The following is a 57671-nucleotide window of genomic DNA, read 5'->3' on the forward strand; positions in this document are numbered from 1 at the left end:
ATTTCCAGCAGCAAGTCCGTTTGCCGTTTCAGAAGTTCCTCCTGACGGTGACCAAATATAACTGTAGCTTCCCGATCCTCCAGAAACGCTTACTGAAGCGGTTCCGCTAGAATCTCCATGGCATAAAATATTGGTTTGTGTAGCTGAAGCGGCTAAAGCGTCAGGCTCTGTAATTGTAAAGTCCTTTGTAATGGAACATCCATTGGCATCAGTAATGGTGCAGGTGTAATTTCCAGCAGTAAGTCCGTTAGCCGTTTCAGAAGTTCCTCCTGATGGAGACCAGATATAACTGTAGCTTCCTGATCCTCCAGAAACGCTTACTGAAGCGGTTCCGTTAGAATCTCCATGGCATAAAATATTGGTTTGTGTGGTTGAAGCGGCTAAAACATCAGGTTCTGTAATTGTAAAGTTCTTTGTAATGGAACATCCATTGGCATCAGTAATGGTGCAGCTATAGTTTCCGGCAGAAAGTCCGTTTGCCGTTTCAGAAGTTCCTCCTGATGGAGACCAGATATAACTGTAGCTTCCTGATCCTCCAGAAACGCTTACTGAAGCGGTTCCGCTTGAATCTCCATGGCATAAAATATTGGTTTGTATAGCTGAAGCGGCTAAAGCATCAGGCTCAGTAATTGTAAAGTCCTTTGTAATGGAACATCCATTATTATCAGTAATGGTACAGCTATAGTTTCCGGCAGAAAGTCCGTTTGCCGTTTCAGAAGTTCCTCCTGATGGAGACCAGATATAACTGTAGCTTCCCGATCCTCCAGAAACGCTTACTGAAGCGGTTCCGCTAGAATCTCCATGGCATAAAATATTGGTTTGTGTAGCTGAAGCGGTTAAAGCGTCAGGTTCTGTAATTGTAAAGTCCTTTGTAATGGAACATCCATTGGCATCAGTAATGGTGCAGGTGTAATTTCCAGCAGCAAGTCCGTTTGCCGTTTCAGAAGTTCCTCCCGATGGAGACCAGATATAACTATAGCTTCCTGAGCCTCCAGAAACGCTTACTGAAGCAGTTCCGCTAGAATCTCCATTGCATAAAATATTGGTTTGTGTAGCTGAAGCAGTTAAAGCGTCAGGCTTAGTAATTGTAAAATTCTTTGCAATAGAACATCCATTATTATCAGTAATGGTACAGCTATAGTTTCCGGCAGCAAGTCCGTTTGCCGTTTCAGAAGTTCCTCCCGATGGAGACCAGATATAACTGTAGCTTCCCGATCCTCCAGAAACGCTTACTGAAGCAGTTCCGCTAGAATCTCCATGGCATAAAATATTGGTTTGTGTAGCTGAAGCGGCTAAAGCGTCAGGCTCTGTAATTGTAAAGTCCTTTGTAATGGAACATCCATTGGCATCAGTAATGGTGCAGGTGTAATTTCCTGCAGCAAGTCCGTTTGCCGTTTCAGAAGTTCCTCCTGATGGAGACCAAATATAACTGTAGCTTCCTGATCCTCCAGAAACGCTTACTGAAACTGTTCCGTTAGAACCTCCTTGGCACAGTATATTGGTTTGTGTAGCTGAAGCGGCTAAAGCGTCAGGCTCAGTAATTGTTAAACTTTCAGTGGAAATACAGCCCTTAGAATCTGTTACTGTTACAGTATAAGTTCCTGCTGTTAATCCTGTAATGGTATCAGCTGTACTAGCAGGAGTAGTGTTCCATTTATATGTATAGCTTCCTGTACCTCCTGTTGCACTAGCTGTTATTGAACCGTTATTTTCGCCATGACAGCTTATATTAGTTTTTGTTGAAATAATTGCTATTGCGCTTGGTTGAGATACAGTATAGGTTTTAGTTTCGATGCAACCATTAGGCGTTGTAATATTTAAAGTATAATTTCCGGCAGACAAACCTGTTCTGTCTTTTGTAGTTATTCCATCATTCCATGCATAAGAATATGTTCCATTTGTAAGAGGAGTTAAGCTAATTGCTCCATCGTTTCCATCATAGCATGTTACATCGGTAATGAGTGCAGTTGGCTCAATCAAATTTAATTTAATGCTTCCTCTTGACTGGCCTTCATTCTCTGCTATATTAAATTCAATTTTACTGTTACTGTCTAGATAACCTTCCCAAACATTTGTGTGTGATTCACAACAATTATCATCACTCCATATCAGTTGATCATTAATGTATAATCTGACCCAGTCATCATGCATTGGAATATCTATTTTGTAGTATCCGCAAGGAAATCCTTGTCTTTTTGCACTCCATGAATGATTGTTGCCATTTACTCGACAACCTTGATAACCAGGAACAGATGAAGGAGTATCATAATCTTCGAAATAATCTTCTGAATTAAAATTTAATGTATCGGCCGTAAAGTAGCCTGAATATGCAGATGACCAAGGAAGGTTGTTAAAAGTTCCTTCATTCCATGCATATACATTCCATATATTATTGCCATAAATGGCAGGATCGCCCACAGGTGTTGTGGGATCAAGAATTATATTTACTTCAGCAGTCGTGGTACAGCCAGAAAAATTGTCTTTTACAGTTACAATATGGTTACCTGCTGCAAGATTTGCAACGGATTGAGTAGTTTGTTCAGGAATTGTATTCCATTGGTAAGTATAATTACCAGACCCATTTTTTACAGCAACAGTTGCAGAACCTGATGAAGTTCCTCCACATGAAGCATTTGTTTGGACTGCAATTGCTTTTATTTCCTTATATGATTTTACAATGGCAGATGCGTATCCAGTTTGCTGAAAAGAATCTGTCACTATTACGCTATAAGTGCCTGGACTTAAATTAGAAATAGTTTGAGTTGTAGCTCCGTTTGACCAGCTGTAAGTATATGGAGGCGGATTTAAAAAAGAATATGGAATAACAGCTGTAATTGATCCATCTGATGAATAACAAGTGACATCAGTTTGATTTAAATTAACTAAGACTCCTCCGATTTGTCCAAACAGATTGGCTGAGGAAAAATGAATAAGAGTTAACGCAAAAATTAAATGTAGTTTTTTCTTCATACGCATAAAGGGGCTATTGATTTTTAGGTTTAAGGCAAAAGGCATTAATACTCCACTGTTTTTTAAATAATAGCTTAAAATCAGAGGAATTTAAGAGGCAAATTTAAATCAGCAGATTAGCTCGTTGGTAATCCGAAAAGTTTGTTAAAGTAAAATGAATAGCCCGAAAAGTTTTTCGGTCAGAAAAAGTTTAAAAAAATAAGATTGAAAATTTAATCTGCAATGTTTAACTCTTGCTTTTGCAAGTCGCTTGGCAGAATTCCATGACATTTTTTAAAAGCAGCTGTAAATTTGCTTGTGTTTTCGTAGTTGAATTTATAAGCTATTTCCTTTATAAGAAGTCTATTTTCGATGATAAGCTCTTTAGCAAGCTCCATTTGTTTTTCCTGAAAGTATTTATAGATTGGTTTTCCAAAAAACTGTTTGAACTCACTTTTTAATTTGCTCTCTGAAATTTTAAATTTTTCAGCCAGAATATCAATGCCAGGAAATTTGTCAAATAAATGATTAGTAAGATAGTTTTCAACCCTATTGATGCTAAATTTATCATCGTAATCAATAGGAGAGTGGGTTTCTATAATTTTCTGCTCTTTACAGAGTTTAAAAAAATCGAAAATTAAGTTTATTGTTGAAAATTTTAATTGTAAAAAATCTATAGAAGAAGATTCTCCGTTAAGGTTCATTACTTTATCAAAATGGCTAAAGTTTTTGATTACATCAGCATTTTCATTAAGTGGCCATGCTATATAAGCTTCATCAGACGATATGAAGTCATTCAGTCCTCCTTCGGTAAAAAGATTATTTTGAGCAAGATTACGTTGTAGCCATTCATCATTAAAATACAGTGTTATATATTTATTTTTTGAACCTTTAAAATTCAGATCACAATTTCGTTCTTTTGGCTTAAAGAATGTCCAACTATAGTTGGAAAAACAAAGTTGTTTTTCACAAATTTTTTTATCAAGATTAATTAGATTTGAGATATGATTAAGGCTCAACATATAATAGCCTTTATCTTCAATTTTTTTCTCATCAGGATTATCATAAACCAAATCAAAGGCAACGTTGGTTTTATAATTCATTTTGGAATAAATTATCCAACATCCTTCTTCAAGTTTTTGATAGCTAAACCCTCCTTCACAAAAGGGGGTATTGGCATAAATGCTTTGTCTAATTTTATTATGCTTTATAAAAGGATAGTTGGCAAAACTCTCGATTAGTGCTTCGGGAGATTTGCTACTGTATGGCAAGTGATAAAAGCCGTTACTATATGTAAAAAAGTATTGCTTAAATTGGTTAAGCCAATTCTTTAATTTGAGTTGGAGCATAATGTCCGCAAATATATTATTTTTAAAAGAGTATTCTAATTTTTCGGATAAATTTGAATCCTTAAATTCATATAAAATAAAATAAAGAAAACGGTTAATAAATCAACCGCTTTCCATCGTAAAAAATAAGAAACACAAACTAAATTACTTAGTATATTTTTTTCTTAAAAGAGTTATTTCTTTAGAACCGATTACCATTTAAATATTTCCTTTTTTAACTCTTTATTAAAAATTGCCAAGCAATAAATAAATTAACTTTGATTTGTCCATAAAAAATGAATAAATGAAAGTAAAATCTATTCCTGTAAATACAATTCCTTCGGAGTTTAAAGAAGGGATAATAATCGGAAAGGGAATATTTAATGGTGTACCTGATTCTAAAGAAGTAGAAAGATCTCATCGAGATGGAGGATACACCTTTATTTTACAGGAAAAAGGCAGTACAAATATTGAAATTGATTTTCAAAAACAAGAGATAAAAGAATCTTCAGTTGTTTTTATTCATCCCGATCAAGTACATCGTCTCATTTCATTTGAAGAAGCGACAGTAACCAGCTGGATAATCACTATCGAAAATCTCCGTCCTGAATATTTAAAACTGCTTGAAGAACTTTCTCCGGTAAATGCATTGTCGTTAACAGAAGAAGCTTTTTCTATTCTAAAAGAAAGTGCTTCATTATGTTTGAAACTTTCAGAAAGGAAGCATGAAAAATTATATGGTTCCATTTTGAAAGAAAGTACTAATACATTAGTAGCATTAATAATTTCGCAATATGCTGTACAGTCAAAATCAACAGATAACTATTCAAGATTTGAAGTTGTTGCCAAGACTTTCAAAGCGGCATTAGAATTAAATTTCGTCAAAATAAAAAGACCTAGTTCGTATGCTGATAAACTGAATATTTCTACTCCTTATCTCAATGAATGCGTGAAAACAGTAACAGGTTATCCGCCTTCTTATCATATTCAGCAGCGTGTTGTTTTGGAAGCAAAACGTCTGCTTCATCATTCGGATAAATCCATCAAGGAAATTGCATCTGAATTAGGTTACGATGATTATTCTTATTTTGCACGTTTGTTTTCTAAAATAGCGTCCATGTCTCCAATAGCATTTCGAAACAAAAACCTCGATTAGTTCTATATCTCCTTCGTTTTGATATTGCTTATGCTTTTGAAACGCGTTTCCTTTGTACCTGAAAAAATAGGAAGTAAAAAATGGAAACAATCAAAGGAATAAATCTTTTAGAGAATAAAAAAATAGCAATACTAGGTGCGGGTCCAGGCGGACTGACACTTGCGCGTTTGCTGCAGATGAAGGGCGCAGAAGTTAAAGTTTATGAACGAGACTTTAACCAAAATAGTAGAGTTCAAGGCTCAATAGTTGACCTGCATTTTGATTCAGGTCTAAAAGTGATGAAAGAAGCTGGCTTGATAGAAGCATTCAAAGCCAATTATATGAAAGGCGCTGATCGATATCGATTAGTTGATAAAGATGCCAATATTTTTGTCGAGGAAAATACAAGCGAAGATGATTTTGATAATGAACATTTTAGACCAGAAATTGACAGAGGCGCATTAAGAAATATGCTAATTGAGAATTTGCTGCCAGAAACTGTTGTTTGGAACAGTCAATTTTTAAGCATGAATAAAATTGAAAGTTCATGGGAATTGAAATTTCAAAATGGAAACACAGCTTTTGCAGATATTGTAATTGGAGCAGATGGTTATCGTTCTAAAGTCAGAAGTTATGTAACCGATATAAAAGCATTGTATTCTGGAGCAGCAATTATTCAGGGAGAAATTGAAAATCCTAAAATAGATTGTCCTGAAATTTATGAATTAGTAGATAATGCAAATCTTATTGCAATGGACATAGGAAAAACTATTGCTGTACAGCCAATGGGCAATGGAGGATTGACTTTTTATGCAGCTTCTTTATATGCTGAAAATTGGTTAGAGTCAAACGGAATTGACTTCAATAATGCTGATGAGGTTTATAATTACTTAATAAAGTATTATGAAGACTGGAATCCTTTATTTTTCGAATTATTCAAATCATGTCGCAATTTTGTAATGCGTCCGTTAAATTATTTTCCAACAGATCAAAAATGGGAACCAAATGAAAATGTTACTCTTATTGGCGACGCGGCTCATTTAATGCCGCCTTCTGGAGAAGGAGTAAATACTGCCATGCTTGATGCTTTAGATTTAAGCGAATGTCTTAGCAGCGCTCAATTTAGTGATTTGAAATCTGCAATAGGAACTTTTGAATTAAAAATGAGATCAAGAGCAGAAATTCTTGGCAAGGATGCAATTGATGGTATTCAGGATTTCGCTTCTCCGTCACAGCAATCCATTGATGAATTGGTTGAAATGTTTAAATCTAAATAATACGCGACAAAACTAGTTTAAACGATGATGAAGAATAGTATCGATAAGTTCCACAATATTATCTATGCTATCTTCATTAGTTTCGATTGCAGAACTGTAATTGTTGTAAGGAGCATATCTTTCTGGATCTGTAATGAACAAACCTAAAACTGGCACTTTTGCTGCGCTTGCCAATTGCATAATTCCATTATCGGCACCAATAAAAATAGATGTATTGGCTATAATTGAAGCGGTTTTTCGAATGTCGCTGCTGTAAAATGATTTGGCTTTAAAGCCAATTTGAGAAACTTTTTCTGTGGGAAGAATTTCTATAAGGGCATAAGAAGGAAAACTTCCTCGCACTTTTTGGTAAAATTCCTCCCACCATTCTGCAGAATGGCGTTTTTCTCCTTCTTCATAGGTAAAAATACAGATTGATTTTTTTGCAGCAGGAGCTATTTTGCGGAAAATTCTGTTTCCTTCAGACATCTCAGATGAATCTAGTTTCAAATCAAGATTAGGAACTTTCTCATTCCATTCAAAAATGCCATCTTTCGATACCGAAAATCGGAAATCATATACAGAAGTTTTTGCCGCGTGCTTGTAATCTGAAAAGATTAAAGCTGCAGATTCGCTTAAAGTATCACCGTAAAGTTTAAATCGGGCTCTTGTAAATTTGACTGCAAGTCTTCCAAGCCATGATGATTTATCGGCATTTATTACCAGATCATATTTTTTTTTTCTAAGTTTTCCCCAGCATTTTAAATATTCCAAAGGCTGTTGAAACGATTTTTCAGGAAGTTCAATTACAGTGTCGATATTGTTGTAATTTTTGAATATTTCTGTAGCCTTAGAGCCTTTTACAAATAAATCAATATTTGCAGTAGGATAGGTGTTTGACAGCTCTTTTAAAAGCGGACTCATTAATAAAAGATCTTCAAGTTTAGAACTTGTTCGGCAGATTAAGATTTGTCCAATATTTTTAACAGGACCAATCTTTTTTAAAGAATTGGTGCAACCTGTAAATTGCGTTAAGGTTTGCATTGCAAAACTACGCACGTTATTAGTTTTTATTTTAAAATCCATTTTTAAAGTATCTTTTCAATCTTTTATATATGGCTTTCGCCGAATTCCTAATTTCGATTTAAAAGTAATTATCTATAATTGGATCAGCACATTAAATATACTGGCTAAGGAATTTCATAGACGAATAGTTTGATTTTACAGAATTTTGTTTTTGAAAAAATCTTAAAACTCAAAATTTGAAATCAATTTCCAAAAGTGTATCGAATAGTAAGTCCTGAACTAATTGTAGTTAAAGGATAGGTAGTTGAAATAACAGGTTTAGAAAAAGAATGGTTATAATAGAATATCATAGTCAGGTTTTTGCTTAACGAATAATCTGCAGTTGTTTTCAAGGTCCAAATATTTTGTCCTGCGACCAACTGATTGTTATCGTAATCAAGATAACGCACAATGGTCTGATTGTTTCTCAGCGTCAAATCGGCTTTTATTATAATGTCGCTTTTTACTGTATTTGTAGGATTATCAGCTAATCTAGAAGTGAAAACTACATCTTTAATACGATAGCCAACTCCTACAACATATTCTATTCCGTTTACTTCGGTCAAATTATTATTGTCAAAACTCATTGATAAAGACCTGTCTTTGTTGATTTGCGTGAGAAGTCTAAATGAATTCTTCATTTCAAAATCGACTTTTAAAAAGGGATTAAATTGTTCTGTTAAAGTAACATTAGACATAATCGTTTGGTTATAATAATTACCATTATCATCCATTCCGTTTGGATCTTTAGCATAATTATAATTTGAATTAAAGGCATTTACAGTATAAGTTGCCTGATAACTGTGCTGTAGCGAAAATCGTTTAAATGTGTTTTTGAAAAAATTATACCTCATCAAACCATTATATTTTAATGACCAGTTTGGAATTGGGAAGTTTCTAAATATTCCCAAAGCTGCATCGTTAGGATTAGTTCCCGTATACGCAGCAAGAAAAGAAGCCAATAAAACAGATTGATTGGTGCTTCCATATCCTAAAGGGAATCCGTCAGAGCCAATATTAGTGCCGTTATTTACATTTATTCCTCTTCTTTCAGCAAGTCGGTAGGCGATTATTATTCGGTTTTTTCTAAAATTTTCAAATGCTTCAGAACCATTCTCATCACTGGCAGAAAATGCTGTTTTTATCAATGCTGTAGAAATGGAGAAAGTTCCCGAAGTATAAGGAGATCTCGAATTGTATTGTCCGTTGCTTATATCATATTGTTCTGAGAAATTTTGGGAATACGATCTATTAGCTTGTAAATCAATTTTTAAATCTGGAATTAATTCGATATTGGCTGTTCCTTTAAAAATTTTGCTCTGAGAAGTAGAGTACATTTGATTAAATTCTTGATAATTGGTCAGCCAGCCTTTTTTTGCTGCTTCATCACGAATGTCATGCTGACTTCCAAAAATAAATCCTAACGTAGGTTTAGAAAATCCCATAAAGCCAGAAGTTGGAAGATAGCCGGGCAAAATAGTTCCATTATTTTCGCTAAAATTTAAAGTAATGTTTTTTACACTTGTTAATACTCCAGACAGCATTTTTACAAATGTGTTTTTGTTCGTATTTTCAACAGTATTTGCTTTTACAATTTTTTCTCCAGGTTTTACGACAGTGGCTTTCTGTACATTGTTTTTATTATTTGCAGTTTTCGAAATGCCTAAATACTTGTATAAAGTCTCCATATTGAAAGTAGCATTCAAATTGCTTGTATTTGCATTTTGAACAGTATTTCCCAAATTATAAGTAACGCCATCAACTTCAATTTTAGTTAGCGCTTCAGATGATCGCTGCCAGTTATAATCGCCAGTATAAGTTAAATTAGCTTTTACGAAACTAAAAAGAGGAATTTTGCTGATAGGAATTTCATAATTTACAACCAGTTTTTGAACATGTTTATTTGGTTCTCCGATATCAAAATAATGATCCGAAATTTTAAAACCATCTATAGGCTGATTGTTACTGTCTAAATAGTTTTTTACAATATTACTGGTCGAAGAGGTAAAGTTTAATTTTAAAGATTTTGTCAAATTAAAAGTAAAGCCATACTGTATATTAAACTCAAAATTTCTGCTGTATGAAGGATCTAAAGCGATTCCCTCAACATCAGTCTGTCTAAATTGCTGCTGGTTAAATTGCCTTAAAATATTGGTATTGAAAGTAATATTTGAAGGCATATAATTAAAATTAAAGTCACTCAAAAGCTTCCAATAATTGCTCTTTTTCATGAATTCTGTTTTCTTGAAAGGCTCAACAGTTTTTGTTTCTGTACTATAATCATAATTCAAAGCTGTATTGCTTCTTTGGTCAACATAGCTTTCCCTTTCGTAATCGTGACTTGAAGTTTCATTAAAAGACTGCGAAAACGTGAAGTTTTCTATGTCATAAATATGAGCTTTTTGTTCGGGCTTTCTTTCCTTTCTAACGCCAATAAAATTGATACTTGTGGTTTTTGTATAATCAATCGCTCTGTTTTTAATGTTTTGTCTTTCTGCTTCACTTTCTGCCGTATTCAGCATAGTTTGAAGTGTAATGTCAGGGTTTTCAGGATCATACTTTGGCGTAATTGTAGCTTCAGATACAGCATAATTAAACGGCAGGGTAATTCCCCAGTTTTTTGGCATCAATTTTCCAAAATTAACATTCGTAAGCAAGTTATATTGCTGTACATCTTCCTGACTTCTTTCTAAAGAAGTTTGTTCCAAAGATCCAAAACCAATTGTGCTCATTTTTCCTGTCGCCGAAACTGTTGCAAAATCGGCAAGGTTAGAATCAATGTTTACAACAGCGGCCATTCCGCCAGTATTGTCCATTTCTGCCAAACGAAGTTCATTAAACCAAACTTCTCCTTTTATATCCTGATGAGGATCGTTATTTTTAATTCCGATCATTAAAGTTCGCACATATCCCAGATTTGGATTTCCTTTTACCCCCAATCGCAGCTTATTTGTTTTGCTGCTTAAAGAAGGATCAAGTTTCTCATTATCTTCGTCTAAATAGTAAATTCCGTCAGCGGGAAGATCGGCAGTTGCTATTTTTTTGTACAACATTTTTAGTTGAGATAATAGTGATAAAGACAAATCGATTTCATTGCTTTCTGGCCAAACAACTTCTGGACTCAAATACGAACAGCCTGATGAAAGTGTAACTTTTAATGGAATTTCAATCTGATAAAAATTCTCTGTATAATCATTTCCTAAACGAATAAAAGCACTCATCTGATTATCTGCAAGTGGCGTTTGACCAGTTAATGATTCCGCGTGCAAAAACATTTTAAGTTTTTTATACTGTCTCATGTCCATACTGATGCTTTTGTAAACCGCACGTGAATCATTTGCTTCTAATCCTTTTCCGGAAACCTTCAAACCAAGCGACTGTTCATTTTGATAGATAACAGTATTACCGCTGTACGTTTGTTCTCTTTCTACGCCTGGAGGGAGTACGTAGTTTACAGGACATTTTCCGTCGTTTTCTTCGATATTAACAGCTAAAACATCCAGTTCGGTATTATCATCTTCTGTATTGGTATCATTGATGTCTAAAGTTTCAGTATAATTTCTCCAATCGCCTTTTTGAAGATCTAATGATCCAAAACGAAGCGTGACAGGCTCGCTAAAACCTGTCATAAACATACGCATAAAGCGAATTGAAGTAAAATCTGAAATACTTCCAATGGTATTTTCTGGCTGAGAAATAGGGATTTTAAACTGAATCCATCTTGCTTGAGTTGTATTTCCATTTGCCAATGTAACCTGAGTATTTCGAATATCAGTAATATAATTTTGACCAATTTCCATGTTTGGTTTTATATCAATGCTATATTCATAATAAGCATTGATAGTATTCATAGTAAAATCACTGTTTATGTCTTCTACATCAGGTAAAGTTGTAGATCCACGATTGGCATCGTCTGCACTTACAGCTGAATTTCCTTCAGTTCCGTTATACTTTTTGTATCGTTCTAAAACGTCTCCTGTACTGTTAAGATAATAAGTGTAATCGTCAGCTGCGGGATCAGATTCTGAGGCATAGTTAGTATAAATCTGCGCTTCTTCACTATTTTTTAAACCATCTAAACCTATATCTTGATTAGAACGATTTGCAGTATCGGTATCAAAAGCGTAGGTTAGTGATTGCGACGCTGGAACATCTCCCCAAACTCCACGAGGTGTTACCATTATTTGATCTGTTCCGAGTCCGTTTTCATATTGTTTTCTTCCGTCTTTAAGAACATCTTCGGAGATTTCACCTAAATTAAAATAGACTTTTCCTGAATTGACATCATTGGTTTTTCCATTTCCAATATAAGGATCTAAAACCCAAAACTGAATGTATTGTACATTTCCCTGTTCGAAATTGGTCGAATTTAAAGATCTCATGATTCCTCCAAAGTTTTCTTTTGGAGAGGCAGAATAATTGAGCGAATTATTATAAGGTCCTCTTTCTGATGGATAATAACTTAAATCTAAAGTGCTGACAACAAGAGTTTGTCCCGTTTCGGTTTCTGTGTTTGGATATAATTCTTCTTTATAAATTCTTCTAGTTGAATTAAGAGAAATATCATCATTAGAAATTCCTGATGGTTTAGAAGTGTAAAACACAGGGTCAATGCTGTACCAAGCCAATTTTGCCCTTTTGTAGCCATAACTTAAATCTGTTGCACTTTCGTTAAAATTATAAAGGCTTGTAGTATTATTTGCAGGCGTAGAAGCAAGGCTCCAAGAATAAGCAGAACTTAAATCGATAGTTGTTGCAGCAGTTTCAAAATCATCGACATAAATGGTTGACTCTCCTTCAAAATCGCTTGCTTTTGCTGTATTTGGTTTTAAAAAAGCAACTTCGCCTCGAACCGAAAGATTCGAAGGAACATCGGTATCAATATTAGGAAGTTTATTGACCAGTCGGGTAAAGAAAGGAACTTCGCTAGAAAAATTGGTATTCAATCCGAAAATGGTGTTATCAACAGATTCCTGCCCATAAACCGATTTTTGTGTATAAGGTTTCTCAGTGTATTTTAAATAAGTAGCTCCAATAGTAAATTGATCTGATATTTTATGATCGATATTTAAGCCAATGAAATTTTTAGTCTGTTGTCCAAAAACGGAGTTGCTTTCTAGTGTCACCGTAATACTGGCATTTGAAGCCAATAATGCAGCATCAAGAATATGTACTTTTCCTAATTGATAATCTACGCTATAATCAATTCCCTCGGTTAAAGTTCTTCCGTCGGCTGTAACAATTACTGATCCTTTTGCAACGTTGGTTGAACCAATTGAAATTCCATCTGATCCAGAAGATTTATATTTTCCCTTTAATAAATACTTGTTTTTATCACTATCCTGAAGAGCGCCAGTTTGCGTATTGTTGTACAAACTTCTAAAAACATACTTTTTCTGATTTGCATTGTATGATGCTGTATTGTTATAATCTTCTGATGAGTTTGTCGTCAGTTTTTTAAAAATCAGCTCACCAAAAGGTTCTTTTGTGGTAAAAATAATTCGCCCATTTGAAGCGTCAACTGTAATGCCAGATACGTAATCAAAAAAGCCATCTCCGCCATCTTGCGGATCATTAGTTGAATTTAACCTATCCATATTAAAAACTTTCAATAAAGGCGTTTCAGCTACTTTATTTTCGTCTGATGGATTTGGCGGAAAAGAAGTAACTGGAGTAATATAATTTAGTTGTGAAGGATTTGTATAGAGAATATTGAATTTAAAATCATCTTGCGTTATTTGGTAAGCATTCGGAATTTGGTAAATGTTTTTCATCATTAAATTCCAAACAGGATCTTTTATATTGACCAAACTGCTTTTTAGCATTTTTAAAACCAAACTTTGCGTAGTAATAGTTTGAGAATCGGTTACCACAGTAGCATCGACACCATCATCTGCAAATTCACCAACTTGATATACCTGATCGCCTGAAGTATACTGATATGCGACAGCAAGAACTTCATCATTAGCCAATTTCTGAGTCAAAGAAATATATCCTAATTGCTTATTTAAAGTATATTCTGTTGAAGTTAATTTCCTTGCATTTTCAAGTTTCGAATAATCTTGTCCTTCTTTTACAGTAGCATTAAAACCAGATGCTGAAGTCGCAATTTCACGGATATTACTATTCAATAAACCGCTTCCAGATTTAATCTGAGCTGGATCATAATCATTATTTGTATTGTCAGGCGGAGAATCGGCTGCGTTATTAAACATTCCTGTTGAAGGGCTCAGAACCACAACCTGATCATCTGAAAGGCCAGTCAATTGTGCTTCACCCAAATCCTGAACCGCAACAATATTTCTTAAATTATTGGCAGTTGTGCTAACACGGCTTTGCTTATTGGTTACCCAGACTTCAATTCTTGAAATCTGAATACGGCTATCAATTAATGGGTAATTTTTTAGAGTAGCATCATATTTGTTTCTAAAATACTGTGATAAGAAAAAATGCCTGTTACTGTCATAATCCAAGGCATACAAATTAAACTCTTGAACCGCTCCGCTGCCTTCTGCACTGACAGTTTTGGTTTCTGACTTTTGCTGAGAGAAAACGCCCGTAACGGTTGTTTTTCCAAACTGTAAAGCTGTTTTTACGCCAAATAAGTTTTGCACTCCAGTAATTAAAGAGCTGTTTAAAGGCATACTAACATTTCCCACTTCAACTTTCTGTACAATATCATCTTCATCAGGAGTATATTCTAGTTTGAACATATTCTGAAATGCAAATGTAGATTGAGTATCATAATTGACATTTACACTTAATCTTGTACCTATTTTACCAACTAGTCCGAGACTAATTCGTTGGTCAAAATCAAAAGTAAGACTTGATCTGTTTCTGGTTGAGATTGCAGGATTATCTTGTTTAGAATACAATAAACCCAAATCCATTTCTACTGATCCTGTTGGTTTTACGTCGATTGTATTACTTCCAAAAATAGATTCAAAAAAGCTGGAATTGACATAATATCTTGGTAACAAATCTTTTTTTGCATTTTCTGTGCCCTTTTTTTTGCCATCAACCGCATCCATTTTTTTCCTGAAATAATTTCTTCTAGCTTCTTTCAGCATTAAATCTTCATATTCGGCAGGAGTTAGATAAAGAGGATAATTTATTGAAAAATCATCGACAGAATCGGTATAAACATAAGTATTGGTAAAAGGATCGTAAGTATAAGAAGATAAGATGCTTTTAGGGTTTTCGATTTCAATTTTTCCTATATCAAATCCACTTTTTATAGTGTCTTGCGATACTTGAGCGTTTGAAATAAAAGCACTGAAAAATATCAGAAAAAAGAATAATTTTTTAATCATTTACCAGATCCTGATAACCTTTTGCTTATTGGTTTAAATAAATACTATATCCAAAAATCCTGATGAAAGTATGTGCACACCTTCAGGTTTTTGAAAAAGAAATAATTAGGATGTTACCAGAAGTAGTTTTGTTTGATAGGCGCGTAGGGTTAAAGGAGCTTTTTGGTTTTCTCAATTCTTACTCAAAGGAATGATTTCGCTTCGGGATAAAATAATAAAGTAGAAGTATAGAGATTTTTACTATACTAAAAAGATAAATTGATCGATGAAAATTTATTGGATGTGGTGTTTTTTATTCATAAAATGAAAAGAAAAAACAGGTGTGCTATGTTGCAGAGTAAAAAAAATCCTAAACAATGATATGTCATTGTTTAGGAATTGAGAAATAGTTGATGAGGTTAGAATGTTTTGTAAAAGTGAGAGATTAAAATAAAATTATTTTAATCTAGTAAAGAGATTCACAAGAGGAATATCAATTTTAACTCCAAGACTAAATACAGCTGCATCAAATGTTTTGTTGTTTACCAAATATTCCGTTTTTTGTCCTTCTATCGTTGTTGTAATTGTAGATGATTTTAAGGGTAAGAACTTAACGCTGAAAAAAGCAACAAATGGAGTTTTTCTAAAGCTATACATTCCACTTATAGATGGACTGAATACTTCCGAAAAATGAACATCTTTCGGATATTCTACTGTTGATGAAACTAAATAATGATTTACAATATTTCCCAAATCAACAACATCAATCGTAAATCCAAAATTATCGGGGTTAGGTCCTCTTTCGGACCATGTAAATGCAAAGCCTATAGGAGCCGTTATTCCTGCTGTAAATTGTTTTTCTAGCGAAGAAGTATTTCCATTTGGATAAATTTGAGAAAGTTGAGCGCCAACATATCCGTTCAAATCAATAGAATGTCTTACTCTTCTTTTTAATTTGTAAGATGTTGGAGGTAAGGCATGTGAGTCTATTACATTGGCTAAGTCTTGTTCGTTTTTAGCAGATAAGATATCACTAAAGAAAGAAGTAAGTTTTAATAATTGGTCTTGATATTTTTTTCTCGCTTCTTCTATGTCACTATTTGCAGTTTTGATTTGTTGATCAATATTTTGTGAGGATTTTGAAAAATCAGATAATTTTTTCTGATCGAAGTTCTTACCATCATAAAAACTTAATATTTTTAAAAATGCTATTTTTGAAGTTTTGTCCAGATTTAGATATGTAGAAAATTCAGTCAGATGTTGTTCAAAATTAGAATCGATTTTTTTTATGATGTTATAATTATAGTCATGATTTAGACCTTTTACGAAACCAATGAAAGGTTGAATTTTTAAGTAGTCTTTAATTGTAAATTTCTTAGATGGATTATCCAAAGGAATAATTTCTAAGTTATTTTGAGAGACATTAAAAATTATTTTATTTGTTGCATCTTTGCTAATGAGAAATAGAGTGTCTTTTTTTAATCCAATTTGCATATTTTGGATATAAAAATCCTTACTAACATAATTGTTTTTGTAAATTGAAATTTTTTCAATTATGCTAGTTAGTTTTTTAATTCCTGTGGAATAATTTTTATTCTGCATATGGTCATATAAATCAACGCAGTCTTTTATTATTGTGATGTCAAATTTATTCGTTTGATTGTTTAAATTTGTTTTGCTAAAGGAAGGATATTTAGTATTATAGTCTAAATTGTCAATAATTTGCGAAGTTATCTGCCATACATTATAAAAATTGTAACTGGAAATATCATTTTTATTCTCTAAGGCTTTCTGATAATCTTTATTTACCTTATCAAATTGACTTAATGATATTAATAAATTGCCCAACCATTTTGATAAATTTTCTTTTTGAGTAATTATATATTCTCTTTGAAAAAAAACAGTATCCTCATCAAATTTTGAACCATATTTAATTTTTATTAACTGATTTAAAGTAACCCATTGGTTTTGACTTAGAGCATTAATTTCTTCATAAGAAATCAATCTAAAATTTTTTTCATCAATACTGAAAAATTCATTAGTTAAAATGTAAAGTAAAGATATAGATCTATTTAATGACTTTTGAATTTCATTGTTTTTCTCAAAATCTCCAATAATATTATTATAGTCAAATTCGGGATTAGTATATAAATATCGAATGATATCTCTGTAGTTATACTTTTCTGAAACCAATCTATTTAATTCATAACTAAAATTTACACAACTTGCAAAAATCATAGCTTTTTCTTGGCTATTATTAAATATTAAATTTTTGACCCAGGTAGAAGAAGCTAAATTTTTTGGCATTTTAATGAAATCTGAAGAGATTGCATATCTCCACGCAATACTAAAATTGGGTGTTTTAAAATCTTCAAGACTTTCAATGAGTTTTATTGTTTCAGGAAAAGCTTCAAAAATTAATGGATTATTCATGTTTTCTCTTAATTGATCCATAAACCAAATAACAGCTTCCTGTTGTGCTCTTTTTGCTAGAAATATAGCCATAGCATTTATAAGATCAGATTCACTTGGTAAATTGAATGAGTTTGTTGCCGCTCTTTGTTCTGCAGATTGAATAATTGAGTTTATTTCTATTTGAGTTGGGTAATATTTAATTTCTTCTGATTCGTTATTTTTAGTATTGTCACTACTATTCCTACCGGTAGAAGAAAAATGATGTTCTACATATTGATCAGTAAAATCTTTAACTTTTTGGGAGTATGTTTCTTTAGTGATAGAATCTTCTTTTATTAATGCGTTAATAGAATCTTTTAAAAGTGTTTCAAGTTTTGCCCTTTCAATTGAATCTGCGTGAATCGTAAGCATTTCTTTGTCGTTTTCAGATAATTTAATATAGTTATTTATGTTTTCTTTTAAATCATTAATCAAATTATTAAGGGGGAGTATTTTTTTTTCTATCTCATTATGTTTCTTTTGGTATGTATTATAGTCTTTTTGAAGCTTTTCATTGTAACTACTGAAATTTCCTGAGTATAGATCAGTTGATACCGCCAATTCCAAAGTTTGTCTTTTTACATCTCTTTTGTGAAGAAATGCTCCAACAAAATCCATGTTTTTTTCTTCTTTTCCAAGTTTTAGATAATTTTGCAACGTAGCATTTGCTTTTTCAATACCTATAGATTCTATAATTGAATTATAAACTTGATTTGCTTGGGGTTGTTCTAAATCAGCAGTGATATATTTACTTAAATAGTACAGATTATATAATGACATTTTTTTTTCTTCTCCTTGAGAAAAAACTTTGGGTGAAAATAGTACTCCAAAAAATAAAGCAAGAATTGTAATAGCGAAAAAACGTTTAATTTTCATAATGCAAATTTTAAATTGAAACAAAAATTTCTTTAACAAATCATTTATGAACTTGGAGCAAATGCTTTCTAATATTTCTATACAATTTTAGTAATAAATAGATTATAAAAAAATAGGTATTTATACTGTTTTTGTTTAAATTATTGAAAATGTGTAAATTGAAAGGTAAAAGAGATTTTTACGCATGTTAAATTAGTCTTGCTTTATCTATTTGTAAAACAAGTAGATATGCTTGTTTTTTTGTACTTTTATACAAAATACATCTTCCTCAATCTGCCAAAGTAAAAACGGTTTCTTAGTTCAACGAGCTTTTCACGGATTTTTAATAAATACAAATAATTATTGTGATGAAACATTACTATTTACTACTTGCAGTTATTTTTGTTTTTGGCTGTAAAAATAAAGACGCAGAAACAGAATCGATAAAAGTTACTTCTCCAAAAGGCTGTTATACGCCAAAGACAACAGATAAAGATTGGTATGCGCTAAATCAAAAAGCGCCGAAATTTAAAGGCCTTGACGGAATCGATTTTAAAATTACAACCAATAGCAAAGAAGCAGAGCAATATTTTAATCAAGGAATGATGTTGGCTTATGGTTTTAATCATGCCGAGGCTGCAAGATCATTTTTTGAAGCTTCTCGTTTAGATCCTAAGTGTGCTATGGCATATTGGGGATTTGCTTATGTTCTTGGACCAAACTACAATGCTGGAATGGAAGAAGACAATTTCCAACGGTCTTATGATGCGGTTCAAAAAGCTAAAAGTCTTTCTGCAAATAGTTCTCCAAAAGAAAAAGCGCTAATTGATGCTTTAACTACAAGATACGCTTCGAAACCACCTGCTGATCGAAAACCTTTGGATATTGCCTATGCTGCAGCTATGAAAAAGGTTTATACGCAATTTTCCTCTGATCCTGATATTGGAGCGCTTTATGCCGAATCTTTAATGAATCTCCATCCTTGGGATTTGTACGATAAAAACACGGGAGCAATAAAAGAGTGGACTCCAGAAATTGTAAAGGTTTTAGAAGATTTAATGGTAAAAAATCCAAAACATCCTGGAGCGCATCATTTTTATATTCATGCAGTAGAATCTTCAGCCACTCCAGAAAAAGCAATGAAAAGTGCCAAGTTATTAGAGAGTTTGGTTCCAGGTGCTGGACATTTACTTCATATGCCATCTCATATCTATATTAGAACGGGTGATTATCATGAGGGATCGCTTTCAAATATTGAAGCAGCAAGGGTGGACAGTCTTTATACTACGACTTGCCATGCGCAGGGCGCTTATCCTTTGGCATATTATCCGCATAATTATCATTTTTTAACCGCAACTGCAGCTTTAGAAGGAAATTCTAAATTGGCTTGGAATACCGCAAAAGTACTTCAAGAACATACTTCAGTCGAAATTATGCGTCAGCCTGGCTGGGGAACATTACAGCATTATTACACTATTCCGTATTACATTGCAGTAAAATTTGCAATGTGGGATACTATTATTTCACTTCCTAAACCAGATAAAGATCTTATTTATCCTCAGCTTGTTTGGCATTATGCACGTGGTATGGCTTATCTCGGAAAAAATAATTTGACCGAAGCGCAAAATGAACTTTCTGCTCTCAATAAGCTTTCAAAAGATAGCTCTCTAAAAGATATTACGGTTTGGAATATTAATAAAATAACAGATCTTGCCGACATTGCTTCTAAAGTACTTGCGGGAAATATTGCTTTCAAACAGAATGACCTGCCTAAATCAGTTTCTTTATTGACTGAGGCTGTAACGCTCGAAGATCGTCTCAATTACAATGAACCGCCAGACTGGTTTTTTTCAATTAGACATTATCTAGGAGCAGTATTGCTTAAAGCGGGAAAATATGACGAAGCCGAAAAAATCTACAGAAGAGATCTGCAAATCTGGCCTAAAAATGGCTGGGCGCTTGTCGGACTTTATAATTCTTTAATTCAGCAGAAAAAAGGAAAAGAAGCTTTACAAACAAAAAATGCATTTGATGAATCTTGGAAATATGCCGATTTTAAAATTGTTTCATCTTCAGCTCTTAACTGATAAAAAATTAGGCATTTGAACTGATTAAAGCGAATTTTAACAGTTAATAACGTTATTTTCAGATATTTATCATATCTTTAACGTTGAAATGTGGGAATTGTATAATGTTTGTATATAATTTTGCAGCATTAAAATAATATCACACCCTAAATCGTTTTTATTAACTATTAACTAATTGCCTTATATGAGAATATTTTTTGTGGCGCTGTTTTTTTCTTTATGCTCCTTTACAAACCTACATGTAATGGATGAAGAAGATATATTAAGTGAAATCGAAATTGCAAGACTTGCAGAACATGTAAGTGAAATAAAAGCATATACTGCGACAAATCATAAGTACAGCAGTAAAATTGCTTTTTTAGTAGACATGAAAATCAAATCTGGTAAAAATCGTTTTTTTGTTTACGACCTTGAACACGATCAAATCTTAGACCAAGGTTTGGTGGCACATGGTTCAGGATCTGAGACAGGTATAAAAGGAGATATTTTACAATTTAGCAATACTCCAAATTCAAATTGTACTTCTCTTGGAAGATATTCTGTGGAGAAACCTTATAAAGGAGTTTTCGGAAAAGCTTTTAAACTAGCTGGTTTGGACGAAAGTAATAACAATGCTATGAAACGTGCCATTGTTTTGCATTCTTACAAAGAAGTTCCTTATGATGAACAAGGTTACTACATTATCAATAGTCATGGCTGTCCAATGGTAAATGACTTATTTTTTAAGAGACTTGAAAAATTTATCGAAGGTTCAAATTCTAAAATTTTGTTGTCTGTTTACTACTAAATCAGATATGCAATCTTTATTTAGAGTAAAGAACATTTTAAATAATAAAGAAAGAGAACCTTAGGGTTCTTTTTTTTGTGCCAATTTTTAGAAAGACGAAAAAAACTTTAAATGATCTAAGATTGAAAATTATCTGTATATTTGCGCATCAAATCAAGAAAATGAAAAATTTAATAAACATCGCTTTTATTATTATCATTATTATCATTCGATAGTAGTGCAGGGATGTTATATAAATAAGTAAGATATACAATTTAAAAACCTCCCCTAATAAGGGAGGTTTTTTTGTTTACATCAGTCATGAAACAAGCAATTCAGAACAATATTATTATTTCTATTATCATTATTCGTATCACATGACGAGTTAGGAATATATTGTCTATACATAAAGCCTTTCTCAGTCAAATGAGAAAGGCTTTTTTTATCCTTAAAAAGAAGTTCAAATAAAAATCACACAATGAAAAACGAATTTACACTTACTATTTATTCAGAAGATCAATTGAAATTAATCAATAAACTCGCTGCTATGTTTTTAAGAAAACAAATCAAGATTTTGAGTCTTAATATTTCTGATTGTGAAATTGATAAAATGTACAGACATACCATTGTTGTAAATGAAGCGTTGCCTGATGTGATTAATTTAACTGCTCAGATAGAGAAAATAATCGAGGTTTATAAATGTTACTATCATTTGAATGAAGAAACTGTTTTCAGACAGATGGCATTATTTAAAATTCCGACAGAAATATTTATGACAGATATAAGATTTGAAATTTTACTTCGAGAAAAGGATCTTAAAATCTCTGAAGTTCACAGAGAGTACACAATAATCCAAGCAATTGGCACAGAGGACGAGATAGCTTTTTTGACTGAAAAATTATGTTCTCTTGGACTCATTGAATTTGTAAAAAGTTCGAGGATTTCGTTAATAAAATCAAATAAATGCTTTGATGCGGACAGCTTAGAAATGAATGCAAAAAACAATTCACTTGCTTTATAGTTCTTTTTCTCTCTCAAAGGTTTTGTTTTTCTGCTATATTTCTTATTTTTAATAGTCTAAGTTGCTAAAATAAAAGAATATGATTTTAGATACTAAACGCTTACTGTTTTTTTTACTGTTAATGATGCTTCTGTTTGTAAAACCACTTCAAGCAGAAGCACAGCTTTTGGGAACTAAAGCCACAACAGAAGAACCTGAAAAAACACCTGATGATTCTCTTGGAAGAAGAACGCCTCAAGGTACAGTCAACGGATTTATCAAGGCAATTGGCGACCAGAATTATCTGCGTGCTAGTCAGTATTTTGTTTTAAGTAAGCGTTCTTATCGCAAAACAGCAGAAAGAATACGTATTGCCAAAACTTTCCAGCAGCTGTTAGATCAAGGCGGGAGTTTTTCGCCATCTTCTATTATTAGCAATAAAGAGCTTGGACGTATAGATGATGATCTTACAACTGGAGTAGATCTTGTTGGAAGTATATCTACAAACAAAAATAATATACAGCTTTATGTAGAAAATCAATCAGATGACAGTGAGCCTGCATTATGGCTTTTTTCTTCAGAAACTATCGATGCAATTAATGCTGCTGATGTTAGCGGAGAAAAGACTTTTTTAGACAGAATACTGCCAAAAGTATTAATAGAACGAAAACTTGGAAATGTGCCAATAGGGCATTGGGGAGTTGTTGTAATTATGGCTGTTGTAGCTTATCTGCTTTCAAGATTGTTAATTTATATAATTATTTTTCTCATTCATAAAATATGGAAACAAGCCGATTCTGAAAAAGGAGAAGCAATTATAGACGCCTTTACATTACCAATCCAGATGTATCTTACGGTGATTTTATTTGTTATAACGACACAGCGTATGGGAATTTCGATAGTCGTGCGTCAGCGTTTCAGTATTATTATAATCACTATTGGAATTTTAGCTTTTCTGATTCTTCTCTGGAGATTAACTGATTTCGTAAGTATGTTTACCCGAAGCAGAATGAATAGACGTGGGCGTATATCTGCAGTTTCTGTGGTGTTGTTTTTAAGCCGTACTACAAAAGCGGCTATTGTTGTTATAGGAATTATTGTAATGCTTGGAATTATAGGTGTCGATGTAACAGCTGGACTTGCAGCACTTGGAATTGGAGGTATCGCATTGGCGTTGGGAGCACAAAAAACAATTGAAAATTTTGTGGGAAGTGTTAGTCTTATTGCAGATCAGCCGTTACGTGTTGGAGATTATTGTCGTGTTGATGATATTAAAGGTACAGTAGAATCAATCGGGATGCGTTCGACTACATTGCGTACTTCTGCACGAACCATTGTTACAATTCCAAATGGTCAGTTATCGGCTAGTAAAATAGAGAATTTTGCACATCGTGACCGTTTTATATTCAATCCGATTTTTGGTTTTAGAATGGAAACAACTCCCGATCAGATGCGTTATTTGCTTGTGGAACTAAGATCTTTACTGTATGCACATCCAGCAGTTTTAAATTCGCCGCCAATAGTCCGTTTTACAGGTATCACAGCAGATGCTTTAAAAGTTGAAATCACCGCTTATATTGAGGCTATCAATTTTGAAACATCACAAGAGGTGCAAGAAGATCTTTTATTGAGGATGATGGATATTATCGAAAAAAGCGGCACTTCTCTAGCATATCCATCACAGACACTTTATATGGCAAAAGATATTCCTGTTTCGAATGAGAAAGCCGATGAGGTTACCAAAACGGTTAAGAAATGGAAAAAGAATAACGAACTGCAACTTCCTAAATTCGATCCAAAAAGAGTAGAGGAATTAAAAGGCAGTATTAAATATCCTGATGATGGAAGTTTTCAAATAAAAGAAGAAGAATAAACCAAAAACAGGCTGTAAATCCAATAAATTAGGATAAACTTAACTTGCTTTAGGGCTAATAAAGGAACGACAAATTGTAAATTAGTAGTGTTTAAATTAAAAGTTTATTTTATGAAAGCAGTACGTTTTTTTGGACACAAAGATGTCCGTGTTGTCAATGATCTAGAAAAGCCTGTTCCTAAAGGCGATGAGGTTTTATTAAAGATTGGTGGAGCAGGTGTTTGCCATTCTGATTTGCATATTATTGATGAAGGAACAGTTGGTGGAACCGTTTTTACTTTAGGGCACGAAAATGCTGGTTGGATAGAGGAAATAGGTGAGAATGTAGAAGGTTACAAAAAAGGAGATGCCGTTTTGGTTTATGGTCCGTGGGGATGCGGGCATTGTAAGCCTTGTCAGCAGTCAAAGGAAAATTATTGTGACCATCAATCTGAAATGGCTTATGGTGGCGGTTTAGGCCTTGATGGTGGTATGGCTGATTATATGTTAGTGCCATCTTCTCGACTTTTAGTGCCAATATTTGACCTTGATCCAGTTATTGCAGCGCCTTTATCAGATGCGGCACTTACGCCTTATTCAGCAATAAAACGCTCTTTGCCAAAGCTAATGCCAGACGAATATGTAGTTGTAATTGGTGTTGGAGGTTTAGGTCACGTTGCATTGCAGATTCTAAGAGAAATTAGCGGAGCAGCTATTATTGCTTGTGATGTTACAGAAGATAAATTGGCTTTTGCAAAAGAATTAGGTGCACAATATACCGTCAATTCTAAAGACGCTGATGCGGCAGAACAGATTCATAAAATAACCGGAATCAAGAAAGCAAAAGTAGTTCTTGATTTTGTTGGAGCAACTTCTACAATAGATTTAGGTACAAAAGTAGTAAGTCTAGATGGTGACTTAACGATTATTGGTCTTGGCGGCGGACACTATCAGTATAGCATGAATGGTTTGCCATTTGGAGTAAGTATGACAAATCCGTATTGGGGATCAAGAACTGAATTAATGGAAGTTGTTGGATTAGCAAGACAAAAGAAAATTCATATTGAAATTGAAAAGCATAAACTTGATGATGCTAATGAAGTATATGAAAAAATGCGACAAGGCAAAATTAAAGGTAGAGCAGTTTTAGTGCCTTAAATATAAATTTCTAGATATATAGAACCAAAAAATCCGTCACACTCTGACGGATTTTTTGGTCTTCTTTTATAAGTTTTTATCTTTCAAAATCTGAGGATATTTAATGCTGGTATGCACAATCATTTCGCCAAATAAGGTATTTGCCCATGCAAACCATTTTCGGGTAAATTTGGTTACATCGTCTTTATGAAACGATTCATGTATAAATCCAGTATCTGCATTGGTTTTAATTAAAGTACTTATACAAGATTTAATTTCTTTTTCATCAATACTTGTAATAGCTCTTAAAACAATACTCATAGGCCAAATCGTATCTACACCGGTATGCGGTCCACCAACACCTTCACCAGCTGAACCTTTATAGAAAAACGGATTATTTTCTGAAAGTACTACTTTGCGAGTATTTAGATATAAAGAATCATCAGGAGATATTGCTCCTAGATACGGTAATGATAAAAGGGAAGGAACATTGGCATCATCCATCATATGGAAGCTTCCATATCCGTTTACTTCAAAAGCTATTATTTTTCCAAATTTAGGATGATTTATAATTCCATATTCGTCTAAACCTTTCTGAACTTGCGTTTGAAGTTCTTTAGCTTCAGCTGCTAAATCATTGTCTTTTAAAGCAGGACTTGAAAACATTTCCACCAAATATCCTAATATTTCAATTGCAAACATATTGCTCGGAATTAGATATCCAAACAAAGTAGAATCGTCGCTTGGTCTAAAAGTCGAAACAATCAAACCACATGGTTTTACTGGATATCCGTAACCGTTTAAAGGAACTCCGTCTGTTGCCCAAGCTGTTTGTCGCATAAAACTATATGGTCCGCCTTTTCCATCCATTCTCTGCTGTTCTTTGAAAGTTTTCAGAATCAGTTTCATGGCATTTTTCCATTGCTGGTCAAACATGCTGATATCGCCAGTTTCTTTCCAGTAGCCATGCGCCAATCGAACAGGATAACATAAACTGTCTATTTCCCATTTTCTTTCATGAATTCCCGGTTTCATATCGGTTATATCATTTTTCCATTCGCTTTCTTTATTGAAATCTTTATAAAATGCATTCGCATAAGGATCAAGTAAAATACATTTTGTCTGACGGTTTATTACGCCTTTTACCAATTCGGCAAGTTTAGCATCTTCTTTTACAAACGGAATATAAGGCCAGATTTGCGCTGTACTATCGCGAAGCCACATTGCATCAATATCTCCAGTAATGACATAAGTATCAGGCTTTCCATCTATAATTTCAAATTCTACAGTTGTATCTAGCGTATTCGGAAAACAGTTTTCAAAAAGCCAAGCCAATTCTGGATTTGCAATCTGTTTCTTGATTTTTACAATAGCACCTTCAATAGCTTTACTGGTAAATTTTCTTTCTGCAAGCGGAGGTCTTTTGGTTATAAAATCTTTCAAAGGAAATTCAAAACGATTAGAATTAAATCCAAAAGCATCAGTTTGAACCGTCAATAATCCTGCTGAAAAAATACTGGCATTTTTTATAAATTTTCTACGAGACTGCATATGTTTTTTTAGTTTTAAATAGAATGAGAATAGTTAGATCTGTATAGCATTATAAATAAACGACTTTTTTTTATTATTCTATTGAAATTTAGACCAATGACGTTTGTGATGCCTTAAATAGCGGAAAGAATCATTAAAAGCTGATTAATCAAGAAATGAAAAATATGTCTATTCTTTTGATTGATTCGTCCATCTTGAATAATAACAATGTGAGTAATTTTATTTTCGGTTTAAAAGCCAATTGAATTTCAATAGGTTTTAATAAAATTGAAGGTGATTAATTAGTAAATTTTTGTTAGTTTTTATTAGTTAGGGAGATTAATGAGAGATTTAATCTCCCTTTTTTTATTCAATTATTAAAGGAGATAATTTATTAAATACATGATTATATGAAAAGAGTGAATCTTAAAATTAAAAAAGCTGTATCATTATTTGTGCTACTGTTTTTTTGCGCTTTAAATGGGTATTCCAGGAATGATGAAAAGACTAAAAGTGCCTTTGCAGTAATAGAACGATTAATTGGGAGTCGTGCCAATGAATTTGAATTGAATATTGTTAAGGATAAAAATCAAGATAAAGATTGGTTTGAAGTTGAAGCAACAAAAAATCTTGTAAAAATTAAAGCTTCAAATAATACAGCACTTTGTTATGCTGCATATAATTTTTTGAGAGATATTGGTGCAGTTTTAATTAGTTGGGAAGGAAACAGAATCAATTTGCCTAAATCTTGGCCAACATATTCGAAAAAACAAAATACACCATTTGAATATAGAGAATATTTAAACGCCTGCACTTTTGGCTACACAACTCCTTGGTGGGATTGGAAACGTTGGGAACAAGAAATCGATTGGATGGCAATGCACGGAATCAATCTTCCAACTGCAATGGAAGGTCAGGAAGCGGCGTGGCAGGAATTGTGGAAAGAATATGGTTTAACAAATAGTCAATTAGAAGCGCATTTTGCTGGACCAGCCTTTTTGCCTTGGCAGAGAATGGGAAATATCAATAGTTTAGAAGGTCCTCTGCCACAAGAATGGTTCGTTAAAAAAGAAGAGCTTCAGAAGAAAATATTGGAGAGAATGAGAGCCTTGGATATGCATCCTGTAGTTCCTGCTTTTAGCGGATATGTTCCTAAGGCTTTCGCCGAAAAACATCCAGAAGCTAAAATCACAGAACTAAAGTCTTGGTCTGGTGGCGGTTTTGAAAGTACTTTTCTATTAGATTCTAAAGATCCTCTGTTTAAAAAAATCGGAAAACGCTTCATTGAAATTTATATTAAAAAGTATGGAAAGTCTAATTTCTATTTGGCTGATTCTTTTAACGAAATTGAACCTCCCGTTTCTGAAGCCAATAAATATGAAGAACTTTCTAATTATGGAAGCGCAGTTTATGAAACTATAAATGAAGCAGCTCCAGGTGCAACTTGGGTTATGCAAGGATGGCTTTTTGGAGACAATAAGGAATTCTGGACCAAAGAAGCTACAAGTGCATTTTTAAGTAAAGTTCCAAATGATAAAGTGATGGTTCAGGATTATGCCAATGACAGATATAAAGTATGGGATAATCAGGAAGCTTTTTATGGAAAACAGTGGACTTACGGTTATGTACATAATTATGGAGGATCGAATCCTGTGTATGGGGATTTGAATTTCTATAAAAATGAATTGACAAGTTTATTGAAGAATCCGCATAGAGGTAATATTGTAGGTTATGGAGCAATGCCAGAAGGCTTGAATAATAATTCAATTGTATATGAATACATTTATGATCTTCCTTGGACTAAAGGAGAGCAGCCTATAAACGATTGGTTAACAAAATATCTGAATGCAAGATATGGGCAAACAACTTCTAAATCTGTTTTTCAGGCTTGGGAATTATTATTAGAATCTGTTTATAATGTCAAGTATTGGGAAACGCGTTGGTGGAATGATAGAGCTGGAGCGTATTTACTGTTTAAAAGACCAACAGCAAGCATTACAGAATTTAAAGGAAATCCTGGAGATAAGAAGAAACTAAAAGAAGCTTTGGATATTTTAACCAATGAAGCTAAGAAATACGATAAAAAGAATTTCATTCAATACGATTTAATAGATGCTACAAGACATTATTATTCATTATGTATAGATGAAGATTTAATGGAATGTGTAAAAGCCTATCAACAGAAAGACATTGCTAAAGGTGACGATTTATTTAAAAAGATTGAGAAACAAGTTTTGAATATCGATACTATTATGTCTGGACAGCCTCTGAATAGTTTAGATCAATGGGTAAAATCGGCTTCAGATTATGGAAGTTCTCCAGAGGTTTCTTCATTATATGTAAAGAATGCCAAAACTTTAATTACGCTTTGGGGCGGAGAAGGTCATCTTAACGATTATGCTTCGAGATCATGGAAAGGAATGTATAAAGGATTTTATTGGCCAAGATGGAAAATGTTTTTAGAAGCTTTAAAAAAATCAGTAGTAAATAATGTTCCTTTTGATGAAAATAAAGAAAGAGAATCAATTAAAAATTGGGAAATTAATTGGACAAAAAGCAAATAAAAAAGTACTCAATTAATAATTACTACGTATATAGATAAAATTTAACTAAATATTAAAATCATAACCTTAAAATAATTAAAAAATATGAAATGAAATTTTACGAAATCGATTAATTAATAAGTTTTTAACTATAGAAATTTAGAAAAATAATCTCGCGAAGCCTTGCTATCACTGACTTTAAAGAAATTATCCATGTTTATGAATAACTTGTCCATTTGTTAACATTTCTTTAGCACTAATTTCGTCAGTACTATTTAACCAATTAACCAATTTCACAATGGAAAAACTTAAACTTTTATTATTAGCCTTCTTCTTTGGCTTATCAATTAATACCTGGGCACAAAAAGTAGAAGTGTCTGGTGTAGTATTAGACGAGAAAGGTATTCCTCTACCAGCCGCCAATATACTTGAAAAAGGTACGACTAATACCGTAACAACAGATTTTGATGGAAAATTTAAATTTTTGGCATCAAATAAATATGCAATATTAATTGTCTCTTTTATCGGATTTGAGGATCAGACTTTAAAATTAGACGGATCAAAAACTAATTACTCAATTAAACTACTGCCTAATACAATGAACTTAGAGCAAGTTGTAGTTGTGGGTTATGGCAAAGGATCTCGTAAAAATCTTACTACTGCTGTATCTTCTGTAAAAGCAGATGATTTAAACAATGGTGTAATTGCTGATGTTGGTCAATTATTGCAAGGTAAGGTTGCTGGTTTGAATGTTTCTTCAAGTGGAGATCCAACAAAAGCTGCATCAGTGGTTTTGCGTGGAGCTTCGACATTAAATAGTTCACAAGGTCCTTTTTATGTTGTTGATGGTATTCCAGGAGTTGATATATCTGTTATTGCTCCAGAAGATATTGTTACTATCGATGTATTGAAAGATGCTGCTGCAACAGCTATTTATGGTAACCGTGCAGCAAACGGAGTTATTATGGTTACTACAAAAAGAGGTTCAAAAGAAAATACCCAAATTAGTTATAGCAATTACTTTGGTTTTGAAAAAGTATCTAACCAACTTGATTTGATGAATGCTGATCAGTTAAGATCATTCTTGGAAAAAAACAATATGAGTTTTGCTCCTGAAAACGACAAAGGAGCAGATACTAATTGGCAAGATGCAATTTTAAGACCAGGATATGCTAATTCACAAAGCCATAATCTTTCGATGAGTGGTGGTGGTGAACATGGAAATTATTTTGGAAGTATTAGTTACATTGATAAAGAAGGGGTATTACAAGGAAATAACTTTTCACGTGTAATTGCGCATTTAGCTGTAGAACAGTTAGCTTTTGATGATCACTTAAAAATTGGGGTAAATGTTACAAATTCAAACAGTCTTTACAACAACGTTCCTCAACGTAACGTGGTGCTTCAGCAATCGATTAATCACCTTCCAGTTTCTCCAGTTACAAATCCTGACGGAAGTTATTTCGAAAATTTCAATCAAACGGGATATTTTAACCCAGTGGCAATGATCAATCATGCAGATGACGATACAAAAACAAATAATTTTGTGGGGAGTTTAACGACAGAACTAAAACTTCCTTGGGGATTTACGTATAACTTAAACTTTTCTTACCAACAGTTAAATTCATTACATGGGGAGTATTATGATAGTTATTATCAACAATATAACAGCGGTAACTTTTACACTAACCCAGATCCACCATTGGTAAAAACATTGATGAATTTTGGTGTAAACGGATCTGCATTAAGAAATTCTTACCAAAACACAAATACTATCGTAGAGAGCTTCTTAACTTGGGATAAAACTTTAGGAAATCATAAAATTAAAGCTGTTGGAGGTTATTCATGGCAACAAGATGTTCTAGGTGATGGTTTCCAAGCAACAAACACAAACTTTCCTGTAGATAATATAAGTTATAACAACCTAGCTTTAGGAAATTACGGATCAGTTTCAGGTTATAAAGTTGATTTTGGAGACAGTAGAGCGTATCAGAAAAAACGTTTAATTTCTTATTTCGGACGTTTAAATTACAATTATAAAGATAAATACCTTTTACAAGGATCAATCCGTAAAGATGGAGGATCTGTATTTGGAACAAACAATCAATGGGGATATTTCCCTTCAGTAGGTGGTGCTTGGAGAATTGATAAAGAAGGTTTTATGACTGACCAGAAAATTTTTACCGACTTAAAACTTCGTGCAAGCTGGGGTAAAACAGGAAACTCTTCTGGCTTCAATGCTTATACTGCACAATTTATTTCAGGAAGTCTTGGAACATTCTATTATAATGGACAACAAGTTGGAGCTTATGGTCCAGTTCAGGCAGCAAATCCTGATTTGAACTGGGAAGTAACAACAACTGGGAATATTGGTGTTGATTTTACAGTATTAAAAGGAATCTTATCTGGATCTGTAGATGTATATAACAAGAAAACTAGTGGAATGATCTACAGTTATTCTGTAAATCCAGTACTTGTACCAGTAGGATCAATTGTGGCTAATGGTGGTGATATGACCAACAAAGGGGTAGAAATTGCTCTTAATAGTACACCAATTAAAACTAAAAACTTTAGCTGGAGCACAAGTTTGAATTATTCGAATAACAAAAACGAAATTACCAAACTGACAAATCCATATTTCATTGGAGGAGATTCTATCCGTAGAGTACAACCTGATGGAGGTGGACAAACTGGAAGTACGTTACAAATTTTAAAAGAAGGAAAACCACTAGGACAATTCTTTACACTTCAATATGCAGGTAAAAATGATCAAGGTGTTTCTCAATATGTTGCTAAAGATGGTAGCTTGACAACAAATCCTCAAATTGGCGTTGATTACCATTATGCTGGTAGTGCACAACCAAAATTCTTAATGGGATGGAATAATAATTTCACTTACAAAAAATTTGATTTGAATATCTTTTTCCGCGGAGTATTTGGCAATAAAATATTTAATGCAACTCGTGCAGATTTATTCAGGCCTAGTACAGCGATGTCCAGTAATATTCTCGTAGATGCCGGAAATGAATCGCCAAACGATCTTAATGCTTACAAATATTCAACGCGTTTTATAGAAGATGGCAGTTATATTCGATTAGACAATATGACATTAGGATATGACTTTGGATCGGTTGGTAAATACATTAAAAAGCTTCGTATTTATGAGACAGTAAATAATCTATTTGTGATTACTAAATATACGGGAATTGACCCTGAAGTTGAACAAGGTGGAACAGCACCTGGTGTTGATTCAAATAACTTTTATCCTAAAACCAGAACTTTCTTGTTTGGTCTGAACGTGATATTCTAAAAAATTAAATTGTAAATGCTATGAAAAAAATATTCAAATATATAGGACTTCCAGTACTTGCTGCTGGGTTGTTATGGGCTTGCGATGATCTTGAGGTGCCAATTACAACACAACTTACACCAGATGTATTTCCACAGAATTCAACACAATTTATTCAAGCTTCTGGTGCAGTATATACGGCCTTTCGTGGTGATTTTGCATTTTCTTGGTGGTGGTCACAATCACTAACTACTGATGAAGCTATTTTGCCAGCGCGTGGAGGAAACTGGTTTGATAATAGAGGTTATGCTTGTCAGCATTATCATGATTGGACAGCAGACAATGGAGTTGGTCCATGGGATTGGGCAGAAAAAGTTATTGGAACCAGCAATCAGACCATCTCAATTTTGAATACAACTATGCCTGCTGGAGCAGAAAAATCAACAATGATTGCTGAATTAAAAACAATGCGTGCCATTTCTTATTTTATGATGATGGATTCTTATGGAGGTGTGCCGCTTGATACAGTATATGGAGATTTTAGTTCTAAACCGAGATCAAGCCGAGTAGAAGTTTTCAATTTCATAGAAAAAGAGTTGAAAAATGCACTTCCTAATTTAAATCCTGCATCTGGAATCACAACTTATGGTCGACCAAATAAACAAACGGCCAATGCTATGCTTGCCAAATTATACTTAAATGCTGAGGTTTATACAGGAACACAGCGTAATGATGATTGTATTGCGGCTTGTGATGAAGTAATTAATTCAGGTTTATATCTAATTGAACCTAGAAGCACTTACCTTCAAATGTTTTATCCAAATAATGGTCCAGCGATGAAAGAATTCATTTTTGCTGTTCCTTATGATCCTTCTGCTATAGCGGTAGGCTACAATGGGCAAATGTATCATGCACGTTATGATGTGCCTCGTTCTGAAAGAGCAAAGTTTGGTCTTCCGTTTACACCTAGTGCACCTAGAAGTACTTTGCCATCATTCTATGCTTATTTTAATGATGCTAATGATATTCGTAACAAACAATGGCTAACTGGATTGCAATACATGAATGATGGTGTTACTCCTGTAACGGTTACTACAACTAAAAAAGGATACGATCAATTCTATACTGGTTCAGATGGTGGAGCAACTTATACTTATCAGGTAAACTTAACACCAGACATTGTACTTCGTCAGAACCCAGCTTTATTTGACTGCGGAAATGATGAAATTGCTTGGAATATGGGATACAGAAACATAAAATTCTATCCTGATGCAACATCAACAAGCCGTAACCAAAATAATGACGTACCTTTTTTACGTTATTCGGATGTTCTTTTAATGAAAGCAGAAGCTATCCTACGTGGAGGAAACGCAACTTTAGGACAAACTGCTGTTTCATTGGTTAATATGGTTCGTTCAAATCGTACAACATCTGCAGCATGGACGGGAGTGACATTAGAAGAACTTTACCAAGAAAGATGTCGCGAATTTGCTTGGGAAGCATGGCACAGAAATGATATGATTCGTTTTGGTAAATACGAAGGACAATGGGGATTCAAAACAAATGCAGATACATATCGCCGTATTTTCCCAGTTCCAACTTATGCTAGAGCGCTAAACCCTGCTTTAGATCAAAATCCTGGTTATTAAGATTAAAATTTAATTAGAACGCAAATTGTAATTTAATTTGATTTTATAAAAGGAGAGGAAGAGCAATATTTCTTCTCCTTTTTCCCTCAAAAGAAAACTGATTTTTTCAGTTGCTCGTGAAAATCAGTTCAGTTTTATTTTTTGTTGAATGAAGACAAAGCTTAATCGAATGCCGATTTGTAAGCCAATGAAAGATTAAGCTTTGTAACATTCATTCTTATTATTTTTTGAGAATAGACAATTCTCACGGAAACCTTTTGCCTAATATTTTCGATTTAGAAATAAATCAATTCAAGCGCAATCCTGTAAAAACCAATATTGCCCATCAATAAACAGATAAATGGAACTAAAGAAAATCTATAAAATAGGACGTATAGGAATAAGTTTAACCCTTATTTTTTTAGTGTCATGCAACGCCCAGAAAACAGTTTCATTAAAAGAGAAACAAGTTTCAGATAAGGTATATCCGTTGTTGGACACCGAAAATTCAAGATGGTTTTATTTTTCATCTGCTAGCCGTCCATTTGGCATGGTAAACTTAAATCCCGATACAGAAATTAAAGGCGATTGGGGAGGTGGTTATAAATATACTACAGATACAGTTAAAGGTTTTAGCCACGTTCACGAATGGCAAATGTCAGGAGTCTCTGTAATGCCAGTAACAATTTCAACTGAAAACAGATCCAATATTTTTAAAGACTTTTATTCAAAATTCAGCCATCAGAACGAAATAATTACACCAGGATATCATTCCATAAAATTAGACAGATATCAAATAAAAGCAGAATTAACCAGTACGCTAAGAGTTGGTTTTCACAAATATACCTTTCCTGCAAAGGTACAAAAAGCAGTTCTTTTTAATCTAAATACCATTTTAGGACCTTGCGAAAATACTAATGGGAAATTAGAAAAAAACAATGATTATGAACTATCAGGATCTTTGGTTTTAAGCACCAATTTCAGACGTCCAAAACCGTTGACAGTATTTTTTAAAGTTAAAACAAAACAACCGATTACGTCGATAGAAAGTGATGTTGTAACTCGAAATTATTTGATTAATTTTAATGAAAAATCAACAGAAGTATTAATGAAAGTAGGAATTTCTTATACTTCAATTGAAAACGCAAACAATAATATTGAAACCGAATTGCCACATTGGGATTTTAATAAAACAGTTAAAGATTCTAGAAAAGAGTGGAGCAATTTATTAGGAAGAATAAAAATAGAAGGAGGAAGCGAAACAGATCAAAGAAGATTTTACACTGATTTATGGCATGCGCTGCAAGGAAGAAAAATGATTAGCGATGCAAACGGTTCGTATCCTGATAACACGGGAGACACATTTAGAGTAGGACATTTACCTCTAAATCTCGATGGAAAACCAAAATTCAATCATTATAATTCAGATGCATTTTGGGGAGCGCAATGGACAATAAATAATCTTTGGGGATTGGTTTATCCTGAAATTATGGAAGAATTTGTCTATTCGTTAATGCAATACTATAAAGATGGAGGAATTATTCCTCGCGGACCTTCAGGCGGAAATGATACTTATGTGATGACAGGGGCTTCAGCAACGCCATTTATTGTTAGTGCTATTCAGAAAGGAATTGTAAAAGATGATTTAGAAGCTATTTATATTGCACTCAAAAAAAATCATATGCCTGGCGGAATTATGGAAAAAGCCGGTTATGAGCATAATACAAATATTGGCGGAGGATTAAAATATTATTTAGAAAAAGGATATGTGCCTTATCCGCTTCCAGAAGGCAATTTCGGAAGTCATGAAGATGGAGCAAGCCAGACTTTAGAGTATGCATATCAAGATTGGACTTTGGCACAATTGGCAAAAAAACTCGATCATAAAGAAGATTACGATTATTTCATCAAAAGATCAAAAAACTATAAAAACGTTTTTGATCAATCAATTGGATGGATGTGTCCAAAAAATGTACAAGGAAAATGGAGAGAAAACTATGATCCTTATCAATATGAAAATGGCTTTATAGAATCAAACGGAGCGCAATCAACATGGTTTGTTCCGCATGATATTGAAGGTTTAGCGAATTTAATGGGCGGAAAGCAAAAAGCAGTAGAAAAATTAAATGCTCAATTTGAAACGGCTAAAAAACAAAATTATACTTCTGGTACATCTCACGATGCGGAATTGCATCCAGAATTTAGCCGAATTCCAATTAATTTTGGAAATCAGCCCTCTATGCAAACCTCAAATATTTTTACCTTGCTAGGAAGACCAGATTTAACGCAGTATTGGACTAGAAATGTAGTAAAAACCACTTTTAGCGGATTATCGCCTGCAACAGGTTATAATGGAGATGAAGACCAAGGATTAATGGGAAGTTTGAATGTTCTGCTTAAAATTGGTTTATTTCAAATGAATGGAGGAACAGATAAAGACGCCGTTTATCAAATGGGAAGCCCAATATTTAATAAAATTTCGATTGCTCTAAATCCGAAATATTATTCAGGTAAAACATTTGTGATTAAAGCCAATAATAATAGTTCTGAAAATATATATATAAAAGATATCAAATTCAATCAGAAAGCAGTTTCAAATTTCAGTCTTTCACATCAGGAAATTACCAGTGGAGGCGAATTGATTTTACAAATGTCAAATCAGCCAAATCCTTAAAAACATTAATATAACGTTGGTTTAAACCCCTATTAACGCATAAAAATATAGAATTATAGTTATTTGAGAAATATTAAAAATAATTATACATGCCAACAAAAAACAAAGAAATAACCACAATGAAAATATCATCAAAGTTTATCTTTCTTTTAGGAATATCATTTCTTATTACAATTACAAGCAACGCCCAGAAAACAGTTCACCAATACGTTGATCCAATGATCGGTTCAGAAGGAGTGGGCAGGGTTTTTATTGGGCCTTCGTGTCCATACGGAATGGTAAAACCAAGTCCTGATTGCACTTCGAGTCCAAACAGCGGATGGCTTCCAATGCCTAAAGAGGTAACGGGTTTCAGCCAAGTGCACGTCAGCGGAACAGGTGGAGGCCCAAAATACGGCAATATTCAGATCATGCCGTTTTCTGGAGCTTTAGATAAAATGGATCAGACTTCTTTCAGAGCGGAGGAAAATGTAAAACTGGGTTATTATGAAACCGTTTTCAAAGAAAATAATATTAAAACGGAAATCACTACAGGAGAGAAAGTTTCATTTTATCGTATAACGTATCCAAAAAATGCATCGAAAGAATTAAAAATTGATCCAGGATTTTTCTTAGGAGAAGAAAAAATTCCAGATGCCAGAGAAGCACAGCAGTTTGTGGGTTCTCAAATCGAAATAGTTTCAGATACCGAAGTAAGAGGCTACAGCAGAATAAGAGGCGGCTGGAATAACGGGCGTGCTTATACAGTTTATTTCTGGGCAGTTTTTGACCAGCCAATTGCAAAATTTGTCACTTTTAAAGATGGAAAGTTTTATAACAATCAAAAAGCACAGTTTGATTCAGGCAAAAAAACAGCGGCACTTCTTTCTTTCGGAAATGGGAAAGAAGAATTAAATGTCAAAATCGGAATTTCTTTTTTAAGCGAATTGAAAGCAAAAAATAATATAGAAGTCGAAATTCCGCATTGGGATTTTAATAAAGTTTTATCCACTTTAGAAAACAAATGGGAAAATTTATTAAGCCGAATTCAGTTATCTCAAGATACTTCCGAAGAGTACAGAAAAATGTTTTATACAGGTTTATATCATACCATGATTATGCCAGTTGACCGCACAGGAGAAAATCCGTTATGGACAAATGATGAACCGTATTATGATGATTTTTATACAATTTGGGATACATTCAGAACTTCAAGTCCATTAATAACACTTATTGATTCTAAACGAAAAGTAGATATCATCAATGCAATGCTGAATATTTATAAACGCGAAGGCTATTTGCCGGAAGGAAGAAGTGGCAATGATAACGGAAGAACCCAAGGCGGTTCCAATGCTGAGGTTGTGATTGCTGATGCATTTGTAAAAAACTTAAAAGGAATAGATTATGAACTCGCACTTCAAGCTATGCTTAAAGATGCTACAGTGCCTCCAGGAGGAAATGAAGAAAGAGAAGGACGTGGCGGACTTTTAGATTACCTGAAATTAGGCTATGTTCCTTACGGCACAGACCGTGCAGGAAACCGAACAATTGACTACTCTTACAACGATTATAATATTGCAACTGTAGCTAAAGGATTAGGTAAAATGGAGCTTTATAACCACTATATAAAACAGGCAGATAGCTGGCAGAATTTATGGCGATCTGATTATGAGAACAACGGAGCAAAAGGATTTATCATGCCAAAAGATAAAGATGGAAACTGGCTTGATGATGTTGTTTTTGGCGAATCGAAAATTCAGAAACCAACTTTTAAATATACACCTGTTATTATAGAATCGCCGTGGTATGTTTGCCATTGGTGCGTGTTTTTCTACGAAGGAACTTCATGGGAATATTCGTTTAGTCTTCCGCATGATATTCCAGAATTAGTTCGTAAATCAGGAGGAGAAAAAGCATTTGAAAAGCGATTAGATATTTTCTTTGATAATGATTTATTTAATGTGGCCAATGAACCATCATTTCTAACGCCTTGTTTGTATCACTGGATTGGAAAACCGTATTTGAGCAGTGATCGAATTAGAACGATTATCAAAAATAATTTCAACACTTCAAGAGAAGGACTTCCAGGTAACGATGATTCTGGAGCAATGTCTTCGTGGCTGGCATTCCACATGATGGGATTGTACCCAAATGCAGGACAACCTTATTACTTGATTAATACGCCTTTGATAACAGAAACTGTCATGAAATTAGAAAATGGCAAGAGTTTTAAAATCTCGGCTAAAAAAATGAGTGATAAAAACAGATACATCAAAACCGCTTTGCTAAACGGAAAGCCTTATAATAAAGCTTGGATTACACATGATGATATTAATAATGGAGGAGAATTAGTTTTAGAAATGGATTCAAAACCTTCGGCTTGGGGAACAACAATTTTACCGCCAGCAAAATAAATAAAACGATAAGCAAGATGAAAAATATATTTTTAATGATTATTTTCTGTACCGTTTATCAAAAAGGAACAGCACAGAATTATATTCCAACCTTAAAAAATAATACGCAACTGCATTATGTTTGTAAATTGCACGGACAAACCAGAACTTTGCAGCTTACGGCTGAAACCTCAAAAGAGGAGTTGGCTTTTAAACTGGAAACAAGAGGCGTAAAAAGTAAAATAGTAATGCTTTCTGAAGCAGTAAAAAACGGAAATGCCTTAAGTTTTAACCAAGGTGAATATGGGCCAGTTTTAAACTTAAAACCGAATGAGACTTTTTTTATGATTTCGCAGTCAGCTTATCAGAATTTAATCAAAAACAATTCTTTTGTGTATAACAACACGACCTATATTCTCGACAAAAGCGAAGATAAAAACGGAGTTTCTATTGATGGAAAATTAATCGAGGCATTGCATGTAAAAGCGCAGATTGACGAAACCGAAATGTGGATTGTGAAAAATCCTGAGTTTCCTTTAATCTGTAAAGTAATCAAGAATCCGTTAGGGATTAATCCAACTTTAGTGAAAGTGGTAGATTAATAAAAATGTTTATTTTAAACATATAGAAACATAGGTTTAAGAATTTAAAAAGAGTTTTAAAAAAACTAGTTTTCACACATAGCTATCTATGTGCATTCATGTGAGTGAAACGCCTTTTAACAAGCTTCAATTTCTATGTTTCTATGTGTTTCAAATTAAATAACAGGCCTGCCAAGTTTTTAATCCCGAGGCTTCGGGACTGTAAGGTCTCTATTGTAATATCAAATAATAAAATGTCATTCAAAAATATCTTTTGCTCATTGATTGTTTTAGTTCTGATTTCCTGCAAAACAGAACAGCATGCTCATGAGAAAAAGATTCAAATTGCTTTTATAGCCGATGCCCATTTACAGGATATTTTCGCAAAATTTGAAGACAATGATTATCAGGGAATAAAAAATCCAGTTACGGGCGAATATGCCAATATTCGAACAATGAATTCCCAGCTGCATTCTACCAGAATTTTCAATGAAAATTATTTTGCCTTTTTACAAGCTTTAAATGATATTGTAAAAAGAGGCATTAAAGAAGTCGTTCTTCCAGGCGATTTTAGCGATGATGGACAGCCTGTTCATGTTCGCGGATTAAGAAAAATTCTCGATGAATATTCTCAAAAACATGGTATTTCCTTTTTTATAACGACAGGAAATCATGATGTTGTAAGACCGTTTTCGCAAGATGCTGTAAAAACTGATTTTTTAGGAAAAGATGGAAAAGAACAAATTATCAGCAGTTCTACATCTAATTTCAATAAAAATAAAATAGAACTTGAACCCATTATAACTGCCGATATAAAAAATTGGGGTTATCAAGAAACCATTCAAGAAATGCGTGATTTTGGTTTTTTTCCAAAAAAGACTGATCTGTATTGGGAAACACCATTTTCTGACTACACTTATGAGCAATATAATTTCGAAAAAGCTCAAAAAGAATCAGTTTTAGAAAAAAGAACGTATTCAATTAAAAATACCAATTTATTTCTTCCGGATGCAAGTTATTTAGTTGAGCCAATAAAAGGCATTTGGCTTTTGGCTATTGATGCCAATGCTTATGTTCCAAACGAGAAATTATCAGGATTGCCTAATAATCCGAATGATTTTTCTGGTGCGAATACGGGATACAATAACGTTCTAATTTATAAAAGCCATTTGATCAATTGGGTGAAAAAAGTTTCCGCAGAAGCGAAACAAAAAGGTAAAATTCTGATCGCTTTTAGTCATTATCCAATGGTAGAATTTAACAATAATGCTTCTCCTGAATTGAAAGAACTTTTTGGCGCTAACAAAATGCAATTGCAAAGAGTTCCGAGCGAAGAAGTCGCCCAACAATTTGCCGATGCCGGAATTCAGGTTCATTTTGGAGGACATATGCACATTAATGATACAGGCGTTCGAACAACAGCAAAAGGGAATACACTTTTTAATATTCAGACGCCATCTCTTGCGGCTTATATGCCCGCTTACAAAATATTGACCATTCATTCTAATTCAGAACTTGAAGTAGAAACGATTGTAGTGGGTAAAGTGGCTAAATTCAATAGTCTATTCCCTTTTTATGAAGAAGAATATGCTCATTTAAAAGATATTAAAAGTGCTTCTATTTGGGATAAAGAAATACTTGAGGCAAAAGATTATACAGCATTTACAAACTGGCATTTAAAAGAATTAGTTCGTTTAAGATTCTTGCCTGAAGATTTTCCAGCCGATTTCTTAAAGTCGATCGAGAAACTTTCTGGCAAAGAGTTACTGGAAACAAATAAAAATGAAAATGAAAAAGAAGTCGCTAAAGATTTGAAAAATAGTTCTCTAACTCTTTCAGATTTTGAATCTTGGACAGGATTCGATATGATTTTCGATTTTTATCGTTTAAAGAACGCTGATGAATTGGCTATTCCAGAAATTGGAAATAAAAGATTAACGCAATACGAATTGATATGCAGGCAGTTAAAAAAGTCAAATGATCCAAAAATGGTTTTGTGGGCAGAAATATTTCTTAAAACCATGAATGGCGAGCCTTCCGATCATTTTAAAATTGATTTGAAAAATAACAAAATTGATAATTTATCTGTTAAATAATTTTGATATTTATTAAATCAAAAAGATTAAATTGCATATATAATTTATTTTCATGAGACAAAAATCCTTTATACTATTCTTGTTATTTGCCGTTTTTTATCATTCTTATTCACAGAATATAAAATTCGCGCATTATAATGATAATAACGGACTGTCTCATAATTCAGTACGTCATATTGTACAGGATAAAAAAGGATTTATGTGGTTTGGAACTTTCTCTGGATTAAATCGTTTTGACGGTTATCAGTTCAAAAATTACATGAGTTCTACGCCTGGGAAAAACAAATTATACAATGACGATATTACGGCTTTAGAGCTTGATGAAGATTCTAATCATTTATGGATTGGTACCCGAAAAGGACTGACTCTTTTCAAAATGGATACGCATGTTTTTACTACTTTTTTTAATAAAAAGGACGATGCAAATAGCCTTCCAGATGATGAAGTTAGAGCTGTTTATGTAGATAAATTCAAAAGAGTTTGGGTAGGGACAAAAACAAAAGGAATGTATATGTTCTTTTTGAAAGAAAACCGATTTGAGAAAATTCCGTTAAAGGGTTTTGACTATGTCAAAGAAATATTTGAAGATAAAAAAGGAAATATTTGGATTGGGAGTTACGAAAAGTCATCGGTTGCAAAAATAACAATGGATGCAAAGGGAGCGATCGTAAAAATTAACTATTACACGCTCTCTGTACCCTTTTCTAATATCAAAAATCCATACATCAATTTTATTTATGAAGATGCGAAATCGGACATTTTTATTGGGACTCGTGAAGGTTTGTATAAATTGGATAGAACAAGTAATGAGTTTGTTAATTTATATATCGACAACAAACAAGTTAGAGGTGCTTTAGGCCCTTATTTTCTTTCAGTTGCAAAAGCTCCAGACGGCAAATATTGGGTTGGAACTTTGGGCGGATTGCTGGTTTGCGATCAGCTAGAAGACATTCAGAAAGGAAATTACAAATGGTATTATTCTATTCTTTCAGATGATACTTCGCTTGTCGACAATTTAATTTCAGCACTTTATTTCGATAAATCTGGTGTCTTGTGGATTGGAACTGAAGATGGTTTGGATAAATATGATCCTTATGAAAATCAGTTTACTTTAAACAAAGATATTTCGCGTTCAATTGGCAATCAGGCACCACGAATAAGAGGTTTTGCCAAAACGTATGACGAGAAAGTAATTGTGGCAACTTATCATAGCGGACTTTTTATTTCTAACATAAAGGGTTCAACGCCTTTGCACAATGTTGGAAAAGACATTGCAAGTATATATTCTGATGATGGAAAGATTTTTTACTGCGGTCTTTGGGATGGAAACATTTTGGTTTACAATTATTTAAATAATTCTTCTAGAGAAATTCATTCAGGATTTGAGAAATCTCCTGTTTTTGCTTTTAGAAAAATTACAGATGATAAAATGATCGTTGGTTCGTTTGGAGAAGGAGCTGTAATTCTAAATACAAAAACGCTACAAGTAGAAACCTCGAGTAAACTTTTGCCTGATTTTCAAATTAATGCCATTGAAAGAGACGCCAAAAATAATGTTTGGTTTGCCACAGAAACGGGCGTTGTAAAATACAATATCAATTCAGGAAAAATTGAGACTTATTCGTCACTTTTTATAAAAGAAAAAGGCGTGCCTCACGATGAAAATGTGAGTGACGTTTTAGTCGATGTAAAAGAAAAAATATGGGCTTCAACCCGTTTTGGGCTGTGTTTGTACAATCCGAAAAAGAACGAATTTGAGCCTGTAAAAAATATAAAAGAACTTTCTGGAAAATGGATCACTGATATCTTATCAGATGCTAATGGAAATTTATGGCTGAATATCAACAACAATAATATCGCTTTCGTCAAATCGAATTTGAAGGATATTAGCATTTATCACGTAAATAGTGGTAACCGACTAGACGTTTTTAGCTCAAGCGGATTCTTTTATTTTAATAATTCTAATATTTTTCTAGGCGGTAAAAACGGAATTATTTCTTTTTCTCCACCCGGAATGAAGAGAAATAATTGGTCGCCATTACCAGTGATTTCAGAATTTAAAATCCAGAATGAAGAGGTGTTTCCTGAAATGGAAATTAATGGAGAAATTCCGCTTTCAAAAGATTTGAATTATGGAAATGAAATTGAATTAAGTTATAAAAACCGAAATTTTTCTCTTCAGTTTTCTGCTCCTTCATTCGCAAACGAAAAACTGAACAAGTTTCAATATATGCTGGAAGGCTTTGATAAACATTGGATTACAGCCAGTAGTACTTCTAGAAGTGTTCAATATACCAACCTTTATCCAGGAAATTATACTTTTAAAATTAGGTCAAGTAATAGTGATGGATATTGGAGCAAAACGGTTTCTTATAAAATAAAAATTCTTCCTCCATTTTGGCTGACACCAACTTCGTTTTTAATGTTTTTCGCAATTCTATTTGGTGTTTTCTATTTCATCAGAAAGGAAATCAAAAACCGAATTCGCTTAAAGCAAGAATTGCTTACAGAGAAAGTAAATAGAGAACACGATGTGAAATTGAATAATGAGAAATTACGTTTTTTCACTAATATTTCGCATGAATTAAGAACGCCTTTAACGCTAATTTTAGGTCCGGCAAAACAACTTTTGGATGAAAATAGCAACGCAACAGATTACGAAAAAAGCCGATATAATTTAATTTATCAGAATGCAAGCCGATTATTGAATTTAGTAAATCAAGTATTGGATTTTAGAAAAGCACAATCGGGCGAACTAAAACTGAAAGTTACTCAGACAAATATTCTAGCGTATTCAAAAAACATTTTCGATTCGTTTAAGGAAATGGCTTATAACAAGAAAATTAAGCTCAATTTTATTTCTGAAGACGATGAAATAAACGGCTGGTTGGACAATGATAAGTATGATAAAATCTTGTATAATCTCTTGTCGAATGCCTTGAAGTTTACCAATAAAAACGGAAATGTCGATTTGTATATAAGACTAAAAGATACGGTTGAAGATATTTTGGTAATTGAAGTAACGGATGATGGAATTGGTATTCCTGTAAAAAGTCAGGATAAAATCTTCAAACGTTTTTATCAGGCGACCAATAGCAAAGCCAATAATACTGGATCGGGAATTGGTTTATCTTTAGTAAAATCTTTAGTAGCGATTCATAAAGGAGCTATTTCTGTAGAAAGTATGCCAGGAAAAGGAAGTACTTTTAGAGTTGAACTTCCTATTGATCGAGCCTCTTATGAAAGTAAAGAGGTGTTTGAATATGCTATTAAAAATGACAATTTGAGTATGCTTATTCCTGAAAAAGCAGCTAAGAAAATCATACAGAACACCGACTTAAAAGAGAAAATTTTGGTAATTGAAGATAACAGTGAACTTAGAAAATATCTGGTTGATTATTTATCTGATTATTATAAGGTTTATGACGCAGAAAATGGTGAAGAAGGCCTGAGAATCTGCAGACAAATTAAACCAATTGTATGTGTTACGGATGTTATGATGCCTGTTATGGACGGATTAGAATTCTGCCGAGAGCTTAAAAATGATGAATTCATCAGTCATATTCCAGTTGTAATGCTTACGGCGCTTTCTGAAAATATGGATAAGGTAAAAGGTTATGACACAGGTGCAGATGGTTATTTGGTAAAACCTTTTGAGCCGTTATTGCTTAAAACGGTTATCGAAAATATGATCAAATCGAGATTAGAACTCAAACAAAAATTCTCTGGCGAAGTAGAAAGCAAAGTAAGTATGCTGACACATTCTCCTATTGATGAGGAATTTATGGAAAAAGTGACTAATCTTATCAATGATAATTTAAGCGAAGTCGATCTTTCGACTGATTTTCTGTGTGATAAATTAGGCGTAAGTTCTTCGAAATTATACAGAAAAATTAAAGAATTAACCGATTTGGCTCCAAATGAATTTATTAGAACGATTCGTTTGAAAAAATCGGCTGAATTACTGAAAACGAAAAAGTATAATGTTTCGGAAGTAACAAATTTGGTTGGGTTTAATGATCCACTGTATTTTAGTCGTTGTTTTAAGAAGCAGTTTGGTTTTCCTCCAAGTAAAATTATTAATTAGAAACATATTTCTAATACTATTAATCTTTGTCAAAGTTTAAAACTTTGACAAAGATTTTTTGCTTCTTGTTTGTCATTTCGACGTAAGGAGAAATCACACAAGAAATTCCGTAAAGTTAATATCCAATCTTTGTAGATTCCCGAGTGTGATTTCTCCCTTCGGGCGAAATGATAAAAAAAGCAATTAAAGATGTAAAAATCCTACAAAAATCAAAATTATCCATGTTTTTGATGTATTAATCCATTTTGAAAGGAATATGTAATTCTATTTTTGTCTTGTAACTTTTAACTATTTAACATTATGAAAAAGCATATAGACACAGACAATCCGTTGAAAAATTTAGATGAGTGGGAAGATGATTTGTTGATGCGATATCCTGATCCTTCTGAAGAAAATGAAAGCGTAAAAGAAAAGCAGAAAGAAGAATTCAGAAACTATGTCGATTCAGAAAGAGTAGAAACAGTTAAGGAGTTTTATAGAATAAACCACACCTATCAAACTTATGATTTTGTATGCAGTAAAGAACAAGAATTTCTGCAGTTTAATAGAAAAGAAATGTCAATCTGGGAAGCTGTTGATTTTTTGAATACACTTGTAGACGACAGCGACCCAGATATTGACTTAGATCAAACCCAACATCTTTTACAAACTTCAGAAGCCATTCGTGCCGATGGTCATCCAGATTGGTTTGTGCTTACGGGTTTCATCCATGATTTGGGTAAAGTTTTATGTTTGTTTGGAGAACCGCAGTGGGCAGTGGTTGGAGATACATTTCCTGTTGGATGCGCCTATTCGGATAAAATTGTTTATTCAGAATTTTTTAAAGAAAATCCAGATTTTACAGACGAAAGATTCAATACAAAATTTGGCGTTTACACAGAAAACTGCGGATTGAATAAGGTAAAAATGAGCTGGGGTCACGATGAATATTTGTACCAGATTATGAAAGATTATCTTCCAGATCCAGCTTTATACATGATTCGTTACCATTCATTTTATTCTCAGCATAAAGAAAATGCATACGCACATTTAATGAATGAAAAAGACATCGAAATGTTTGACTGGGTTAGAAAATTCAATCCGTACGATTTGTATACAAAAGCTCCAGTTAAACCAGATGTAAAAGCATTGCTTCCTTATTACAAAGAATTAGTTGCTAAATATTTGCCAGAAAAATTGAAGTTTTAAAAAGGTTATATACACACATAGAAACATAGATTTTTTTGAGCGCAAAAAGATTTATTAAAAGAAACTAGTTTATAACACATAGCTATGTGTTTTTCTAATAAGTGAAACGCCTTTTGAGATAAAGAGAAACTATGTTTCTATGTGTTAAAAAAAAATTGACTGCCAGCTATCTAAAACCAAAATAATGCATAAAATCAAAACCAAAATACTTTTATTCAGCCTGATTGTACTTTGTTGTACTGTTTCGGCTCAGGAAAAGGATCGTAACGATTGGGAAAACCCTGAAGTATTCCAAATTAACAGAGAACCCGCAAGAGCAGCTTTTCTTCCTTATGCAGATGAAACTTCTGCCATAATTGATAAATATGAAAACTCACCTTGGTATTTTTCTTTAAATGGAAAATGGAAATTTGCTTGGTCGCCAACACCAGATGAGCGCCCGAAAGATTTTTACAAAACGGATTTCAGTACTTTACATTGGAAGGAACTTCAAGTGCCATCAAATTGGGAACTAAACGGATATGGTGTGCCAATTTATACGAACATAACTTATCCTTTTGAGAAAAATCCGCCTTTCATTAATCATTGGGATAATCCGGTTGGTTCTTATAAAAGAGATTTTGTGCTGCCAGAAAACTGGAAAGACCGACATGTTTTTCTTCATTTCGAAGCAGGAACTGCAGCCATGTATATTTGGGTAAATGGAGAAAAAGTGGGTTATACTGAAAACACGAAAAGCCCTGCAGAATTTGATATTTCGAAATATTTAAAACCTGGAAAAAATGATTTGGCAATAGAAGTTTACAGATGGAGCGATGGTTCGTATCTGGAAGATCAGGATATGTGGAGACTTTCTGGAATTGACCGAAATGTGTATTTGTATAGTACAGACAATATTCGTATTTCAGACTTTTTTGCAAAACCAGATTTAGATGCCAAATATAAAAACGGAAGTTTAAATGTTGATGTGAGTTTGAAAAATCTGACTTCGACTTCTGTCAACAATCAAAAACTAGTTGCAAAATTAGTTGATGCTTCTGGAAAAAACGTTTTTAACAAAGAGTTTGACATCAATTTTGAGGCTTCAAAAATTCAGACTCTTAATTTTTCTCAAAACGTTTCAAGTCCGAAATTATGGAGCAGTGAAACACCAAATTTATACACTCTCCTTTTGACTTTAAAGAATCAAAAAGGAGAAATTGTAGAGACGGTTTCAACACAAATCGGATTTAGAAAAGTAGAATTAAAAGGCGGACAATTATTGGTAAACGGAGTACGATTAATGGTTCATGGCGTTAATATTCATGAACATAATCCCGAAACGGGACATTATCAAGACGAAGCGACGATGATGAAAGACATCAAAATGATGAAACAACTGAATATTAATTCGGTTCGTTGCAGTCATTATCCGAACAATATTCTGTGGGTCAAATTATGTAACAAGTACGGTTTGTTTTTGGTAGACGAAGCCAATATAGAAAGTCATGGAATGGGAGTAGAGGGACAGCCTTTAAAATGGATGAATCCAAAAACGAATCCAGGTTATCTTCCAGAATGGAGAGAAGCGCATCTGGACAGAATCTATAGTCTTGTTGAAAGAGATAAAAATATGCCATCTGTAATTATTTGGTCATTAGGCAATGAAAGTGCTAATGGACCTGTATTTCATGAAGCCTATAAATGGATCAAGAAAAGAGATAATTCCCGTTTGGTTCAGTTCGAACAAGCAAAAGAAAACGAAAACACAGATATCGTTTGTCCGATGTATCCAACGATAGAATACATGAAAGAATATGCAGCAAGAAAAGAAGTTTCACGCCCGTATATCATGTGTGAGTATTCGCATGCAATGGGAAACAGTAGCGGAAATTTTCAGGAATATTGGGATATTATCCGCGGAAGCAAAAATATGCAAGGAGGTTTCATTTGGGATTGGGTAGATCAGGGTTATAAAAGAAAAGATGAAGCTGGCCGAGAATACTGGGCTTACGGCGGAGATATGGGAAGCCAGAATTATTTAAATGATGAAAACTTCTGTCACAACGGTTTAGTTTATGCTGATAGAACGCCACATCCTGGAGCTTTTGAAGTAAAGAAAGTTTATCAGAATATCTTATTTAAAGCCGTGGATATTAAAAATGGTGTAATCGAAATTAATAACGATTTTGGATTTACAAATTTGAATAAATACGGTTTTAGATATGAAGTTTTAGAAAATGGAAAAATAATTAAAGAAGGGACTTTTAATGTTGCGTTAGATCCGAAAACAAAAAAGCAGTTTAAAATTGATTTGCCAAAATTAGAGTCAAAAGAAGGAACAGAGTATTTATTGAATGTTTTTGCTTATACCAAAACTGGTTCAGAAATACTGCCTCAGAACTTTGAAATTGCTAAAGAACAATTTATAATCGAAGACGGGAAATATTTCGAAAAATCTGAAAAAGTAAATTCTGCAAAAGTTCAGGATGAGAGAGATCAATTTGTATTAACATCGGATAATGTTACAGTTAAAATCAGTAAAACGACTGGATTAATTTCAGACTACAGCTTAAAAGGAGAAGAATATTTTAAACAATATCCTGAACCTAATTTCTGGAGAGCTCCAACGGATAATGATATTGGAAATAAAATGCAGATCAGAACGAATGTTTGGAGAACAGCTGGAAAAAACACCACTTTAGAAAGCATTCAGCAGATTGAAGAAAACGGCAAGAAATACATCGTTGCAAAATTAAAATTAAATGATGTTGCTTCTGATTATACCATCAAATATGCATTAGAAAATGATGATGCTTTAGAGATTCAAGCTTCTTATAAAAAAGGAAATAATCCGCTGCCAGAACTGCCACGTTTTGGAATGATTTTCACTTTAAAAAATGAATTAGAAAATCTCGATTATTACGGAAGAGGACCATTAGAAAACTATCCAGATAGAAAAACTTCTTCATTTAAAGGAATTTATACTAGTAAAGTTGCAGACCAGTATGTGCCTTATACACGCCCACAAGAAAATGGATACAAGACAGATATACGCTGGTTTAAATTATCAAGCAATAAAGGAAATGGCTTGGAAATAAAAGGTCTGCAACCTTTAGGTATTAGTACTTTGAATAATTATCCAAGTGATTTTGACGGAGGAATTTCTAAAAAGAATATTCATTCCAGTGACATTACTCCAAGAAATGAAGTTGTTGTTTGTGTCGATTTGACTCAACGCGGTGTAGGAGGTGACAACAGCTGGGGTGCACCGCCACACGAACAATATACTTTAACCCAAAGCGAATATAGCTACGGATTTGTTATTAAACCAATTTTTTGACAGTGATCAGTGTTCAGGTTTTTAGTGTTCAGTTTNNACTAAACTGAACACTAAAAACTAAAAACTGACCACTGACCACTACATATAAACTAACTACTGACCACTGAATACTAAAATAAAATGAGTAACTCTACAAATGGAAGATTAATTTCTTTAGATGCACTGCGTGGATTTGTAATGTTTTGGATTATGAGTGGCGAACATATTGTTCATGCTCTTGCCAAAGCAGCTCCAATTCCTGTTTTTATCTGGATGTCATCACAATTGCATCATGCAGAATGGAATGGAATTACCTTCTATGATATGATTTTTCCAATATTTTTATTTGTCGCTGGCGTTTCGATGCCTTATTCTTTTGAAAAAAAAATACAGATGGCTGGCGTAAAATCTCCGAAAGATTTACCTGCAGCCGAAAAGCGAAAAATATATTTATCAATGCTAAGAAGAACCTGTATTTTATTGGTTCTAGGTTTTGTTGTGAATGGATTATTACGATTTGACGGCTTTGATCAGACACGTTTTGCAAGTGTTCTGGGAAGAATTGGACTAGCTTGGTTTTTTGCTGGAATTATTTATTTGAATTTTGATTTTAAAAAACAGCTGATTTGGTTTTTTAGTATTCTGATTGGTTATTACGCAGCAATGAAATGGATTCCGGTACCAGATTTTGGAGCAGGAGTTTTAACCAAAGAGGGTTCATTAGAAGGTTATATTGATCGTCTTTTCTTGCCAGGAAGATTGCATAGTACAGTTTATGATCCAGAAGGAATATTTTCGACTCTTCCTGCTATTGGAACCGCTTTATTAGGCGTTTTTATCGGAACGTTTTTAAAAGCAAAATGTCCATTTTCGATAAAGGTAAAAATGCTTTTAATGGCTTTAACAGCTGTAGTTTTGATTATTATAGGCTTGATTTGGGATATTAGTTTTCCAATAAACAAACATTTATGGACGAGTTCTTTTGTATGTTTTGTTGGCGGATTCAGTATTTTGTTTTTTGTCCTTTTTTATGTGATAATCGATTTATTTGGTTTTCAAAAATGGGCATTTCCTTTAATTTTGATTGGTTCAAATTCTATTCTAATTTACATTGCTGCCGAAGGTTTAGTTGATTTTAAACACACGGCAAATTATGTTTTTGGTGGACTTATAAATTTCTTGCCACTTATTTGGCAACCTGTTTTCGCCACTTTATCCGTCACGACGGTACAACTTATTTTACTTTACTTTCTATATAAGAGAAAATGGTTTTTAAAAATTTAGAATTTAAATTTTAAAATACATTTTACTATCTAACCACACAATAACCACAAAATTATGAATGTATTACAAACCGCAGACTACATTGTTTTCTTTATTTACTTTATCATAGTGACCACCTATGGAATGTATATTTATAGAAGCAAAAAAACTGCCGCAACAAGTTCAAATGAATATTTTTTAGCTGAAGGATCGCTTACTTGGTGGGCAATTGGAGCTTCTTTGATTGCTTCTAATATTTCAGCAGAGCACTTTATAGGAATGAGCGGTTCTGGTTTTGCAATCGGACTCGCAATTGCTTCTTACGAATGGATGTCGGCAGCGACTTTAATTATCGTGGCAATGTTTATTCTGCCAATTTATTTGAAGAATAAGATATTTACCATGCCACAGTTTTTAGCTAAAAGATATAGCGGTACAGTAAGCGCAATTATGGCAATTATCTGGCTGTTAATCTATGTGTTTGTTAATCTTACTTCAATTATTTATTTAGGTGCTTTAGCTATTTCATCTATAGCTCCTGTAAGTTTTCAGTTTTGTGTCATCGGTTTGAGTTTGTTCTCTGTGATTGTGACTTTGGGCGGAATGAAAGTAATTGGATACACAGATATGTTTCAAGTTATCGTTTTAATTTTAGGTGGATTAGTAACAACTTATTTAGCCTTGACACTACTTTCGGATCAGTTTGGTTTTGGAAAAGATATACTAAAAGGACTTGCTGTAATTGCTAAAGAAGCACCAGATCATTTACACATGATATTAGACGAATCCAATCCGCATTATAATGAATTGCCTGGAATGTCGGTGTTAGTTGGAGGAATGTTAATTAATAATCTAGCATATTGGGGATGTAATCAATATATCGTTCAAAGAGCGTTAGGAGCCGATTTGAAAACGGCGCGTAAAGGAATTTTATTTGCTGCTTTTCTAAAATTATTAGTTCCTGTTATTGCTGTTTTGCCTGGAATCGCCATGTTTGTAATGCATGAAAACGGAATGTTTCAGCAGGAAATGGTAGATGCTGCAGGAGTTTTAAAGCCAGACCACGCTTACCCCACTTTAATGAATTTACTTCCAGCAGGACTAAAAGGTGTGGCGTTAGCAGCTTTAACTGCAGCAATTGTGGCTTCTTTGGCAGGAAAGGCTAACAGTATTTCGACTATTTTTTCGTTAGATATTTATAAAAAATATTTCAATTCTCAAGCATCAGAAAAAAAACTGGTTCGTACAGGAAGATGGTGTGTTGTGGTTTGTATGATTATTGCGGCTTTTGTGGCTCCTGCATTAAAATCATTAGATCAGGCATATCAATTTATACAAGAATACGTTGGATTCTTTTCACCTGGAGTTTTAGCGATTTTCTTGTTAGGAATGTTCTGGAAAAAAACAACTCCAACTGCTGGATTGGCTGGAGCATTGCTTACTGTGCCAATTGCAGCAATTTTAAAATTCCTGCCAATGTGGACCGAAGGCGCTTTTCCAGATTATCCTTTCTTAGATAGAATGACTATCGTTTTCTTCATCATTGTATTTATAATGGCTGGAATTAGTATAGCAAAACCAGTTTCTGAAATAGAATCTAAAATGCATGAAATTGAAGTTGATAAATCGATGTTTAAAGTGTCTTCGGAATTTATTATAGGTTCTTTTATTATAAGCGGAATATTAGTGGCTTTGTACACTGTTTTCTGGTAGTTTTTGTTTTACCGCAAAGACACAAAGGCACGAAGTTTTATTTAAAAAGAAAATCTTAGAAATTGCTCAAAAATACGCGAAGACATAAAGTTTATTGGAAAAGAAAATGCTAAAAAAACTTAACGGCTTAGTGTCTTTGTGGCAAAAAACATAAATAGAAATGAAAAGAAATTTTATAATCACGCTGTTAACTTTTTGTATTTCCTTAACCGTTTCGGCACAGAAAGCATTTGACATTAAAAAATACGGCGCTGTTGGAGATGGCAAAACATTAAACACAAAAGCGATTCAAAAAGCAATTGACGCAGCAAATAAAAGCAAAGGAGGAAAAGTTGTTTTTTCTAAAGGAACATTTCTGTCTGGAAGTATTATTTTAAAAAATAATGTTGAGTTGTTTTTTGAAGACGGAGCCATTTTGTTAGGTAGTACAAATCCAGAAGATTATCCAAAATATGAAGGAATTCGAGCTTTAATTATTGCTAATGAATCTAAAAATATTGCCGTAAATGGAAACGGAATTATTGACGGACAAGGTAGGGAATTGGCTTTAGCAATTGATTCTCTCCATCATACAGGTGTTCGGATTGATCCAAAATACAATTACAGAAGAATGCGTCCTGAAGATGGAAGAGGAAAATTGATTTCGTTTGTAAAGTGCGATTCGATTACGATGACTCATATTACATTAAAAAACAGTCCAGGCTGGACACAATGTTTTAGAGAATGTAAAAACATTGTAATTGATTTTATGAAAGTGGAAAGCCGCGCGTATTGGAACAATGACGGAATTGACCTTGACGGTTGTGAAAATGCTCGAATTACAAATTGTAATGTAAACGCAGCAGACGACGGAATCTGTTTAAAATCTGAAATTCCGGGGTTACACAATAACAATATTTACATTGGAAATTGTACCATTCGATCAAGTGCCAATGCTGTAAAATTTGGAACAGGTTCTTATGGAAGTTTTAAAAACGTAACAATAGAAAATATCAAAGTTTTTGACACATTCAGATCAGCGGTTGCTATTGAATCTGTTGACGGTGCAGAAATTGAAAATATCAAAGTTTCGGATATAACTGCCGTAAATACAGGAAATGCAATCTTGATTCGTTTAGGTCATAGAAATGGAGATAAACCGGGTTATATTAAAAATGTATCGGTTAAAAATGTAAAAGCGCAGATTCCGTTTGGACGTCCTGATATTGATTATGATATGCGCGGACCAGAAGTCGATTATTTCCACAATCCATTTCCGTCTTCTATTGCCGGAATTCCGGGGCATTTAATAGAAAATGTGACTTTAGAAAATATCGAAATTGTTTATCCAGGAAGAGCTTCAAAAGGAATGGCGTATCATCCTTTAAGCCGATTAAAAGATGTAAAAGAAAACATCAACGGATATCCTGAATTTACCATGTTTGGTGAATTGCCTTCTTGGGGATTCTATGTTCGTCACGTAAACGGAATAGAAATGAAAAACATAAAATTGGTTTTAGACAAAGAAGATTTCCGTCCAGCTTTTGTTTTTGATGATGTTAAAAATCTGACTATGAAAGGGATTGATGTTCCTTCAGATAAAATCAATCAAATCATTTTTAAAGATGTTTCATCAAGTAATTTGGATAGCGAATCTTTAAAACGAAAAATAGAACCAGAGCAAAATAAATTTGAATTGCCAGCTCGTTAAGAGTTTGCCACAAAGGCACAAAGACGCAAAGTTTTATTCAAAAAAAACTTAAATAGAAAACTTTGCTACTCTCCGTCTTTGTGAGATTTAAAAAAAAATAAAAAAAACTTAATGCCTTTGAGTCTTTGTGGCATAAAAAAAATAAAAAACATGAAAAAGAAATCTATAATCGCGCTCATCATTTTCTGCCTTTCGTTAACTGTTTCTGCACAGAAAATCTACGATGTTAAAAAATACGGAGCAAAAGGAGACGGAAAAACGAATGATGCCGCAGCCATTCAAAAAGCAATTGATGAATGCAGTAAAACAGGTGGAAGAGTACTAATTCCCGCGCCGTTTACTTTTTTGGCAGGACCAATTGATGTAAAATCAAAAGTAGATTTGCATATTGAAGCCGGGGCAAAATTATTGGCGAGTCCAGATGAAAAACTCTATACAAAAAGCGCTTTCAGAACAAATCCAGGTGAAGGAACGATTTGGCTCGGAGGAGAAAATATTGAAGATTTTACCATTAGCGGAAGCGGAAAAATTGACGGAAATGGAATCTCATTTATGGGCGCAGAAGAAGATGATGCGTATGTTTTAAAACCATTTAATGTATTAGATCCGAGACCTCACGTATTGACGATTATTGGAGGAAAAAATATCAGAATCAAAGATGTTCATATCGGAAATTCAGCATATTGGACAGTTCATTTGGTTGGTTGTAACGATGTTGTAATCAGCGGAATTACTTTGCTGAACAGTTTAAAAGTTCGTAATAGTGACGGGATAGATTTGGATCATTCTAAAAATGTTAGAATTAGTGATTGTTATATAGAAAGTGGCGACGATTGCATTTGTTTGAAAAACCGTAGAGAATTTGAAGAATTTGGTGCTTGCGAAAATATAACGGTTACCAATTGCACGATGACAAGCAGCAGTTGTGCCATTAAAATTGGTTCAGAAAATATGGATGCGATTAGACAAGTGGTTTTCAATAACTGTATTATTAAAAACAGTAATCGCGCTTTAGGAATTCAAAATCGTGATGAAGGAACTGTGAGTGATGTAATTTTTTCAAACATTATTATTGAAAGTAAATTAAACACCGATACTTGGTGGGGAAAAGCAGAGCCGATTTATGTAACGGCTTTCAGCAGAGCAAAAATAAATCATAAAGATGCAAATTGGCGTTTTCCAAAAGGAGCGACAGAAGGAAAAGTAGGTGAAATTAAGAATATTTATTTCTCGAATATTCAATGTACAGGAGAAAATGGTGTGTTTGTAAGCGGAGAATCTAAAGATAAAATCAAGAATATTGTTTTTGAAAATGTGAGTGTTTTTATAGACAAGATAACTTCTTTTCCTGGCGGATTATACGACAGACGCCCAGCAAATGTTGATGGTTTTGTAAAAGGAAGCACTTCAGGTTTTTATTTTGATACTGCCGAAAGCATTAAAGTTCAGAATTGCACGGTGCAATGGGGAAAAAACAAACCTGAATATTTTAAATATGCCGTTGAAAGTAAAAATGTTGATGTTTTAAAAGTGATTAATTTAGATGGAGATTCGGCTTTTCCAAATAAGTACGAGGCAGTTAAGAAATAATTTATTCTTTTAGAAAAATTTATAAGTGTAGAATTCACAATAAAATTTAGCGATGTGATACTTTTAAAACTTTCAAGATAAACTTTAAAAAGATTAATTAATATATTGCAAGTACATTCTCAATACAAAAACAATACAATACAATACAATACAATACAATGAAAACAAACATAGTTTCAACATTATTCATAGGAGGTTTACTATTTACTAGTAGTTATGGTAATGCTCAAAAAACGACTTTAGAAGTTGATGCTTCAAAAACTGTTGCTAAAATTCAGCCAACGATGTTCGGTTTGTTTTTTGAAGACATCAATTTTGCCGCAGATGGAGGATTATACGCCGAAATGATTAAAAACAGATCTTTTGAATTTGATAAACCTTTAATGGGATGGGAGCAGCCTAAATCGAACAGATCTTCGATGAATAAAGAATCCGGAATGGCTTTGCCAGTTAGCATAGCTGCAAATAATACTAATTTTTGCAGAGTTGAAATCAATAATGACAAAGGGTATGCTTTAATAAATGAAGGTTTCAGAGGAATGGGAGTGAAGAAAGACGCCAAATACAATCTTTCTTTGAAAGCTGCGAATCCTAATGGCGCAATCAAAAAAATCATTGTTCAATTAATAGATAAAGATCAAAAGATAATTGGAGAAACGAGTATTGTTCCAAAATCAGAACAATGGACAAATTATACAGCACAAATTATTGGTACACAAACAGAAGCAAAAGCAAAACTAAAACTGACTTTTGAAGGAACGGGAACGATTGATTTAGATATGATTTCGTTGTTTCCTGAAGATACTTGGAAAGGAAGAAAAAATGGACTTAGAAAAGATCTTGTACAATTATTATATGATGTAAAACCTGGTTTTTTACGTTTTCCTGGCGGTTGTATTGTTGAAGGAAGAACACTTTCTGATCGTTACCAATGGAAAAAATCGGTTGGA

Annotated in this window: 28 protein-coding genes (1 of these 28 running past the window's edge); 22 read left to right on the forward strand and 6 right to left on the reverse strand. The window is 33.4% G+C overall.

Annotated elements, in window-relative coordinates:
- The coding region (locus tag OD917_RS21455) for a SprB repeat-containing protein (RefSeq protein ID WP_263525425.1) at positions 1 to 2970 on the reverse strand (2970 nt) is incomplete at its 3' end.
- Between the two features lie 212 nt (positions 2971 to 3182).
- Entirely contained in the window at positions 3183 to 4298 is a 1116-nt protein-coding gene (locus OD917_RS21460) for a helix-turn-helix domain-containing protein (RefSeq protein ID WP_263525426.1), read from the reverse strand.
- 283 nt (positions 4299 to 4581) lie between these two features.
- On the opposite strand from OD917_RS21460, the gene OD917_RS21465 reads away from it, so the two are divergent.
- Positions 4582 to 5433 carry an AraC family transcriptional regulator gene (locus OD917_RS21465; RefSeq protein WP_263525427.1) on the forward strand — a complete coding sequence of 284 codons (852 nt, stop codon included), beginning with the start codon at positions 4582 to 4584 and terminating at the stop codon, positions 5431 to 5433.
- A gap of 80 nt (positions 5434 to 5513) precedes the next feature.
- Positions 5514 to 6689, forward strand: a complete 1176-nt coding sequence (locus tag OD917_RS21470) for an FAD-dependent oxidoreductase (protein ID WP_263525428.1) — start codon at positions 5514 to 5516, stop codon at positions 6687 to 6689.
- Positions 6690 to 6701: 12 nt separating this feature from the next.
- Here OD917_RS21470 and OD917_RS21475 read toward each other — a convergent pair whose 3' ends face one another.
- The 3 genes from OD917_RS21475 to OD917_RS21485 form a co-directional block, all read right to left on the reverse strand.
- Entirely contained in the window at positions 6702 to 7754 is a 1053-nt protein-coding gene (locus OD917_RS21475) for a glycosyltransferase family 9 protein (protein WP_263525429.1), read from the reverse strand.
- 182 nt (positions 7755 to 7936) lie between these two features.
- Positions 7937 to 15046, reverse strand: coding sequence for a cell surface protein SprA (gene sprA / locus OD917_RS21480; RefSeq protein WP_263525430.1), 7110 nt, complete (start codon positions 15044 to 15046; stop codon positions 7937 to 7939).
- A gap of 435 nt (positions 15047 to 15481) precedes the next feature.
- Positions 15482 to 18355, reverse strand: coding sequence for a hypothetical protein (locus OD917_RS21485; protein ID WP_263525431.1), 2874 nt, complete (start codon positions 18353 to 18355; stop codon positions 15482 to 15484).
- Between the two features lie 347 nt (positions 18356 to 18702).
- Between OD917_RS21485 and OD917_RS21490 the strand changes: the two genes are divergently transcribed.
- The 5 genes from OD917_RS21490 to OD917_RS21510 all read left to right on the forward strand — a co-directional run bounded on the left by OD917_RS21490 (position 18703) and on the right by OD917_RS21510 (position 25197).
- A complete protein-coding gene (locus tag OD917_RS21490; protein WP_263525432.1) occupies positions 18703 to 20421 on the forward strand; it encodes a tetratricopeptide repeat protein in 1719 nt (572 codons plus the stop codon).
- 244 nt (positions 20422 to 20665) lie between these two features.
- Positions 20666 to 21208 carry a murein L,D-transpeptidase catalytic domain family protein gene (locus tag OD917_RS21495; protein WP_263525433.1) on the forward strand — a complete coding sequence of 181 codons (543 nt, stop codon included), beginning with the start codon at positions 20666 to 20668 and terminating at the stop codon, positions 21206 to 21208.
- Between the two features lie 457 nt (positions 21209 to 21665).
- Complete coding sequence (locus tag OD917_RS21500; RefSeq protein ID WP_263525434.1) at positions 21666 to 22208, forward strand: acetolactate synthase small subunit; 543 nt, start codon at positions 21666 to 21668, stop codon at positions 22206 to 22208.
- Positions 22209 to 22287: 79 nt separating this feature from the next.
- Positions 22288 to 24060: a mechanosensitive ion channel family protein gene (locus OD917_RS21505; RefSeq protein ID WP_263525435.1), complete on the forward strand. Its 1773-nt coding sequence runs from the start codon at positions 22288 to 22290 to the stop codon at positions 24058 to 24060.
- Positions 24061 to 24171: 111 nt separating this feature from the next.
- Complete coding sequence (locus tag OD917_RS21510; protein WP_263525436.1) at positions 24172 to 25197, forward strand: NAD(P)-dependent alcohol dehydrogenase; 1026 nt, start codon at positions 24172 to 24174, stop codon at positions 25195 to 25197.
- Between the two features lie 66 nt (positions 25198 to 25263).
- Here the strand turns inward: OD917_RS21510 and OD917_RS21515 are convergent, their stop codons facing one another.
- Positions 25264 to 26727, reverse strand: a complete 1464-nt coding sequence (locus OD917_RS21515; RefSeq protein ID WP_263525437.1) for a glycoside hydrolase family 125 protein — start codon at positions 26725 to 26727, stop codon at positions 25264 to 25266.
- Positions 26728 to 27116: 389 nt separating this feature from the next.
- Between OD917_RS21515 and OD917_RS21520 the strand changes: the two genes are divergently transcribed.
- From OD917_RS21520 to OD917_RS21590, 15 genes are all read left to right on the forward strand, one after another.
- Complete coding sequence (locus tag OD917_RS21520) at positions 27117 to 29270, forward strand: alpha-N-acetylglucosaminidase (protein ID WP_263525438.1); 2154 nt, start codon at positions 27117 to 27119, stop codon at positions 29268 to 29270.
- A 277-nt stretch (positions 29271 to 29547) separates the two neighbouring features.
- Positions 29548 to 32559 carry a SusC/RagA family TonB-linked outer membrane protein gene (locus tag OD917_RS21525; RefSeq protein WP_263525439.1) on the forward strand — a complete coding sequence of 1004 codons (3012 nt, stop codon included), beginning with the start codon at positions 29548 to 29550 and terminating at the stop codon, positions 32557 to 32559.
- A 20-nt stretch (positions 32560 to 32579) separates the two neighbouring features.
- The gene (locus OD917_RS21530; protein WP_263525440.1) at positions 32580 to 34187 is read left to right on the forward strand and encodes a RagB/SusD family nutrient uptake outer membrane protein; all 1608 of its coding nucleotides are present in this window, start codon (positions 32580 to 32582) and stop codon (positions 34185 to 34187) included.
- Between the two features lie 340 nt (positions 34188 to 34527).
- The gene (locus OD917_RS21535) at positions 34528 to 36840 is read left to right on the forward strand and encodes a GH92 family glycosyl hydrolase (RefSeq protein ID WP_263525441.1); all 2313 of its coding nucleotides are present in this window, start codon (positions 34528 to 34530) and stop codon (positions 36838 to 36840) included.
- An 89-nt stretch (positions 36841 to 36929) separates the two neighbouring features.
- On the forward strand, positions 36930 to 39233 hold the full coding sequence (locus OD917_RS21540; RefSeq protein WP_263525442.1) for a GH92 family glycosyl hydrolase: 2304 nt from the start codon (positions 36930 to 36932) through the stop codon (positions 39231 to 39233).
- 17 nt (positions 39234 to 39250) lie between these two features.
- Positions 39251 to 39814, forward strand: a complete 564-nt coding sequence (locus OD917_RS21545) for a hypothetical protein (RefSeq protein ID WP_263525443.1) — start codon at positions 39251 to 39253, stop codon at positions 39812 to 39814.
- Positions 39815 to 40047: 233 nt separating this feature from the next.
- Positions 40048 to 41889 carry a metallophosphoesterase gene (locus OD917_RS21550; protein ID WP_411970408.1) on the forward strand — a complete coding sequence of 614 codons (1842 nt, stop codon included), beginning with the start codon at positions 40048 to 40050 and terminating at the stop codon, positions 41887 to 41889.
- A 52-nt stretch (positions 41890 to 41941) separates the two neighbouring features.
- A complete protein-coding gene (locus tag OD917_RS21555) occupies positions 41942 to 45976 on the forward strand; it encodes a two-component regulator propeller domain-containing protein (RefSeq protein ID WP_263525445.1) in 4035 nt (1344 codons plus the stop codon).
- Between the two features lie 300 nt (positions 45977 to 46276).
- Positions 46277 to 47164: an inositol oxygenase gene (locus OD917_RS21560; protein ID WP_263525446.1), complete on the forward strand. Its 888-nt coding sequence runs from the start codon at positions 46277 to 46279 to the stop codon at positions 47162 to 47164.
- A 184-nt stretch (positions 47165 to 47348) separates the two neighbouring features.
- Positions 47349 to 50486, forward strand: a complete 3138-nt coding sequence (locus tag OD917_RS21565; RefSeq protein ID WP_263525447.1) for a glycoside hydrolase family 2 TIM barrel-domain containing protein — start codon at positions 47349 to 47351, stop codon at positions 50484 to 50486.
- 120 nt (positions 50487 to 50606) lie between these two features.
- Positions 50607 to 51749 carry an acyltransferase family protein gene (locus OD917_RS21570; protein WP_263525448.1) on the forward strand — a complete coding sequence of 381 codons (1143 nt, stop codon included), beginning with the start codon at positions 50607 to 50609 and terminating at the stop codon, positions 51747 to 51749.
- 54 nt (positions 51750 to 51803) lie between these two features.
- Entirely contained in the window at positions 51804 to 53441 is a 1638-nt protein-coding gene (locus OD917_RS21575; RefSeq protein ID WP_263525449.1) for a sodium:solute symporter family transporter, read from the forward strand.
- A gap of 160 nt (positions 53442 to 53601) precedes the next feature.
- Positions 53602 to 55131, forward strand: a complete 1530-nt coding sequence (locus OD917_RS21580; protein WP_263525450.1) for a glycoside hydrolase family 28 protein — start codon at positions 53602 to 53604, stop codon at positions 55129 to 55131.
- Positions 55132 to 55281: 150 nt separating this feature from the next.
- Complete coding sequence (locus tag OD917_RS21585; RefSeq protein ID WP_263525451.1) at positions 55282 to 56721, forward strand: glycoside hydrolase family 28 protein; 1440 nt, start codon at positions 55282 to 55284, stop codon at positions 56719 to 56721.
- Positions 56722 to 56879: 158 nt separating this feature from the next.
- Positions 56880 to 57671, forward strand: partial view of an alpha-L-arabinofuranosidase C-terminal domain-containing protein gene (locus tag OD917_RS21590; protein WP_263525452.1) — the beginning only. Its footprint extends 1188 nt past the window's final position; the window shows 792 of its 1980 coding nt (coding positions 1-792); it begins with the start codon at positions 56880 to 56882; the stop codon falls past the right edge of the window.

The organism is Flavobacterium sp. SH_e (assembly GCF_025717045.1).
GTDB lineage: Bacteria > Bacteroidota > Bacteroidia > Flavobacteriales > Flavobacteriaceae > Flavobacterium.

Bases quoted from the DNA above. Each gene is read 5' to 3' on its own strand.
- OD917_RS21460 (WP_263525426.1), bottom strand. From the start codon at position 4,298: ATGCTCCAACTCAAATTAAAGAATTGGCTTAACCAATTTAAGCAATAC.
- OD917_RS21465 (WP_263525427.1), top strand. From the start codon at position 4,582: ATGAAAGTAAAATCTATTCCTGTAAATACAATTCCTTCGGAGTTTAAA.
- OD917_RS21470 (WP_263525428.1), top strand. From the start codon at position 5,514: ATGGAAACAATCAAAGGAATAAATCTTTTAGAGAATAAAAAAATAGCA.
- OD917_RS21475 (WP_263525429.1), bottom strand. From the start codon at position 7,754: ATGGATTTTAAAATAAAAACTAATAACGTGCGTAGTTTTGCAATGCAA.
- sprA (WP_263525430.1), bottom strand. From the start codon at position 15,046: ATGATTAAAAAATTATTCTTTTTTCTGATATTTTTCAGTGCTTTTATT.
- OD917_RS21485 (WP_263525431.1), bottom strand. From the start codon at position 18,355: ATGAAAATTAAACGTTTTTTCGCTATTACAATTCTTGCTTTATTTTTT.
- OD917_RS21490 (WP_263525432.1), top strand. From the start codon at position 18,703: ATGAAACATTACTATTTACTACTTGCAGTTATTTTTGTTTTTGGCTGT.
- OD917_RS21495 (WP_263525433.1), top strand. From the start codon at position 20,666: ATGGATGAAGAAGATATATTAAGTGAAATCGAAATTGCAAGACTTGCA.
- OD917_RS21500 (WP_263525434.1), top strand. From the start codon at position 21,666: ATGAAAAACGAATTTACACTTACTATTTATTCAGAAGATCAATTGAAA.
- OD917_RS21505 (WP_263525435.1), top strand. From the start codon at position 22,288: ATGATTTTAGATACTAAACGCTTACTGTTTTTTTTACTGTTAATGATG.
- OD917_RS21510 (WP_263525436.1), top strand. From the start codon at position 24,172: ATGAAAGCAGTACGTTTTTTTGGACACAAAGATGTCCGTGTTGTCAAT.
- OD917_RS21515 (WP_263525437.1), bottom strand. From the start codon at position 26,727: ATGCAGTCTCGTAGAAAATTTATAAAAAATGCCAGTATTTTTTCAGCA.
- OD917_RS21520 (WP_263525438.1), top strand. From the start codon at position 27,117: ATGAAAAGAGTGAATCTTAAAATTAAAAAAGCTGTATCATTATTTGTG.
- OD917_RS21525 (WP_263525439.1), top strand. From the start codon at position 29,548: ATGGAAAAACTTAAACTTTTATTATTAGCCTTCTTCTTTGGCTTATCA.
- OD917_RS21530 (WP_263525440.1), top strand. From the start codon at position 32,580: ATGAAAAAAATATTCAAATATATAGGACTTCCAGTACTTGCTGCTGGG.
- OD917_RS21535 (WP_263525441.1), top strand. From the start codon at position 34,528: ATGGAACTAAAGAAAATCTATAAAATAGGACGTATAGGAATAAGTTTA.
- OD917_RS21540 (WP_263525442.1), top strand. From the start codon at position 36,930: ATGCCAACAAAAAACAAAGAAATAACCACAATGAAAATATCATCAAAG.
- OD917_RS21545 (WP_263525443.1), top strand. From the start codon at position 39,251: ATGAAAAATATATTTTTAATGATTATTTTCTGTACCGTTTATCAAAAA.
- OD917_RS21550 (WP_411970408.1), top strand. From the start codon at position 40,048: ATGTCATTCAAAAATATCTTTTGCTCATTGATTGTTTTAGTTCTGATT.
- OD917_RS21555 (WP_263525445.1), top strand. From the start codon at position 41,942: ATGAGACAAAAATCCTTTATACTATTCTTGTTATTTGCCGTTTTTTAT.
- OD917_RS21560 (WP_263525446.1), top strand. From the start codon at position 46,277: ATGAAAAAGCATATAGACACAGACAATCCGTTGAAAAATTTAGATGAG.
- OD917_RS21565 (WP_263525447.1), top strand. From the start codon at position 47,349: ATGCATAAAATCAAAACCAAAATACTTTTATTCAGCCTGATTGTACTT.
- OD917_RS21570 (WP_263525448.1), top strand. From the start codon at position 50,607: ATGAGTAACTCTACAAATGGAAGATTAATTTCTTTAGATGCACTGCGT.
- OD917_RS21575 (WP_263525449.1), top strand. From the start codon at position 51,804: ATGAATGTATTACAAACCGCAGACTACATTGTTTTCTTTATTTACTTT.
- OD917_RS21580 (WP_263525450.1), top strand. From the start codon at position 53,602: ATGAAAAGAAATTTTATAATCACGCTGTTAACTTTTTGTATTTCCTTA.
- OD917_RS21585 (WP_263525451.1), top strand. From the start codon at position 55,282: ATGAAAAAGAAATCTATAATCGCGCTCATCATTTTCTGCCTTTCGTTA.